We start from the raw sequence: 56961 nt of genomic DNA, 5'->3' as shown, positions 1-56961 counted from the left end.
ATCGATCCGGCGTCGGCCATGTCGACGCTCAGTGCAAGCACCTCGGGCGCGCCGGCCTCGCGGATCCGTTCGGCCGCGGCATCGAGGCCTCGCTGTTCACGCGCCATGATCGCCACCGATGCCCCTTCGGCGCCCAGCGTTTCGGCGATCGCCAGCCCCATGCCCTTACTGCCACCGGTGACGACGGCCGTCGCACCTTCGAAGCCCAAATCCATAGATCGGTCCCTTCTATCGGCCGCCCAAGCCTTGCCTTGACTACCTGACTCCGTTGTCGCTGCCGCAGAGTCGATGATCGAGCGAATCGTGCGCCGACCCCTGGCGCAATCCGAACCGGCGCCGAAGCCATTCTGGGTCTACTTCGACACCGATATGCGCCGGCGCATTCGATCTCCGCGCGATGCGAGAATTCATATTCTCACATGGGCAGTTGGGGCGGCAGCCGACCGTATCGCGAGCGTCCTGGCCGTGCATGCATAAGGGCCTGCCGGAAGAAACCCGCGATAACGAAGCCCGATAACGCCTATTCTCACGGAGTGACCTACAGGGTGAAGGTTGGGCCGTATTACGACCCGCTCGACTTCGACATCGACGACGATCCTTACCCCGTGTGGAAACGGCTGCGCGACGAAGCGCCGCTGTACCACAACGACAAGTACGGTTTCTACGCGTTGAGCAGGTACTCAGACGTCGCCCGCGAATTGGCCAACTGGGAGGATTACCGGTCGGGCAAGGGCACCACCATCGAGATCATCCTCAACGGCGTCGAGGTACCGCCGGGCATCATCCTGTTCGAGGACCCGCCGATCCATGACTTTCACCGGCGGCTGTTGTCGGGTGTGTTCACGCCGCGGCGCATGGCTGCCATCGAACCACTGGCACGGGAGTTCTGTCGGCGCGCACTGGAACCCCTTGAGAAAGTCGAGACGTTTGACTTCATCGCCGACCTCGGCGCATGGATGCCGATGCGCACCATCGGATACCTGCTGGGTATCCCCGAGGACAGGCAGATCGCGATCCGGCAGAACACCGACCGGCTTCTCGAGCTCAAAGACGGCGAACTCGTCGATGTCGCCGACGACGTGCTGACGCGTCAAGGCTCGATGCTGGAGGAGTTCATCGACTGGCGTTACGACCACCCATCGGACGACCTGATGACGGAACTGGTGAACGCTGAGATCGAGGAACCTGACGGCAGTACCAGGCGGTTGACCCGCGGAGAGGTGCTGACCTATACCGGCACCCTCGTCGGCGCGGGAAACGAAACGACGACGCGGCTGATCGGCTTCACCGGACAACTGTTGTCCGACCATCCGGACCAGCGCCGTGAACTCGCGGCCGACTTCAGCCTGATCCCCGCGGCGATCGAGGAGGTGCTGCGCTACGAGGCGCCGTCGCCTGTGCAGGCCCGCTATGTCGCCCGTGATGTTGAGCTCTATGGTGAGACGGTCGCTGAGGGCTCGGTGATGCTGCTGATCAACGGCTCGGCGAACCGCGACGAGCGGCAGTACCCGGACGCGGACCGGTTCGACATCCACCGGCAGCCCGCCCACTTGTCATTCGGGCGCGGCATTCACTTCTGCCTCGGCGCCGCATTGGCACGCATGCAAGCGCGCGTGGCGATCGAGGAGGTGCTGACCCGTTGGCCGGATTGGGAAGTCGATTATGCGACGGCCAAGCGTGCGCACACCACCAGCGTGAGAGGTTGGTCGACTCTGCCAGTGAGCGTGTGACATGGCGAATACCGTTGCGCGAAACTCAAGATCCGGTATCGAACCACGCACCGTGACCCGGTTCTCGCCGTGGCCTGCCCGGGTCGGATGGGGACTGTTCTTCGCGGCCTATCTGGTCTTCGCGATCGTGACCATCGCGAACATCCAGTCGGGCCTGCACGGGCACCCGGCGAAAACCAATCCGAATCCCGGGCCTGCTCCCTACCCACCGTTCCTCGGCTTCGACAACTGGCCACTCGTGGTCGCCTTCAGTTCGATTCCACTGGCCATCGGCCTGGTCGGTGCGCTGGGATGGCTGTCCTGGCGCCAACGCAAGGTGCACTGGGCCGTCATCATCGCGTTCGCCGGGCTCATCACCGGGGCGCTGGATCCACTCGCCAACTGGGCGACGTTCGCGATCTTCGATCCGCGGATGCTGCACTTCCCGTTTTCATGGCCGTACGTCAACATCGCGCCGAATCTCGAACCCGCCCTGGCACTTCTGGGCGGCTATGCGGCCTACTATCTGCTCAACGGGCTGGGCTTTCTAAAGCTGCACGATTTACTGCTGGACCCGCTGATGCGGCGCACGCGTTGGCTGGCGGAGCGCAGGCTGATCAGGGTGTTCATCGGCGCGACGATCATCGCCATACCGATCAACGGCGTGATCCAGTTCACCTGGATGCGGGCCGGGATCTTCTTCTACACCGAAGCCGTCGGGCCTGTGCTTCAGATCGGCCACATCCATTTTCCGCTGATCATGGCGCTCTACGATTCGGTGATCTTCGCGATGGTCGCGGTGATGTGTGTGCGTGATGAGGACGGCGACCTGGTGCTGATCAACCGCATCGCGCGGTGGGTGCCCACCCGGGCAGGCCGCCCAAAGGTGACGCTGACACGGCAGCTGCTGATATCGGTGACCGTCGGACTGGTGTCGTTCTCGGTGCCGTTGGCCGTGCTCGCCGGGCTGCGGGAAGCCGGCCTGTCGAGGCCCTCATTCGACCAGAATCCCTACCCCGAGATGAACCTCTACGACCCGTACGGGCATCTCGAAGGCGCCGGCAAACCGGGGCCGTTCTACCGGTGACATCAATGGTTGCGTGAAGAGAGTGAGTAGACAGTGACAGATGGGATCGGCAGACGATACCGGGTCGTCCACGTCGGCACCGGTTTCACCGGCCGTGAGGCATTACGCGCGGTGATCAATGATCCCGCGCTCGATCTCGTCGGGGTGAAGGTGTCGACGCCGGAAAAGGCCGGGCTGGACGCAGGCGAACTGTGCGGTGCACCATCTGTCGGCGTATCCGCGACCGACGACCTCGCAACCGTTCTCGCGTTGAAGCCCGACTGCGTGACGTATTGCGCGACTGCCGTTCGACGCGAAGAAGAGGCGATCGCAGACATCGCCGCATATCTCGACGCCGGCATCAACGTGGTGACGTTCTCGCTGATCCCCATGGTCTATCCTGCGGCGGCGCCCGCCGAATGGCGCGACACGCTGGAAAGCGGTGCAGTACGGGGCAACTCGACGTTCTATGCCACCGGCAGCGAGCCGGGATTCATCAGCCTGAACATTCCCACCGCGCTGCTGTCCGGAGCCGGTCGCGTTGACTCGTACCGGATGGACGAATACGCACTCGACCTCGACAAGTCTTACCCGATCTGGGACGTTTTGCACGAGTCGATGGGGTTCGGCAAACCCGACGGCCATGTCCCGGTTCGGATCGCTTCGGGGAAGGTGGACAAGGACTGGGGCACGGTGGTGTCCTACATCGCCGACATCCTCGGCCTTGAACTCGAAGGGATAGAGCTGGATTGGGAAACGCTGCTCGCGCCGACCGATCTCCCCACCGCGCTCGGTGTCATCCCCGAGGGCACGATCTGTGCGCACCGATGGCAGCTCGCCGGGATCGTCGGTGGCCGCCCTGCTGTCGCGGTTCAGTACTTCGCGACGGTCAGCAGCACGCCATGGCCCGATCGTTGGCCCAAGCCGGCCCGCGAGGGCGAAGGCGGAATGGTGTTCCGCGTCAACGGAAGTCCCAACATGAACCTCGAACTACACCTCGAGCAGTCGGACACCGACCGGGTGAATCCCGGGGTCGCGGCCACGGCGCTGGCGGCGGTGAACGCCATTCCGAGCGTGGTCGATGCGCCACCAGGGGTGATCGCCAGGCCCTTGTCGGGGCCTTCGGTCGTCACTCGGCAATCCAGCGCTTAACTACCCGTCACACCGACGTCCACCGGAATGGCGGCGGCGGTGACAAATCTCGCGTCGTCCGATGCCAACCAGGCGACCGCATTGGCGATGTCCTCGGCAGTGGTGATCGCGTCGGGCAGAAGTTGCTTCGTGAAGCCGTGCCGCAGCGCTGGATTCGACGTGGCGGCATCGGCCATTGCCTCGATCATCCGACCACTTCCCATTGGCGTCGCGACGGAGCCGGGGTGCAAGCTGTTGACTCGGATGTGGTACTTGCCGAGTTCGGCGGCGAATGAGCGGGCCAGGGCCGTCACGGCGTGCTTACTGGCGGTGTAGGCGATCATGAACGGCTCCATCGTCAGGCCGGCCGCCGAGCCGACGAGGATGATCGAGCCGCCCCGCCCAGCGGCGATGATGTGTTTGGCACCCGCCATCACCGTGTTCCAGGTGCCGACGATATTGATGTCGATCGTGTCCTGGAAGTCACGCGGCGTCACTTGATCCCATGCGGCGGGCGCACAGATGCCCGCGTTGGCGACGATGACGTCGAGCCGTCCGAGTTCGGCGACCGCGTTATCGACGGCGGTGCACAGGCCATCGTGGTATCGAGTGTCGACGACCGCCGTCGCCGCCCGCCGGCCATTGGCCGCTACCATCTCCGCCGTCTCGGCCAGTTCCTCAGGCGTGGCCGAATCGTAGGGGACACTCGGTGGTAACGGCCCCGCGATGTCGATGAGAATGACGTCGGCGCCGTCGGCGCTGAGCCGAGCGGCATGAGCGCGTCCCTGTCCGCGAGCTGCCCCGGTGATGAGCGCGACCTTGTCGGTCATGTCTGTCACACGCGCACGTTACCTCACCATGAGAATCAGCATTGACAGTTCTAGAGAACGGTCGTTGCGCAAGTGATAGCTTCTGGATCATGGGTGTGCTCGACGGTCAGACGGCGTTTGTTCTCGGTGCATCGGCGGGGATCGCCCAGGCTTCTGCCAGACTGCTGGCGATCGACGGCGCGACGTTGTACTTACTGGGGCGATCCATGAAGCGGCTGGAAGCGACGCGTGACCGAATCCATGAGGCCGCACCGGACGCGGAGATTGTGCTGCAAAAGGGTGACCCCGAAGACGAAGACACCGTGAGAGCGGCGGCACAGTCCGCCCACGACGTCCACGATCGGTTGAACATCGTCATCGGCACGGTGGCCAGCGGCGGCACGGGGCCGCTCGTCGAACAGGACCTCGAAACCTTCACGAATTTCGTGATGGGCAGCCTGCGCTCGAACTTTCTGGCGCTGCGCTATTCGGCGCCGCTGATGACGGCCGGCGGCTCGATCGTGTTCATCTCGTCGACATCTGCCAGGATTCCGATGGAGGGGCTGGGGCACTACTCTGCGGGCAAGGCCGCGCTCGAGATGTTCATTCGTGTCGCCGCCTCAGAACTGGGCCCGCGCGGCATCCGAGTCAACGCGGTACGTCCGGGTTTGACGGAAGCGGCCACCACACAGGGCTACATCCACCTCGAGGAGTTGACGAGAAGCTTCCTGGAACGGGTACCGCTGGGCAGGCTGGGTGTCTCCGATGACATCGCTCCCGGCGTGCGCTACCTGGCCGGACCGGAATCCGGCTGGATGACCGGGCAGAGCTTCGCGATCGACGGAGGCAACGAGGTGCGGGGCGCACCACGCGGACCGATGTTCACGGTCTAGCCGAAGTCCAGCGCGTTGCGGGGCGCCGTGATCGGCAGATCCAGCGACGTGGCGATTCCCGGCGCCGCGTCGACGACGTAGGGGATGGCGTTGACGACCCGCATGGCAGTCGCCTCCATCGCGTTGGCGTTGGCCGACTCCGGAGTGTCCTCGGTGCCGAGCCGCAGGTCGCACTCAATGTGCGGTTGGCCCTCGATGATGAGGCGGTACGTGCCGTTGGGCGCCGACGCCCACTCGGGTGCCAGGTCGGGCGCCATCCGATTGATGTGCTCGATCGTGATCACCGGATGGCCATCGACGACACCGGTCGTCTCCGCTCGGACGGCGCCGCACGTACCGGCGGGAATGGTTCCGCACGCGACGTGCAGATCGCGCGGGGTGAGCACCCGTTCGTAGGTCTCGGTGACCTTCTCGATTTCGACGCCGAGAGCCTTGGCCACCAGCCCGATCGGCGGTCCCCAGGCGAATTGTTGTGCACCTTCGAGTTCGAGAAGTGGTGTGAAATCGAGGGGCTTTCCGAAGCCCATCGCATCGATCATCAAATCCCGGTTGGGATAGGTCGAGTAGTCGAAGATCTCCTGCGCCCGGATGGACCGGATGGTGTTCGACAGGGTGGTCAGCAACACTGCGAGCTGGTCGCCGGCGAAACCAGGCTCGATCCCCGAGGTGTAGATCGTGACGCCACCGGCCACTGCGGCTTCCCGAACTTGATCGGCGAGTTGTGGAATCCATCGGTCGGGGAACATCATTCCCGGGGTGTTGGTGGTCACCACGTTCAATCCGCCGTTGAGCAGGCGCACATAGTCGCGCACCGCCGCGGCGTCCATCTCGGCGCTGGCCGCGCCGTAGACCACACAATCGGGCTTGGACGCGATGATGTCGTCGAGATCGCCGGTGGTGATCACCCCGATCGGGCCCAACCCGACGATCTCGCCGGCGTCGCGCCCGACCTTCTCGGCACTGTGTACCCACACCCCGACCAGGTCCAGGTGCGGCCGGCGGACGATCGCGCGGATCGCCAGGCTGCTGATCCAGCCGGTGGATATGACGGCGACGCGTAGCGGCTTGTCAGTCAACGGCCGTACTCCTTCAGTGTCACAGACCGGGGATCGCAATTCCGCAGTGAGATCTGCGCCGATGCTGCAGCCGGCCCCATTCGCGATCCCCACCTGCCCTCGAGTGGAACTGTTCTGGTGCCACGTCGCGAATGTACCGGAGCGAGAATGCAAGTTTCCGAAAACGGGAAACCATCTTCACGGCAGCGCAAAAGTGCCGGCATGACCAAGGCTCTTCCGTGGCTGCACCACGTGGATTTGCGATCACACCGGAGCGTTCGTTTTGCCGATCAGTCTGCCGTGACGCTGTCGCGGTCACCCGTCCGACAGAAGGCCGCTCAGCTGCTTGGCGAGGTCGGTCTTCTTGATCTTGCCCGTCGCCGTGAACGGCAGCGCATCCTTTTCCGTGACCCAGATGAACTTCGGCACCTTATATGCCGAGAGACGGCTGCGCACCTGCGCCCGCAACTCCGCGGGGTCCAACTCGGCGTTACCGCGCGGCACCACCGCCGCCGCCACGATCGTGCCGTTGTGCCCGTCCTCGGCGCCGACGACGTACGCCTCGAGAACGCCGTCGCAACCCGAGAGGGCCTGTTCCACCTCGCTCGGAGTGACGTTCGTCCCGCCGCCGGTCTTGATCAGATCGCCCAACCGGCCGGTGAACTTGATCCAGCCGTCGTCGTACTGGACTCCACAGTCGCCCGTGCGGTAATAGCCGTCCGGGGTGAACACTTCGTCGCGTTCGCGCTTGTACAACCGCTGCATCAGCGAGTAGCCCCGCACCCAGATTTCGCCGTCCGTGCCGGGGGGCACGGGGTCTCCCGTTGCGGGATCAACCAGCAGATGCGAGAGTCCCTCGATCGAATATCCACCCGTCTCCGCGCGCTCGGCTGGCTGGGCAGGATACGGATCGACACCGATGTGATTGCCGCAGAGTTCGGTCATCCCCAGCGCGTTCGGACCTTTCGGTCGGCGTTCGAACGGCACCATCGCGGGCATGCTGGTGCGCTGCACCGAGCTCAGGTCGCGTCGTGCGAACTCCGGGTGCTCGGCCAGCGACTTGCCCTGTTGCGGCCAACCCAGCGTGATGGTCGCGCGATGACGCTCGATCAACTCGAGCGCATCGGCCGCGTCGAACGCCGGTTGGGTGACCAGCGTTGCGCCGTGGTGGATCACGGCGTGAATGCCGGTGATCAAGCCGCCGACCCAGAAGAACGGCATCGACGTGAACATCACGGTGTCGTTCGTGACGCCGTAGTCGAAGGTCAGGTTGTACGAGTGCCGTACCAGCGTGCCGTGGGTGTGCACCGGGCCTTTCGGATCGCCCGTGCTCCCGGAGGTGTAGATGATCATCACGTCGTCGGCCGGCGTCACACACGATTCGACCTCGACCAGAAAGTCGAGCTCGAGTCCCGTCGCGCGGTCGGCCGAAAGCGCCGACGTCCACGGGCGCTCACCCTCACCGAACACCGCGATCATGCGCAGATATGGTGCGCCCCGCACGACCAGCCTGCCGGGGATGGCTTGGTCCGCGAGTCCTGGAAGTGCCTCCTCGAGCCGGTCGAGAAAGCTGTTGCCACGAAACTCCGGCCGGGCGATGATCGCCCGCAGGTCCGCGTGACGGGCCGTCCACGCCAGCTCCGGAGCCTTGTAGAACGTGTTCAGTGGCACCGCGACCGCGCCGATGCGCGTGATCGCGAACCAGGTGACAGCCCAGTCGAGGCCGTTGGGCATGAGTATGCCGACGTGATCGCCCTTGCCGAAGCCCTCGGCCAGCAGCGCCGTCGCCAACCGCGCCGACTCGAGGTCGAGGTCGGAATAGGTCAGCGTCTGCCCGTCGACGATGAGGAACGGTTTTTCCCCGAAGCTCGCCGAACCCGACCTGACCAGCGCGGGGATCGTGGGCGTGATGGTCGGGAATGGCACGACTCGAATCCTCCGCTCGGACGGTTGGCCCCCACAGGGTATCCACCCTGTTGAAAAGCGAGAATACCGGTTCTCGCAGGCCGCGCCCGGCCATTACACTTCAGGCATGTCGTCGTCGAGCCGGGTCGAACGGCTGGAATCCAATCTTCAGATCGCCCAGTTGCCGAGCCGCTACGCCATGGCGCTGGACTCGCGTGACCTCGACGCCCTGGTGGCGTTGTTCGTCGACGACGTCGACGCCGGTGAGCACGGCAAGGGCAGAGCGGCGCTGAGAAGTTGGTACGACGAGGTGCTCCGCAGGTTCTATCGCAGCATCCATCTGATCTGCGGACACGTAATCGATTTCGTCGACGACGACCATGCGACCGGCTCGATCTACTGCCGTGCCGAGCATGAGGACGGCGACGGTTGGTTTGTCATCACGATGCGCTACGACGACGTCTACGAGCGCCGTGACGGGAGCTGGTATTTCGTGAGGCGCCGAGAGCACCCCTGGTACTCGGTCGATGTGACCGAGCGCCCAGGGCCGGAGTTCATTCGATGGCCTACCGATGTACCGCTTCGTGCGCAGATGCCCCATCGGATGCCCACCTGGCGCGCATTCTGGGAAAGTGGAGACCCGGCGCTTCCCGGCCGCCTGTCCAGGCGGCCCTAGCGCGTTTACAAACCGCTATGAAAGTGCGATTCTCACATTCGTAAATGCTCGTTACCGGTTGTAGGAGGCCGTCATCAGCGTCGACAACGTACTAAGCGGGGTCCGTGTGCTCGAGGTTGCCGCGTGGACATTCGTGCCATCGGCCGGCGCGGTGCTCGCCGAGTGGGGCGCCGAGGTGATCAAGGTCGAGCCGCGTGCGGGTGGAGATCCGCAGCGCGGTCTGGTCACCATGGGCATCGTCGACGAGGGGGGTGGTGCGGTCAACTACATGATCGAGATTCCCAACCGCGGTAAGAAGTCGATCGGCGTGGACCTGAGCACTCCGGGTGGCCGCGACGTGGTCCGCGAGCTGGCCAAGACCTGCGACGTGTTGCTGACCAGTTATCTGCCGGACCGCCGTAAGAAGTTCGGCATCGATGTCGATGACATTCGGGAAGCGAATCCGAGCATCGTGTACGTCCGTGGGTCCGGGCACGGCCCCAAAGGTCCCGACGCGAACAAGCCTGGGTACGACGGGGTGTCCTATTGGGCGCGGGGCGGTATCGCCACCGTCCTCACGGAAGACGCCGAGGAACTCGTCCGCTCCCGGCCGGCGTTCGGCGACCTCCTCGGCGGCATGACCATCGCAGGCGGCATCGCCGCCGCACTGTACAAGAAGGCGACGACCGGTCAGGGGTCGGTTGTCGACGTGTCGCTGCTCGGGCTTGCCGCGTGGAACCTCAGTCCCGACGTCGCTGTGAGCCAAATCCACGGTGGCAGCGCCATTCCCAAGTTCGGCCACGCCGACGCGCCCAACCCGCTGGTGGGCACCTACCGCACGAAGGACGGGCGCTACGTCCAGTTGATGATGCTGCAACTCGACAAGTTCTACGCGGAGGCGATGCGGGTGATCGGCCTGCCCGAGTTGGTTGATGATCCGCGGTTCGCCGACCCCGCATCGCGGTACGAGAATCGGGTGAGCCTGATCGCCCTGCTCGACGAGGCGTTCGCCGAACGCACGGTCGCCGAATGGCGCGAAATCCTGGCGCCGCTCTCGGGTGCGTGGGGAATCGTGCAGACACCGGCGGAGGTGTGTGAGGACCCCGCGGTCACCGCGAACGGATATGTCGCCCAGACCGAAACCGTCAACGGCGTTCCGTTCTCGATACCCACCAACCCCGTCCAGTTCGACGAGCACTCGGTGGTGCCCGCCGGTGCGCCCGAACACGGTCAGCACACCGAAGAAGTCCTGATGGACGCGGGACTCGACTGGGAAACCATCGAGAAACTGAAGGAGTCGGGGGCGATCCTGTGAGTGCGATGTCATCGGAAATAGGCAACGCATCCGTCGAATTCGACCCGTTCTCACAGGACTTCTTCGACGGCGCGTATGACACCTACCGGCGTCTGCGAGACGAGGCCCCCGTTTACTACAACGCGAAGTGGGACTTCTGGGCGCTGACGCGCTACGAGGACGTAACCCCCGCGACGAAGGATCACGAGACCTTCTCGTCGGCCAAGGGCGCGACGCTGGACATGGTCAAGGCGCACGACGACGCGATTCCGGTGCCGAAGGTGATCATCTCGATGGACCCGCCGGAGCACCAGAAGATGCGCCGGCTGGTGAGCAACGTCTTCACCCCGCGTGCGATCGCGGCGCTGGAAGACATGGTGCGCGACAAGGTCTACGAGCGCATCGAAGCGCTCAACCCGAAGAGTTTCGACGTCGTCGCGGACTTCTCCGCGCTGTTCCCGAACGAGGTCATCACGACCATGCTCGGAGTGCCCAAGGAGGATCGCGACCAGATCCGGCGCTGGCTGGACCTTCTGCTCGAGCGTCGCCCCGGTGAAATCGCGGTCCCCAGAGAGGGATACGAAGCCTCGATGAACACCGGCCTTTACTACTACGACCTCGTGCAGCAGCGCAGGGCAGCGCCCCGGGATGACATGATCAGCCGTCTCATCGAGACCGAGATCGAACGGGACGGTGTGGTGGAAAAGCTCACCGACGTCGACATCACGGGCTTTGCGACGATGCTCGGCGGCGCGGGCGCCGAGACGGTGACGAAGCTGATCGGTAATGCGATGGTCGCGTTCGCCGACTTCCCCGACCAGTGGCGAAACCTCCGCGACGACCGCAGCAAGATCCCGGCCGCGATCGAGGAACTACTCAGGTACGAGGCGCCGTCGCAGTATCAGGTGCGGACCGCGACGCGAGACGTCACCTACTACGGCACCACCATCCCCAAAGATGCGGCCGTGTTGCTCGTCACGGGCTCGGCGCTTCGCGACGAGCGGATGTTCGACGATCCCGACCGGTTGGACATCGATCGGGACCGCAAGATGGGCTTCAATCTCGCGTTTGGCTATGGCGTGCACAGTTGCCTGGGAGCCGCCTTGGCGCGGATGGAAAGCCGTATCGCACTCAACGCGCTGCTCGACCTCATTCCAGAGTACGAGGTCGACCGCGACGGTCTGCGCCGCGTGGCGATGTCGAACGTCTGCGGCTACGCGAACGTCCCGGTGCGCAGCACATCCTGAGGCAGATGTCAGCTCGGCAGGCCCGAAGCAGCCTGCGCGAGGGGATGGAATCCACCGTGGAATGCTTCGACGGGTGCCGCCGCCAGCGTGCCCACCGCCTTCATCGCGTGGTACTTGAACGCCCGCGCAGCTGAGCTGAGGCGATGTTCGATGTCGGATGCCGAAGCCGGTGCAGAGGACCAACTTCCGCCCCACGCGGCCACATCGGCACCATGCCGCCGGACGGCATCGGTGATGAAGCGGCGCACGCCTCGATGCCGCTCGTGCATCGCTGCAGCGAAGACGACCGCGGCGGGCCATTCCTGCCCGAAATCTAAACTCTGCGGCAGGATGTGGCCGTGGGCGCCGAGGATCTGCAGCGCTCGCGCATCGGATACGGCTGCCAGATAGATCTCGACGCGCCATCCGGCTCGCAGCGTGTCGGCGACGAGTCCACCCGCCGCCGTCACCAGATCCGCGGTGTCAGGCGCCAGCACCACCAATTTGTAGGGCGCGGCGTGGGTCCGGGCCCGGTCCCTCCGGCTCCGGATCTGCCGCGAGGTCTGCGCCGCCGATGCCGCAGTGAGTTTCACCTGGACCCTCCCGATAATCACAGTATCAAATTATGAGAATACGCATTTTCGTCGGGTTGCGCGAGCCACCGGAGCAGGGTCGAGGCCACACCGCTACCGTCGCCGCGGGCCGCCGTCGACGAATCCGTTCACCACATAGGCCCGTACGAAGTCGGCCACGGCGTCGTCGTCGCGCATGTCGATGGTTGGAGACGGAGTGGTGAACAGCGAGAACAACATCCGGGCAAACCACTCGGTCGCCGAGGGCACGTCCAAATCGGCCCGGACTTCTCCGGTGAGCCTGGCCGCCGCCACATAGGGCGCCAGGAACTCGGCGCAGTCCTTGAGCAGGGTGGCCGCGTTCTTCGTCATCATGAGGTTGACCTCCTCCGGATCGAAGTACGCCTCTGGTTCGACGACCCGACGCGCCTGGGTGACGAAGACCGCGGCGCGCACCAACCGGCCTTCCAGCGTGCTGCCGCCGTGGCGGTCGATGGCCTTGGCCATGTTGCGGTAGAACCGCTGCGACGCCGCCTCCGCGCACGCTTCGACGATCGTCTCCTTGTCCCGGAAGTACTCGTAGAACGTGCTGCGCGACACCCCGGCCGCCCGGGCGATGTCGACGATGGTCGTCTTGGCCAGCCCACGTGTACGGAAGCAGGCGAATGCCGCCGAGATGATGGCATCCCGGGTGTCGACCGCCACCGATTGAGTCATGTCAGACGCCACCGCACGACATTAACGGCTCAGTGGTCGGGAGCCAGGATGAGGCCGCTGGTCGGAACACCTGTCCCCGACGTGACGAGCACATGCTCGACGTCGTCGACCTGGTTGTAGGACGTGCCGCGGATCTGGCGGACGCCTTCGGTAATGCCGTTCATCCCGTGGATGTAGGCCTCGCCGAGTAGACCGCCGTTGGTGTTAATCGGCATCCGGCCGCCCAGCGAGAGCTCGTCGACCGACACGAAGTCCTTGGCTTCGCCTCGGCCGCAGAATCCGAGTTCCTCGAGCTGGGTGAACACGAACGGGGTGAAATGGTCGTAGAGAAATGCGGTCGAGATGTCGTCCGGTTTCAATCCGGAGTTGCGCCACAGCTTGTCGCCGACCACCCCCATCTCGGGTAGACCGGTGATGTCGTCGCGGTAATAACTGGTCATCACCTCGCCGTCGTATGCCGCGCCCTGGGCCGCCGCGGTGATCACGGCAGGCGGCTTGGCGAGATCGCGAGCGCGTTCGACGCTGGTGACCACCATCGCCACCCCACCGTCGCTCTCCTGGCAGCAGTCGAGCAGCCGCAGCACCGGTTCGATGATCCAGCGGGACTCCTGGTGCTGTTCGAGGGTGATCGGCTTCTGGTAGAACCAGGCATCGGGGTTGTTGGCCGCGTGCTTGCGGTCGATGACCGAAATCTTGCCGAAGTCGGCGTTGGTGACCCCGTAGGTGGTCATGTAACGCTGGGCGTGCAGGGCGACCCAGGCCGCGGGCGTCATGAATCCGAACGGGGCATACGGCGCCATCCACAGCGGGGTCACGCCGGGTTGGCGGCCGGCGCCGCCGAACCGGAACCCGGAGCGCTCGTTGAACGCCCGGTAGCAGACGACCGCTTCGGCGGCACCCGTGGCGACCGCCATGGCGGCCTGCATCACGGTGCCTGCGGCGGCCCCGCCGCCGTGCGGAACGCGGGTGAAGAACGTGAGGTTCTCGATGCCGACGTTGCGGGCGACCTCGATCTCCTCGTTCTCGTCGACGGTGAAGGTCACCATGCCGTCGATGTCCTTCGGGCTCAGCCCAGCGTCCTCGATCGCGGCTTTGACTGCCTCGCAAGCGAGTTGCATCTCGGTCCGGCCCGACTCCTTGGAGAACTCGGTCTGCCCGATGCCGACGAGCGCGGCCTTACCGCCGATGCCCGTCACGCGTCGACTCCGTCGAGCAAGCTGAGCACCGCGGTGCCGGTGACGTGATCGCCGAGGCTGTTGGTGCCCTTGAAGGCGACCTCGACGAAGCCTTCGCCGTTGGCCGACGACTTGCCGGTCACGCTGCCCTCGAACCGCAGCGGGTCGTTCGGATAGGCGGGCACCCCGAGCCGGATGGACAGCTTCTTGACCATCGCCTCGGGTCCCGCCCAGTCGTGCAGAAACCTCACGCACAGCCCGTTCGTCGTGAGGATGTTGAGGAAAATGTCCTTGGACCCTTGGGAGTTGGCGAAGTCGCGGTCGTGGTGCACCGGCATGTAGTCCCGGGAAGCGATGGCGCCGGCCACGATCAGCGTGGTGGTGACGGGTATTTCCATCGGTGTCACATCGTCGCCGACGTTGATGTCCTTCCACGCCAGCGTGGTGGTGCGGTTCAATGTGGAGGTCATCGGGTCAGTCCTTCCGCGTACGTTCTGCCAAGCCGGGCCAACTGCTGGGAAGCGGATCCAAGCGTGAGTTCAATCTGCTTGGCCCACAGGAAGTATCGAGACAAGGGATAGGTCACGTCGATGCCCATGCCGCCGTGCACCTGCTGAGCCGACGCGGCGACGCGCGCCCCGGCTTCGGCGGCCCAGAACTTGGCGATCGCCGCTTCCCGCTCGGCGGGGCGTCCTTTGGCGATCAACCATGTCGCGTGCCAGGTGGTCCACCGGATCGCCTCGGTGTCGATGAATGCGTCGGCCAGACGTTGTTGGACGGCCTGGAACGATCCGATGGGACGCCCGAACTGTTCGCGCTCGCTGGTGTAGGAGGCGGCCAGTTTCAGCGCCCGCTCGGTCACGCCGATCTGCATCGCGCACAGACCGACCAGGGCTCTGGTGACCTGCGCTTTGACAATGCCGGTGCCGATGTCGCCTTCGGCGTTTTCGCTGAGGCGCCGCCCGACGGCGTCCGTCAGCTCGACGTCGGCGAACGGTTCGCCGTTGGTCGTCGTCGCAGGCGTCACCTGCACCCCGTCACCGGTCTCGACGACGAACAACCCCGGCCCGTCCTCGGTCCCGGCCGAGACGACGATCGCCGTGGCGAGTTGCGCGGCCGGCACCAACTCTTTGGTGCCGGTCAGCCGCCAGACGTCACCGTCGGACCGTGCGGTGGTGCGCGGTGCGGTCGGATCGGAGTTTCCCGGTTCGGCCAGGGCGGAGGTCAACAGGATGCTGCCGTCGACCACCCCGGGTAGATAGCGTTGTTGTAGATCGGAATCACCGTGCCGGGCAATCGCTTCCGCGCCGAGGGCGAGCGTCGCGTACACCGGAACCGGCGCGACGCTGTACCCGACCTCGCTGAGCAGCACGCCCAGCTCCAGGAACCCGCCGCCGGTGCCGCCGACGGACTCGGGCAGCGCGATCCCCAGCAGGTCGGCCGCCGCCAGCTCGGACCACAGCGCGGCGTCGTAGCGGACGTGGCCCGATTCGAGGCCCGCCTCGAGCTCGGTCAGATGCTCTGGTGTGGCACGGTGCTCCAACAGCTGTCGGGCCACCTTGGCGACGGTCTCCTGCTCATCGGTGAAGGTGAAATCCATTGACTGTTCCCTTCACTCAGCGGGCCGGCCGGAACTGATGCAACACCAGCTCGTCCCCGCTCGGCAGGGCCTCGAAGGTCTCATAGAAGACCTCCACGGCCATTCCGACCTCGATCGCCTCCGGTTCGATGTCGCAGAGGTTCGACACGATGCGCACCCCCTCGTCGAGCTCGATGAGCGCGACGACATAGGGGTATTCGAGGAACGGCAGCGGCGGGTATTTCGGCATCACGAAGCTGTAGACCGTGCCGCGCCCGCTGGACACCACGTAGTCCCAATTCAGCGACTGGCAGCCGCCGCACATCGGCCGGGGCGGTACCCGCAACGTCTTGCAGTCCGTACAGCGCTGGATACGTAGCTCGTGCTCTTTGAGTCCCGACCAGAAGAATTCCGTGTCCGGGCTGATCGAGGGGGCGAGTCTGCTGGCCATTCAGTTTCCCGTCTTGAATCGCAGGGTCCGGAACCATTGGCGCCCGATGACCTCGCCGTCCTGATCGCGGTAGGTGGTGACCCACGTGACGAAGAAGCCGTTGCCCATGGCCGTCTTCTTCTCATCCGAGATCGATTCGAAGACGGTCTCGGAGGTGATCTGGTCGCCGACGCGGGGATACCGCTCGATCTCGAACTCGGAGTTGGTCGCGATGATGCCGGTGTAGCCCGCATCGGAGAGGAACTGCAGGGGATTCTCGCCCTTCATCTCGATCGGCACGCCACCGCGCTCGTGAATGCCCTCCAGCTTCGGCGGAGGCATCGTCCAGCTCTGCAACATTACCGGCGGTGAGACGATCCCGCCGTAGCGCGAGTTCTCGGCGAACTCGGGATCGAGGTAGGCCGGGTTCATGTCGCCGATGGCGTACGCCCAGTGCCGGATCATCGCCGTGTTCACGGGATCCGGCGCGTGCACGGGCTTGCCCACGCCGTCGGTGGGCATGCCGATGAGTGCGTCGAGGCGTTCACGCAGGTCGTCTTTGGCTGTGTCGGTCACTGCTGGGATTCCTTTCAGGACGCTCGCATGTCACGGGGTGCCCGTGGCATCCCGAGGCCGGCCATGGCGATGATGTCGCGTTGCAGTTCGTTCGCACCGCCCCCGAAGGTGTTGATGACGGCCAGCCGGTAGGCGCTCTCGAGCTCACCCCTCAGCGGCGCGTCGGAGCCCTTGCGTGTACCGGCCTGCCCGACCACGTCGAGCAGCTCGCGGGCCACCTGCTGGGTGAGTTCGGTGCCGAAAACCTTTGCCGCGGAGGCTTCTCCCATGCCGAGGGCGCCGGAGCTCATGTTGGTGTTGACCCGCAGGTTGAGCAGTCGGTAGGCGGCGACCTGCGCCTCGACGCGGGCGAGCGCCTGCTGGACCCATGGCTGGTCGATCACGCGTCCGTCGTCCAGCGGTGTGGTCCTCGCCCACTCCAGGGTCTTGGCGAACAGCGGCTCGAGCGCGCCGAGATTGCCCAGCGCGGCGCGTTCGAGGTTCAGCTGGTTGGTCACCAGCTTCCAGCCTTGGTTCTCGCCGAGCACGATGGCACTCTCGGGTACCCGCACGTCGTCGTAGAACGTGTAGTAGGTCGACACACCAGGCATGGTGTGCAGCGGCTTCCAGGAGAATCCCGGCGAGTCGGTTGGCACGATGAACACCGTGATGCCCTTGTGTTTTTTGGCTTCTGGGTCGGTGCGTGCCGCCAGCCAGATGAAGTCTGCGAACTCCGCGCCGCTGGTGAACATCTTGGAGCCGTTGATGACGAACTCATCACCGTCGCGGACCGCAGTGGTGCGCAACGACGCCAGGTCGCTGCCCGCGCCGGGTTCGGAGTAGCCGATCGCGAAGTCGACGGTGCCCTGAAGGATCGCGGGCAGGAACTTCTGCTTCTGCTCCTCGGTGCCGTATTGGATCAGGGTGGGGCCGACGGTGTTGAGCGTGATCATCGGCAACGGTGCGTGCACCCGGCGCGCCTCTTCGTTGAAGATGTACTGCTCCAGCGCGGTCAGCCCGCGGCCGCCGTACTCCACCGGCCACGCGACGCCCAGCAGGCCGGCTTCGCCCAGCGCCCGCCTGCACTCCCGCACCGCGTCGCCGCCTTCCATCCGGACTGCGACCGCTGCGCGCCGCTCCGGGGTCATCACGGCCGCCAGCCGCTCCCGGAATTCTTCTCGGAGTCGCTCCTGTTCGGGTGTGTAGTCGAAATCCATCAGCGGCTCGCCCCCAAGCGCACCGGCATGCGTTTGACGCCCGGCACCATCGTCGCGCGCAGCCGGGTCACGTCGCCGGTCAGCTCGATGCTCGGGTAGGCACCGAGGAGGACCTCGAACATGATCCGGGCCTCCAGTCGCGCCAGCTGAGCACCGAGGCAGGCATGTTCACCGGCGCCGAAGGCGATGTGCGGGTTGGGGTTCCGGGTGATGTCGAACTCTTCGCTGGTGGGGCCGAAGATCTCCTCGTCCCGGTTGGCCGAGCCGTACAACATCACAACCGTGTCACCGGCCCTGATCCTCTGTCCGCGGATCTCGACGTCTTCGGTGGCCCTGCGCGCCATGTGCGTCACCGGGCTGGTGAATCGCAACATCTCCTCGACCGCGCACGTCAGCAGTGACGGATCCGAACGAAGCAGCGCAAACTGGTCGGGATACTGCAGCAGCGCCACGGTGCCCAGCGCGATGAGGTTGCGGGTGGTCTCGTTACCCGCCACCAGAAGCAGGAACGAGAAGTTGAGCAGATCGGCGTCGCTGAGGCGCTCCCCGTCGACCTCGGCGGCGGCCAGGATGCTCAACAGATCGTCCTGCCCGGAGACCTTGCCGGAGCGCCGGGCGTCGATCAGCTCGGTGAAGTACGCGTAGAGCTCGCCGAGTGCGACGAGGTGATCCATCTCGATGTCGGGGTCCGCGGTGCCGACGGCCGCGTCCGACCAGGTGCGGAACTTCTCCCAGTCCTCGGGCGGGGCGCCGAGCATCTCGGCGATCATCCTGGTGGGCAGGGGTGCGGCGATCTCCTGGGCGAACTCGTACTCCCGGGAGGGGTCGATGCCGCCGACGATGCCGTTGACGATGTTGCGGATCTTGGGTTCCAGCAACGACACCTGGCGGCGGGTGAACCCGGCGTTGATGAGCTTGCGCAGCTGCCGGTGCCGGGGCGGGTCCGTGAAGATCAGGTTGCCTTCCTGGACGGGTTCGGGCTGGCTGGGATCCGGGATGGTGATGCCGCGTGTCGACGAGAACAGCAGGGGATGACCGGAAACGAACCGCACGTCCTCGTACTTGGTCAACGCCCAGAAGTCGGTGACGTCGTTCCATACCACCGGCGTGCTGTTGCGCAGTTCGCGATAAGCCGGATACGGGTCGCCCGCGTAGAAGTCCGGGGAGTGCAGCGGGTGGGCGGAGGTGGGTCGGGACGTGGATTCTGTGGGCACCGCGGGCTCTCCTCGACGAATCGGACATCGGACACATTGCGCTGCAATGTCCGCCGATTCTGTGTCTACTCTACGGGTGACGTGGCTGTCAATCGGCATTCCGCCAGGAAATTAGCGTGTTTGTTGACGTGCCACCATGAAGCGGTGTACACACATGTCACTGATGTCGGACAGCGTGTGCCTGACTGGGACGGTGGTCACCACCAGGCGGAGAACCGGGAAGGTCCAGTGATCTGATGGCCGCGTCCAGCCTTGTCGACAGCTATGACCTGTTCATCGACGGCGGTTGGGTGGCGCCGGACAGCGGCCGGTACGACGTGACGAATCCGGCCACCGAGACGGTCATCGCGACCGCGCCGGACGCCGGCACCGCACAGGTCGAACAGGCCATCGCCGCCGCGCGGACCGCTTTCGACAGCGGTCCATGGGCAACGGCGGCGCCGGCGGAACGGGCGCGCTGTTTGCAGCAGTTGAGCGATGCGCTGCTCGCCCGCGGTGACGAGATCTACGCGCTGGCCCAGACCGAGTGGGGCTGCACAGCAAACGAACGACTGATCCACGTCGACGGCCCCGCCTTCATGGTCGGCCACGCCGCCGAACTCGCGCTCGAGCCGGCCGAAGCGCCCATGGACGCATGGGGTGCGGCGGGCACGACGCTGTTGCGGTACGAGCCCCTTGGCGTCGTCGCGGCCATGACACCCTGGAACTTCCCGCACACCCTGAACGTGATGAAGCTGGGCGCAGCGCTGGCCGCGGGCAACACCCTCGTCCTCAAGCCTTCGCCTCTCACGCCGCTGGCCGGCCTGGCGCTTGCGCGAATCATCCTGGAGGACACCGACATTCCCCCCGGCGTCGTGAACGTTGTCACCCCGACCGGGCTTGACGCCAGCAGGATGCTGACCCTCGACCCACGCGTGGACATGGCGAGCTTCACCGGTAGCTCGTCGGTCGGTCGCGACGTGATGGCCGGCGCGGCGACAACGATGAAGCGGATCCTGCTGGAATGCGGTGGCAAGTCGGCCTGTGTGCTGCTCGACGATGTGGAGATCACCGACGAGCTGCTCGAGCGGCTGTTGTTCGAGGGCTGCACACTGCACGCGGGGCAGGCGTGCATCCTCAACAGCCGGCTGGTGGTGCCCGACGCGCTGCACGACGAGGTCGTCGACCGGCTCGCCGAGCTCGCGCGCGCGGTGACGGTCGGCAACCCCACCGACGACGGGGTGACGATGGGACCGCTGATCAGCAGGCAGCATCTGGAGCGCGTCGAGGGTTTCGTCCGGCGCGCCGAATCGGACGGCTCGAAGGTGGTGACCGGCGGTGTGCGGCACGAAAACCCCTCGGGTGGATTCTATTTCGAGCCGACAATCCTGACCGACACCAGCGCCGACTCCTACATCGCGCAGGAGGAGGTCTTCGGTCCGGTGTTGACGGTGCTGCGCTACCGTGGCGACGACGAGGCCGTGGCCATCGCCAACGACTCCGCCTACGGGCTCGGCGGTGCGGTGTGGGGTACCGATGTCGATCGGGCGCTTGGGGTCGCGCGGCGCATCAGGACCGGGCAGGTGTCGATCAACGGCACCATTCCCGGTGACGCGCCCTTCGGCGGCTTCAAACAGAGCGGCATCGGCCGTGAGGGCGGGGTGATGGGCTTGCGGGCCTACATGGAACCCAAGGCAATCGGGGTTCCGGCGTGAGGGAAGCCCTGGCCGGACTGCGGGTCGTCGAGCTGGGCAGCGAGATCGCGGCGCCGTACTGCACGAAGCTTCTCAACGACCTCGGTGCCGAGGTGTGCAAGATCGAGTCGCCGCAGGGCGATCCGCTGCGCAGATGGGGTCCGTTCCACGATGGCGCACCGCGGCACGGCGGGCTGTTCGAGTACTTGAACGCTGGAAAACACGGACTGACAGTCGATCTCGGGACATCAGCCGGTCTGGCGCGAGCTCACGAGCTGATCGCGCAGGCCGACCTGCTGGTCGAGGATCTGCCCGCCGGCTCGGCCGACCGGTTCGAGTGGGGACTCGACCGTGAGTCCCTGCAACAGCTCAACCCCGACCTCGTGGTCGTCAGGGTCTCCGACTACGGTCAAGACGGCCCGCGGCGGTCGCAACCGTCGACACCGCTGACGCTGCAGGCCGCGTCGGGATGGGTCAACACCCGCGAGTTCGGCCGGGCGCCGGTACAAGCTGGCGCGCGCATACCCGAGTACATCGTCGGGGGCTATGCGGCACTCGCGGCGCTGACCGCGCTGCGTATCTCCAACGCGGAGCAGGGCCGGGTGGTGGAAGCCGACGTCTCGGCTTTCGAGTCGCTGTTGAGCACACTGCCGTATCCGATGTTGCTTGCTGAGCGGCTGAAAAGCATGGGGCTGCCGACGAACTCGAAGGCCGCGCCGATGCTCGGCATCGTGCGGGCAGCCGACGGCTGGATCGGGATCAACTGCCTGACCGGGCAGCACTGGCTGGACGTGTGCGCGATGATGGGGCTGCCGGAGTTCGGCGAACATCAACTCGCCATAATGCTGGGCGGTCCGGAGCGTGACGAGTTCTTCGCGAAGGCACAGCCCTGGCTGGATTCGATGCCGGTCGCCGAACTGGTGGAATTGAGCCAGGCCATGCGAATTCCGGCCGCTCCGATCAACGACGGATCCTCGATCTTGGACTGCCCGCAATACCGCGAGCGCGACTTCTTCGTCGAGGCGGGCCCCGATGGTGCGCGCTTCCAACGTCCAGGCGCGCCCTTCCGGCTGTCGAAAACTCCGGTACCCGCGCCGGGGCCGGCGCCGGTCATCGGCACTGTCGACACCGTGCGGTGGGAGGCCAGCGGACAGCGCGACGCGGGGCACCAAGGCGAGAGGGCTGCCGATGCGGCGCGTCCGTTCGCCGGGCTGAAAGTGTTCGACCTCAGCACCTTCTGGGCGGGGGCGTATCTGACGTGCTACCTCGGCGCGTTCGGCGCCGACGTGATCAAGGTCGAGTCGATCCAGCGTCCCGACGGGCATCGTTACTCGGGTTCTCTGCTGCGCAGCAGCGACGACTGGTACGAGATCGGGCCGTTATGGCAGGGCACCAACCTGAACAAGCGCGACGTCACTCTCGACCTCGGCAGCGACACCGGCCGAGAGTTGGCGTTGCGCCTGGCGGCCGAGGCTGACGTGGTGATCGAGAACTTCTCGCCCCGGGTGGTCGAACAGTTCGGGTTGGACTACGACTCGCTGGTGAAGATCAACCCCGGGGTGATCATGGTCCGCATGCCCGGCTTCGGCCTGGAGGGCCCGTGGCGCGATTACGTCGGCTGGGCCCTGAACATCGAACAGCTGGCGGGGATGTCGGCGGTCACCGGATATGCCGACGGTCCGCCGTGCAATCTGCAGGGACCGGCCGATCCCATCGCGGGCGTGCATGCGACGGTGGCGTTGCTCGCCGCACTCGAGCACCGACGCCGGACCGGTGAGGGGCAGCTGATCGAAGTGGCTCAGATCGAGGTCGGCGCCGCGGTCACCGCCGAACCGGTCATCGAGTATTCGATGACCAAACGGGTGCGGGAACGTGAGGGCAATCGGCACCGCGACTATGCGCAAGGTGTCTACCGTGCGCAAGGGGAAGACGATTGGGTCGCGGTTTCCGTGCGGGATGACACCGATTGGGCCGCGGTCACCGAGGTCATCGGTCGCCCCGAGCTGCGCGACGACCCCAGGTTCGTCTCGACGGATGCCCGGTTGGCGCATCACGACGAGCTCGACGAGGTGATCGCCGAATGCGCCGCGACGCGGTCGGCCGAGGATTTCGCCGAAGCGCTGCTTCAGCGGGGTGTGCCCGCACAGCGACTGATGACCGGCGATCGGATGTACGACGTCGATCAACTCGACGCGCGGGGATTCTACGAGGATCTCGACCATCGCATCGCCGGGCGACAGCGCTTCCCGGGCTGGCCGTTTCGGATCACTCCTGGGCCGTCACGCCATCACCGTTCGCCGTCGCCGACGCTGGGTCAGCACAATGACGAGGTACTCGGCGAGCTGGGCCTGACGCCGGCAGAGATTGCGGCCCTGCGTGAGCGGCAGGTCATCGGCGAACGGCTGCTGAACGCCTGACGTCCCCCGTGGGGAGCAGACGCGAAAACCCCTAAAAGTGTGCCACTTTGGGGGGGTTGGCGTCTGCTCGCGGGGAGGGTGCTCGGTCGGGAACGCGCCTAATCGACCATCGCGGCGATGGTGTCCACCACGCACGCCGGCCGATCAGAGCCCTCGACCTCGACCGTGACCCGCACCGTGGCCCGGGCCCCGGTACCGGTGCGCTCCACCTTGATCAGCTCGGCGCCCGCACGGATGCGTGAGTCAACGGGTACGGGCGCCGGAAAGCGGAGCTTGTCCACGCCGTAGTTCACCTGCATCGACAAGCCCGTCACCTGGTAGATCTGCTGCACCAGTACTGGCACCAAGGAGAGCGTCAGATAGCCGTGGGCGATCGTCTTACCGTAGGGGCCCTTCGCGGCCTTCTCCGTGTCGACGTGGATCCACTGGTGATCGCCGGTGGCCTCGGCGAACAGGTCGATCTCCTTCTGGGTGACCCCTCGCCAGCCGCTGTACCCGAGGTGCTCCCCGACGTGCGCCTGGAATTCCGCGACGCCCTGGTACTGCTTCGGTAACGTTTGCGTCATGCCGGAACCCTGTTGAGTCCCAACTGCTCGATCGCGTTGCCGCCCATGATCTTCGCCTTCGTGGAGTCGGGCAACCCCTCCAGCCGGTCGACGAAGCTCAGCGGGTCGCCGATACCTTCTGGATGGGGGAAGTCGGAGCCGAACATCACGTGATCCTCACCCATGATGTCGACGATCCCCTTCACGTCGTCCTCGAGGAACGGGTGGATGTAGACGTTGCGCTTGAAGACGTCGACGGGGTGCTCGTCGAACTCTTTCGGCATCGTCCGGTACGCCTTGTCGAGCAGACGCAAAAGGTTGCGCACCCAACCGCTGCCGTTCTCCACGACGAGTACCTTGAGGTCCGGGAAGCGGGACAGGGCGCCGTGGCAGATCAGCGCGGCCAGGGTGTCCTCCATCGCCCGGAAGCCCATCACCACCTCGCGCAGCGCGCTGGGCTTGAACGACAGGTACTCGTCGCCGCCCTCCCACTCCATGAGGTGCTTCTGGTAACCGCTGTCGGCGGCGTGGAACGTCACGGGGATGCCGGCGTCGACGACCTCCTGCCAGAACGGGTCGAACTCCGGCAGGCCCATCGAGCGCGAGCCGCCGAACCGGCTCGGCACCGGTGCGGGTCGCACCAGGAAGGTCTTCATACCGCGCTCGAGACACCAGTGGAACTCTTTGATGGCCTCGTCGACCAGTGGGAGGCAGATCACCGGGGTGGCGAAGATGCGGTCCTGGTAGTTGAAGGTCCAATGTTCATGCATCCACTCGTTGAGGGCATGGATGATGGCGTGGGTCAGGACCACGTCGTCGGTGGTGCGCTCCTCGATGAGGCTGGCGAGGGTCGGGTACATCACGCACTGGTCGATTCCCAGTTCGTCCATGAGTTCCAGTCGAGGTGCCGGTGACTGGTAGGCAGGAATGACGTCCATGGGCTCACCGATGAATTCGCGAAAGTTCAATCCCTCGGGATTGTTTCCCAGGAAGTAGTCCTCTGCGCTGCCCGGCCGTGCCACCCGTTCGAACGTCGGGTTGGGGATCATGTGGCTGATGTGATCCTTGACGACCAGCTTCGGCCTGCCGTTCACCTCCACGTAGCCGACCTTGCCTTTGTGCTCCTTGGGCAGGTACTTCGTGAGGGCGTCTGTCGTCTCGTACATGTGGTTGTCGATGTCGAAGACCGGGTACGGCAGGGAGCGGGTAGACATGGAGCCGACCTCCTCAGAGCAGCGAATATGACCATTTACGGTTAATGAGAAGGACGTTATCACCAAAGCCTGGACTACATCCAGACCGGGGTTAGGTGGCTGCTAGCTCCTTCCACGCTTGCACCACCGCGTCGGTCGTGGTCACTGTCGCGAGCAGGGCCAACGTGTTGTCGATGACCGACTCCGCGTACTCGCGTGGATACCCGCTCACCGCGTCGCGGGGCAGCACGAATTGGTAACTGCGGTTGACGGCGTCCATGGCGAAGTTCGTGATCGCGACGTTGACCGAAACACCCACTCCCACAATTGTCTTGATGTTCATGTTGCGGAGAACCGAGTCAAGGTCTGTTCCGGTCATCGGTCCGACGCCATGCAGACGGGTGAGGACGATGTCGCTGGGGGCCTGGCCGAGCTCCGGGAGCAGGGAGGCGCCGGGACTTCCGGGCGTCAACTCAGCGGGAAAGGACTTACCCGCCATGAACAGCCTGGCGTTGGTGTTGGCCCCGCGGTTGTCCTGGCGCTTCTCGATCAGGCAGTGCACCACCGTGACGCCGGCCGACCGCGCCGCGTCCAGCAGCCTGGCGATGTTCGGAATCGCCTCACGGCGTGCCTCTTCGGCGAGCATCGGCAGGCCGGCTTGCGGGCCGATCACCCCGCCTTGGCACTCCTGGGTGACCAGTGCGGTGGTAGCTGGATTGAGCAGATCGAGCAGCGTTGGTGGTGGCATGAGAACACACGTTATCGTGTGTCGGCAACTTGTGTTTACGGGAGCGCAGATGTACAGCTGGGAGTTGGAAGTACGAGAGTTTGTTCGACAGACGCTGGCCGATTACACCGCGGCCACCGATCGGTTCGATCTACACGCGCTGGCGCAGTGCTTCGCGGCCGGCGGCGTCCTGGAATTCAGTGGTGGCACCGAACCGCTGACGGGTCCCGCGGCCATCGAGGCGGGGCTCGGCGCAGCCATGGCGGGGGACCGCGGTTCGGCTCGACAGGGCCCATCTCACGTCCGCCACCATGTTTCGAGTATCCGCTTCGGCGCGGTCGCCCGGGATCGCGCCGAGGTCAGCAGCTACTTCGCCGTCCACACCGATGTCGGACTCGACCATTGGGGTCGGTATCGCGATGTCCTGATACCGGGCACGGGACAATGGTTGTTCGCGCACCGGCGCATCACCGTCGACGGGTTCGTTGCGAACAGCCTTATGAGATGAACTCCTCGGCGAACGAGTGCGCGTAGTCGATGACCTCGGACCGGTTGCCGCCCTGGGGCGCGATGGTCAGCCACGTCACGCCCATCGCCTCCAGCCGCGCGATTGTGGCGTGCCGTTCGTCGGTCGACTTGCTGTCGTCGAGCAGATTGCCCGCCGAGAAGCAGATATCCAGCGGTTCGGTGCGACCGATCTCGGCGGCGTACTTGTTCGCCCACGCGATCGCCGGTTCCAGATCCTCCAGGGTAGAGATTTCCGCGGTCCGGGACGCGGTCGCGTAGCCGAAGGTGTTGAACGGCGCCCAGCCCTGGGCACGTGACACCGCGCGCCGAATGGCGGGCTTGCTGTTGCCGCCGACCCAGACCGGCGGGGGAGTCGCAGGCACCGGCCGCAGCCGGACCCCGCGAGCGTTGAACGACGTGCCTTCGTAGGCGGTGTCCGCACCGGTCATCACCTTGCTCAGGATGTCGAGCGCCTCGTCGAGCAGCGCGCCCCGGGTGTCGAAATCGATTCCCAGTGCTTTGAATTCAGGCTTCAGATAGCCGGCGGCGGTGCCGAGGATGAGCCTGCCCCCGGACAGGACCGCGAGGCTTTGAATCGACTTCGCGCCCAGGAAGGGGTTGCGGTACGCGGCGATGTAGACGTTGGTCAACAGCTTGACGCCGGTGGTCGTCGCGGCCGCGAACGAGAGCGCGACGAACGGGTCGAGCGCGTGGTGGCCACCGTGGTCGAGCCACTTGGCGTCGGGAGCGGGATGGTCGGTGACGTGGACCGCACCGAACCCGGTGGCCTCGGCGACTCGGGCGATCTCGGCGATCGCGTCGGCGGAGACGAACTCTTCGACGGCTTCCACCCGCTGGGTGGGCAGTTCGAGCGAGTACGAGATGGTCACGATGGTCCTTCCGGCCGGGAACTGGATGAGGTGACCAGCGTCGCCAGACGCTGGGCGTGGTGGTCGGGACTGCCGAAGATCAACTGGCTGGCCTTGGCCCGACGGACATACAGGTGCGCGTCGTGCTCCCAGGTGAATCCGATGCCGCCGTGGATTCGCATGTTGTCCAGCGCCACCTGGAGGAACGCCTCCGAGCACGACAGTTTGGCCACCGAGGCGGCCACCGACAGGTCATCGTCGGGAACCTCGGCAGCGTGCTGCACCGCTGACCGGGCGCCCTCCACCAGCACGAGCATGTCCGCGCAGCGGTGCTTGACAGCCTGAAAGCTGCCGATGGCGCGACCGAACTGGATCCTTTCCTTCGCATAGCTCACGGCCATGTCGAGGCATCGTTGGGCCGCACCCAACTGTTCGGCAGCGAGCGCGATGACCGCAAGGTGATATGCCCGCTCCAGGCCGGCTGCGGCGCCGCCGTCGTCGCCGATCAACCGGGCGGTGGCGCCGTCGAAGCGCAGCCTGGCGACCTTGCGCGTACGGTCGAGCGTTGCCAGCGGCTCGCGGCGCAGTCCGTCGGCATCCGCGCTGACCGCGAACAGTGAAGTGCCTGCGGGCGTATTCGCAGCGGCCAGAATGATATTCGCCGTTTGACCGTCGAGGACGAAGCCAGCGTCGCCCCGGAGTCGATAGTTGGAACCGTCGCCGGCCGCCGTGAGCGTCACGGCGGCGGGGTCCCAGGCATCGAGGGTTCCGTTGAAGGCCACGGTGGCGGTACTCGCACCGTCGACCAGACGGGGCAGGTACTTTCGCATCGCGGCCGCGTCACCGCTTTCGAGCAGCGTCGGGATCGCCAGCCCGACCGTTGAGAAGAACGGCGCGCACAGCAGGGCCGCGCCCATCTCCTCGAAGACGACCGCCAGCTCCCCCATACCAGCCCCGGCGCCCCCGAACTCCTCGGGCACCGCGATCGCGGCCAGGCCGAGGTCGGCGGTGAGCTCACGCCAGATCCGGTCGTCATAGTCGGCTTGGATTTCCATCGCGGCCCGCACGGCGCTGCTCGGCGACCGGGCGGTAAGGAAATCACGGACCGCATCGCGCAGGTCGTCGAGATCGACTCGTTCAGCCGTGGACACGCAGACCGCCTACGCTAGGTGGGGTCAATACCGTTGGTGCAGTCATGTTTTCCTTCCGCATTGGCGCGGCGGCGGCCACCACCGTGGTGGCCCTTCCGACAGCGACCGCACCCATCGAGACATCCCGGGATAGGCATTACCGACCGAGGATAGTATCTTTTCCTGAAAGAGAGAATAAGCATTCTCGCAAGTTAAGGAGCAGCGCGGTGACCATCCTCGACTACGGCATCATTGACTGCGATACGCACTGCTATGAGACACGCGACGCATTCACCCGGTACCTGCCCGAAGCGTTCAAGGATCGCGCGATCACGACGGTCCGCGGGGCCGACGGGGTGGAGGCGATCCTCGCGGGCCGCCGCGTGGCGACGTTCAACAGCGAAGGCGGCCTCGGCCTGGACGTAGCGTACCGCCCGGGTTCGCTCAAGGAGATGCTGCGCCAGATGGGTTCGGGCAACCCCGAGGAGTCCTACGAGCCGCAGCCCATGCAACCCGAGTACATCGAACGCTCGGCCCGGCTCGCCGTGATGGCCAAGCAGAACGTCGAGCGGATGGTGATCTATCCCAGCGGGATGGCGCTGGCCGCCGAGCACTACGTCGACGACACCCCGGCGCTGTACGCCAACCTGCGGTCGTTCAACCGCTGGATCGACGAGGAGTGGGGCTTCAATTACAACGACCGCATCTACGCCACGGCGCTGCTGTCGCTGCGCGACCTCGATTCCGCGGTCGCCGAGACGGAGGCCATTATCGCGGCGGGCGCCAAGTTCGTGATGCTGCCGACCGGCCCCGCATACGGGCGGTCGCCGGGCGATCCCTACTTCGACCCGATTTACGCGCGGCTCGAAGAGGCCGGCTGCGTGCTGGTGTACCACATCATGCCGTTCTGGTACTTCACCGCGATCTCACCTGCGTGGGGACACAGTCCCGACCCTGCGTCGTGGCACATGTCGGCGTGGCAGTGGATGAACATCTACGGTCAGCGGCCGATCGAGGACACCCTGTCGGCGCTGGTCTTCGACAACCTGTTCGGCCGCTTCCCGAAGCTCAACGTGCTGGTGGCCGAGCACGGCGCCGAGTGGGTGCCGTTCTTCATCAAGCACATGGACAAGAGCCGGGGGATGGGGCGCAACGGGCCCTGGATCGGTGGCAAGCTGACCGAGCGGCCGTCCGCGATCTTCCGCAGGCACGTCCGCGTGGTGCCGTACCCGGAGGACGATATTCCGGGCATCGTCGCCAGTCTCGGATACGACGACGTGCTGGTGATGGGTTCGGACTTCCCGCACGCCGAAGGGCTGGCCGAACCGGCAGACTTCGTCAAACTGCTCGATCCGCTCGACGACGCGGCGAAGCGACGCATCATGCGCGGTAACGCCGAACAACTATTGCTGCGGAGCTGACCGGCGGTGGGCACTGAGGGAGATGCCGCCCTCGACGATGCGGTCGACATCGAACTCGTTCGTGATGCGGCGCGAGACTTCCTGACCGGATGCGGAACGCAGGACTCTCTCAAAGTTCTGGCGGCAATGGACTGGACGGGCCTACTGGTCGACGAGGAACTTGGCGGCAGTGGGTGGCGTCCGGTGGAGACCACGGTGATCGCCGAAGAACTCGGTCGCGCAGGGAATCTGTCGCCCTGGCTCGGCTGCGTCACGGCCGCAGCGGCCGTGACCGCGGCGCCGGCCGATGTCCGTGACCGGTGGTTGCCCGCGCTGCTCGACGGCACCGTCACGGCCGCCTGTGCCCTCTTCGGGGGCGTCACCCGAGTGGTACGCGCGGATTCAGTCGACATTCTCGTCACGTTCGGCAGCAACGGGATTCAGCTGTTCGAGTCGGCAGGCACCCTGCCGCGAGAAGTCGACGACGAACTTTTGGACGTCAACCGTCCGGTGTGGCGCGTCGAGCTCTCCGCAGCTGAGAGCGTGTCCATTGGCGGACCCGAACGAGCGGATCAGCTACTCGGGCTGGCGAGAGTCCTGCTGAGTGCGGATTCCCTCGGCGCCCTATCCGCCACCTTCGAGCGGCTGGTCGCCTATCTCAAGGATCGTGTGGCTTTCGGCGCGCCGATCGCGAGTTTCCAAGCGGTACAACATCGTTTTGTGGAGCTGTTGGTGTTCGAAGCAAAGGCCCGCGCGGTCCTCACCAAAGCCGCCCGTGCGTTGTCCGCCGATACCGCGGCGGGCGATGCAGTGGCATTGTCCGCCGCGGCACATTCTTTCGTCGCAGCCAACGCCACAGCGGCCGTCGATGAATGCATGCAACTATCGGGTGGTATCGGATTCACCTGGGAGTATCCGCTGCACCATGAACTGCGGCGGGTGTTCACGAATGCGTGTTCGCTCGGCACGGCACGCTCCAGCCGCGCGCTGTTCGCGGACAGGACCGGCTGGTGAGTGCCCCACGGCCCACCGAGGCGGAACTGGCCGAGTTCCGAGACCGCGTCAAGGCACACATCGTCGAGCATGCACCGCCGTTCGAGGCGCGAGAGGGACACCGGGCACCGGAAACCGCCGCGCAGGAGAGTCTGCTGCGCAGCTGGTTTGCGTCATTGTTCGACGCGGGATTCGTCGGCGCGGATTGGCCCGTCGAATACGGCGGCCGTGCCGACCACCACCCACTGCACGATCGGATCGTCTCGGAGGAGATCCTGCGTGCCCGCGCTCCGCGGCCGGTCGAACAGGTCAACCTGGCGGCTCATGTGCTGCTGCACTTCGGCTCCGACGAGCAGAAATCCGCACTGCTGCCGCGGATTCGGAGCAGCGAACATGTGTGGTGCCAGCTGCTCAGCGAACCCGATGCGGGCAGCGATATCGCCGCCGTGCGCTGCAAGGGCGCCCGGCAGTCCGACGGATCCTGGGTGATCGACGGGCAGAAGACGTGGATCACCGACGGGCACTGGGCCGACATGGGCCTGGCCTTGTTCCGCACCGATCCGTCGTCATCGCGACACCACGGGCTGTCGGCGTTCATCGTGCCGCTGTCCGCACCGGGCGTCGAGATCCGTCCGATCCGCACCATCAACGAGGCGATCGAGGTCAACGAGGTCTTCTTCGACGGTGTGACGATTCCTTCCGACAGCCTGATCGGCGAGCCCGGTCAGGGCTGGTCGATCATCATGGCGGGGCTGGATTTCGAACGGTTCGGCATCGGCGGCAACGTGATCCTGCTGGAACTTCTCATCGACGATCTGGTCATGGTGGCTCGCAACGGTCGCATCGACGACGTGCCGGCACTGCAACATGCCGACATCCGGCACCAGGTCGCGGAGTTGGCCGTCGAGGTCGAGGTCGCGAAGGCCTTCATCGACGACCATGTCGAACGCCTGGTGGCCGGCGCCGAGCAGACGGGGGACGGTTCGATCGCCAAGCTCAGTTTCGCCGAGACCTACCACCGGGTTTCGACCTACGGCGCGCAGCTCTCGACGATGGTCTGCACCGTTGCCGCCGATCCGGATGTGGCGCTTGCCAAACAGCGTCTGAAAGAATGCTGGCTGTGGTCCCGTGCATACACCGTGTCCGGTGGCAGCTCTGAGATGATGCGCAACATCCTGGCCAAACGACGCCTCCTGCTGCCGACACGCTGATGGCGCAAACCTACTGGGGTTTGGTCGAAGCGGCGGCTCAGAAGCACCCCGACCGCGTCGTACTCGTTGATGACTACGGTCGCAGTTTGACGAACAGCCAGTTGCGCGATGCGGCGGAAAGCACCGCAGCGGCATTTGCGGAACGCGGGGTGACCGTCGGCACCGTGGTGTCCTGGCAGCTGCCCACCACGCTGGAGACGATGGTCATCATGGTGTCGTTGACCCGGCTGGGCGCGGTGCAAAATCCTGTGTTGCCGATCTGGCGCGACAGCGAAATCCGTTTCGTGACCGAGCAGCTCGCTACCGAGGTGTTCGTCGTTCCCGGGATGTGGCGCGGCTTCGACCACGTGTCGCTCGCCGAGGAGCTGGTGCGCGAACGGCAGATGACGATCGTGGTGGTCGACCATGACGCCCCGATCGCGGGGGACTTTCGGCTGCCATCGGCGGATCCGGCGCGGCTACCGCCGCCACCGTCCTCGGCCACCGAGGCGCGCTGGGTCTACTACTCGTCGGGCACCACCGCGGCGCCGAAAGGCATCCGGCACTGTGATCGCTCGGTGATCGCCGGATCGGCAGGGGTGGTCGGCATGTTCGGCGCCTCGAGCAGCGACATCAACCCGATCGCGTTTCCGGTCTCGCACATCGGCGGCGCCGCGATGTTGGCCGCCAGCTTGCTGACCGGTATGCGCCTGGTGCTGTTCGACGCCTTCGATCCGGTCCACACCCCGAAGGCGGTCGCCGCGCACCGCCCGACGATGCTCGGTTCGGCAACCCCCTTCTTCGTCGCCTACATGGCTGCGCAGCGCGAGCACGGCGCCGAACGACTGTTTCCCGATCTGCGCGGGTGTGTCGGGGGAGGGGCGCCGATCACACCCGAGCTGGGACGCCAAGCGCGTGAGACGCTTTCGGTAGCGGGGATCGCAAACTCGTGGGGCTTGACCGAGTTTCCGGTGGTGACCTCGCCGCCGCCGAACGGTGAACCGGAGGTTCTCGACCACACCGTCGGACGGCCGGTGCCGGGGGTCTCGATACGCGTGGTCGACGAGAACGAGCGAGAGGTGGGGGTGGGCGTGGAAGGAGAACTGCGGCTCAAAGGTCCCCAGTGCTTCCTCGGCTACGTCGACGCGTCGCTGGACGCCGATGCCTTCGACGCCGACGGGTGGTTCCGCAGCGGTGACCGAGGCAGGATCGATGGCGACGGCAACGTCGCGATCACCGGACGCATCAAGGACGCCATCATCCGCAACGCGGAGAACATCTCCGCGCTGGAGATCGAGGGAGTCTTGGCCAGCCACCCTGCTGTCGAGGACGTCGCGATCATCGGAGTGCCCGATCCGCGCACCGGCGAACGGGTCTGCGCGGTCGTGGTGGCAACTTCCGACGTCACGCTGTCCGATCTCGCAGAGCACTGTCAGGCCTCGGGTTTGAGTAAACACAAGTCACCGGAGCGGCTCGAGGTCGTCGACGAACTCCCGCGCAATCTCACGGGCAAGGTTCTCAAGAACGAGTTGCGTGCGCGCTTTGCTCCTCGCTGATGCGTGCGATCTCGTGCAGTAGCGGCTCGGCAGCGGTGCGTGTTTCGCGGACAGTCATCCGACGTAGCGGGTGCACACCCAAGATCAGTCGCACTCGGGAGTTCGAGTCGAGCACGGGAGCCGAGATCGTTGCGACCGAGTGCGCGCCGCGGAGGCTTTCGTCGGGCAGCATCTTGGTGGCGATGAACTCGACTCGGAGCTGGTCGACAACCGACCGCAGATTGCCCGGTACCGAGTCATCCGACAGCGTGCCGATGGCGTGCACCGCTTCCGCGAGTGCAGGAGTCATCCAGTCGACGTCGTAACCACGGCCGCGGGTGTGCGTCAGCGCCGCGCGTAGGCGCTCGGCCAGAGTCGCATCGCCCGCTGCGCCACGCTGAATCCATGCTTCTTGCTCTTCCGTGGAATCCCAGGCCGCACAGGCGATTCCGAACGGCGGCGCGTACGGGATCCGATCGTTCGGGAGAGCCGCCGGCGACGAATTCGACGGATTCTCGAACGCTGTGATGACGAGTTCGTCCCCGATGCGCTCGACGACAGAGGCTGCCATGCCGGTCTTTTCGGCGAGGCGTCGGATGGCACTGCGGGCGACCGCGGCGGTCGGACGCTCGGCGTCCAGGCGGGACGCGATGAGGGCCAGCGCCGGGCCGAGGCTGAACTCTTTGGATACGGGATCGCGGGTGACCCACCCGCGGTTCTGGAGGCTCGTCAGGATGGCATGAGCGGTTCCCTGGGAAAGGTCGAGTCGTCGCACGACGTCGGAGAACCGCATTCCACGAGCGTCAGTGCGGCTGAGGGTCTCGATGATGTCGAGCACCCGCTCGGTCGGCGCTGAACCGGCCCCCTGCACCCTTGACTCCTTTTCGGCTGGATTCTACGGTGATTCTGAAATACGAAGAATTAATCTCGAATATTCGAGATTATCAGCTGGCGAAGGTTGCGTCCATTGCGTGCAGTCGTATTGCGTGCCGGCGAATTGACCGTTCGTGAGACGGCCGACCCGGTTCCGGGTCCGAATGACCTGCTGTTGAAGACGCTGAGCACCGCGATCTGCGCGTCCGATGTCCATTTCATGGACCATCCAGAACTCGCGATCGAAGATCCGGCGGGTCGATCGCTGTACGACGCCGACCGTGACATCGTCATGGGCCACGAATTCGTCGGCGAGGTGATCGGACACGGGCCCGGCTGTGGTGGCGCGTTTCCGATCGGATCCCGGGTGACCTCCATGCCTATCCGGTTGCTGGACGGCGGAACCGGTGGTCTGCGCATCATCGGCCAGCATCCCGAGGCACAGGGCAGCTTCGGTGAACTTCTCGTCGTGTCGGAGGCGACCGCGAGGGTCGTCGACGGATCGGTCTCCAGTGACGCAATCGCCCTCGTCGACGCCTTCGCTGTCGGCGAGTACTACGTCCGTGTCGCCGACGTTCAACCCGGGGAGATCCCGATCGTCGTCGGCGCTGGCGCCATCGGCCTGTCGGCGGTCGCAGCGCTGTCTGCTCGCGGCGTCGAACCGATCATCGTCTCCGACTACAACGCGGACCGACGAGAACTGGCGCGCTCCGGATTCGGCGCGCACGTCCTGCACGATCCTGCCGAACGGTCCGTGTTCGACGTCTTCCGCGACATGCGCCTGCAACACCACATGTCCGGAACGGCGGTGGTGTTCGAATGCGTCGGAGCCCCGGGCGTCATCAACTCCCTCGTCACAGAGGCGGAGTTCTACACCCGCATCTATTGCGCAGGCGGTTGGTATACGGGGGACACACTGGACATCACCGAAGCGACCCGCCAAGGATTGACGCTGCGTTTCGGCGGCGGGCCGATGCCGGAGGACTGGTACGGCGTACTCGATGCGGTTGTCGATGGACGCCTCGACCCGATGCCCAGCGTCGGCAGAACCATCGGCCTTGATGACGTGCCCAGCGCACTCGACGAGGCGCGCAGATCAGAGGGGCCGCCGCGGATCATCGTGCACCCGAACGGGGACAGCATATGAGAGATCGAGACGACCTCGTTGAGCTGACGATTCGCTACGCGACCGCGATCGACACGGAGCAATACTCGCTGCTGACCGAGGTCTTCACCGACGATGCCCAGGTGGACTACGGCGAGGTCGGTCAGTGGACGGGCGGCACCGAGGTCGCCGAGTTCATGGAGGCCGCTCACGTCATGGCCGCCCACACTATGCATCGGATGTCCAATCAGGCCGTCGACATCGACGGCGACAAAGCCACGATGCGCACCTACGTCGACGCGCTGATCCTCCTCGAGGACGGATCGGGCGCGAATCCCGTCGGCTATTACGACGACCACGCGGTCCGGACGACGGACGGCTGGCGAATTGCACGTCGCTCCTACACTTCGGTTCGTCTCGCCGCGGTGCCGGCGCCGTGACCTACATCGCGCAGAAGTACGGGCCCTGGGCGCTGTTTGTCGGCGCATCCGACGGTGTCGGCGCACTGTTCGCCGAGCGGCTCGCGAGCGAGGGTGTGAGTGTCATGCTCGTGGCTCGTCGTCAGCATCTGCTCGACGAGGTTGCTCGGGGCATTCGCGAGCGCGCCAATGCCGAGACGCGGACACTTGCCGTCGACCTCACCGACCCTGACGCTTCGAAAAGAGTCATCGAGGCGACCGATGACCTCGAGATCGGCATGCTCGTGTACTGCGCGGGCGGGGATCCAAATTACCAGCCGTTCCTCGCCAATCCGGTGTCTGTAGCGGAAGACTTGCTGCAACGCAATTGCCTGGTATTGATGCGGTTGTGCCACCACTTCGCCGGCCACATGGTCGAGCGGGGCAGAGGTGGCATCGTGAACTTCTTGTCGGGGGCCGCGCTCGCCGGTGGCCGAAACATGGTGGCTTACGGCGCAACCAAAGCATTCGACATGGTGTTCACCGAGGGTTTGTGGGTGGAGCTGCACGACAAGGGTGTCGATGTGCTCGGACTGGTGCTCGGCATGACAGACACCCCGGCGCTGCGAAAGTTGGAGTTCGAGCGCGGCCGCCTGGCGTCTATCGACGAGGTCCCCGAGGGTGCGGTCACCGCCGCAAGCGTCGTCGACGAGGCGTTCGCCAACCTCGGCACCGGACCGACGATCGCCACCGGCGATGACATCCGGATGGCCTTCGAGCTCTTCAAGTCCATGTCACGCAACGAGGTGGTCCGGCTGATCATGCAGATGTCCACCGAAGTCATGGGTACCGACGACCGCCAGGGAAGTTAGCCACCGGGATGTTCACCCTTCGCTTCGACATGCGGGCACCGTCGATCGGTGCATCTCCGACCGAGCTGTACGCGGCCGCAAGCGAGATGTCTGCGTGGGCGGAGACCCGCGGGTGCGTTGCCGCCGTCTTGTGCGAGCATCACTGCGCTGACGACGGATATCTCCCGTCGCCGCTACTGCTCGGCGCGGCGATCGCCGCGCGTACCGAGCAGTTGATGCTGAACTTGGTGATCCTCCTTCCGTTCTACGACGTCGCACGCTTGGCCGAGGACATGTCAGTCCTGGATCACATCAGTGCTGGGCGGGCGACCTATGTGTTTGGGATCGGTTACCGCCAGGAAGAATACGACAACTTTGGGTTGTCGCTATCCGATCGCGGGCGGCTGGCAGACGAAAAACTTGGGCTGCTCCTGCGCCTACTCGCGGGAGAAGAGGTCATTCACGCCGGCCGGCGGATGAAGGTGACGCCGCGGCCGCGCACTCCGGAGGGTCCCATGATGAGTTGGGGAGGTGCCAGTTTAGCTGCCGCGCGTCGCGCAGGCCGCAACGGTCTCGGCCTGCTGGCCAATGGGGCCGTTCCCGGAATGCAGGAGGCCTACGAAACCGCGTGCCGGGACAATGGTTTCGAGCCCGGGTTCGTGCTGATACCCGAGCGGGATGCGGCGACCAATTGCTTCGTCGCCGAAGATGTCGACGCGGCATGGGACGAGATCGGCCAGTATCTGTTGCACGACGCGATGGCTTACTCGGAATGGAATCCCGGCAACACCGTATCGGCGAATATCACCACCGCAAAAACTGTCGATGAGTTGCGGTCGCAGTCGACGTCCCATGTGATCCTGTCAGTCGACGAAGCACGGAGGCGCCTCGCCGGCGGCGAGGTGTTCAACATCAATCCGCTGTGCGGAGGAATACCCCCGGCGATCGCTTGGCCGTACTTGAAGACATTCGCCGAGCTGGGCTAGTGGAGAGGTAGACATGAGCAGCGATCGCGTGGCCTTGAACAAAGAGATTGCCTTCCAGAAATGGGAGGGCTATGCGAAACCCATCGACCGCGGCCGCCACGTGAGTTTCGGTGAGAAGTTCGTCTTTGCACCCGATTACGTGATGATGAGCCCCCATTTCAACGATGGTGCACCACAGACCGCCGCCGAGATGTTCTCCGACGAGGTGGCGGAGGCCATGACTGAGTACGCGCCCGACGGAGACATGCTCACCGCGGAATGGCGAATGTGGTGGAAGCACATGCCGGACTATCGCCTCGTCAGTCCGTTCGAATGTGTTGCCGGAGAATGGGGCTTTTCGTCCTGCGACACCTACGCGGGGACGCTCGCCGTCGGCACGGTGTTGGAACTGCGCGAGTGGGACTACATCTGGATCAACGAGGAGGGCCAGGTCACGCGTTGGGACTGGTTCGTCGACCCCGATAAGTGGGAACAGTTGCTGGGCCTCATCGGGCTCGATCCGAGGGGCTTGACGAGCCAGCAGTACACGGTCCACTTCTTGCGGGAGGGCGCCGTAGAAGGCTGACGCCGAACCACGTCTGCCTATAGGCCGATGAGCTCTTTGAGGTTACCGCCCATGACCCGTGCGGTGGTGTCTGCGGGCAGGCTGTCGAGCTCCTTCACGAACTCCCTCGGTTCAGCCAAGCCCTCGGGGTGCGGGTAATCCGATCCGAACATCACCCGGTCCGCGCCGAGAAGCTCGACGAGATGGGACATGTCCTCCTCGTGGAACGGGTTGATCCAGACGTGTCTGCGGAAGACCTCGCTGGGATGCTCGCTGAAGTCGTAGGGCCGCTTGCGGTGTACGCGATCGAAAACGTCCAGCAGGCGGTGTGCCCACGAGCCGCCGTTCTCGATCACCCCGATGCGGACGCCGGGAAAGCGCTCGAACACCCCGTGCGCGACAAATGCCGCGAGGGTGTCGAAGATGTTCCTGCTCTCCTCGTAGATGAACCCGCGCAACTTGCTCAACGCGAACCCGTTGAACTCCGCGGCGTCCTCCCAATCGTCGACGTAGCGCTCGTACCCGGAGTCCGAATTGTGCATCTGCACCGAGATTCCCGACGACTCCACCAACCGCCAGAAGTCATCGAACTCCGGCAGCGCTGGTGAGCGTGACGTGCCGTCCTCACGAGGTACGGCTGCCGGCCGGATCAACACCGTCCGGGCGCCGTTTTCCAGACACCACTCAAGCTCTCGGACGCCGAGCGCGGGATCGTTGAGCGAGATCGCCGGGACGGGGAAGATCCGGTTCTGGTAGTTGAACGTCCAGTCCTCGAGCAGCCAGCGGTTGAAGGCATGCGTCACCGCGTGGGTGAGTTCGGTATCCGACTTCGTGCGTTCCTCGAGCATCCCCGCCGTGGTCGGGAACATCACCGCGCCGTCGACGCCCTGGCGGTCCATCAGTGCAAGCCGCAGGTCCGGCCGGCGGAACTCGTCTGGGCACCTGATCGGGTTGGCAAGCTCACGCAGCGACTTGCCGTCCGGGTTGATGCCTCGAAAGTAGTCGGACCAGGCACCCGGCGTCGGGATCACCTCATAGGTCGGATTCGGGATGCACTCGGTGACGGTGCCGAGGATCTGAAGCTTCTTGCGGCCGTTGATGTCGACGAACTTCAACGCCTCCGAGTACTTCTCCGGCAGATAGCGCGTGTAGGCGTCGATGGTCTCGTACATGTGGTTGTCGGCGTCCCACACCTCGAACGCCTTGGCCTCGGTCATCGTCGGTTCCTCTCAGTCGCTGTCTCCGGCACAGATGTGTCCGGCAACGGACGCGCCACGACGAACGGTAGCGTCGTTATCCTAAAATGAGAGGATACATTCTCGATCGGTATCGAGCGCACCCGGATCGAGTGCTTGCTTCACTGGCCGGCAACCGCGCGACGTGCGGGGATGCCGAGGTCCTGTGTATGGCAGGGCAAGGCCCGTCTCCATGGCACTGCCTCCTACGGATTCATGTAATGGCCGCCGTCGATGCCGAGGGTCTGTCCGGTGACGTAGCGGGCCTGAGGGCCGACCAGGAAGGCGACAGCGGCGCCGATGTCGTGTTCCGGGTCCCCGATGCGGCCCAGCGGGATCCGGCGGGCGAGGCGCTCTTCCATGGCGGGTTCCGCCTTGATCGCGGCAGTCATGGCGGGTGAATACGCCAGGGGCGACACGATGTTGACCGTGATGGCGTGGGGCGCCCACTCCCGCGCCAGGCTCTTGGCGAAGCCACGCAGCGCCCCCTTCATCGTGGCGTAGAGCGGCAGTGTCGCACTGCCTTCGACACCCGCAGGCGAGGTCATCACGACAAACGTTCCGCCGCGCTCTTTGAGCGCGGGGAACGCCGAGGCGGCGCAATAATGGGCTCCGCTCAGCGACACCGAGAAGTGGTCGGTCCACAGCGCGCGATCGACGTCGGCGAGTTGGTGCGGTTGGCTGGACAGATTGCTCGTCGCATTGTGCACGACGGCGTCGAGTCGCCCAGTGGTGGTCACGGCGAGGTCGACCGCCCCGGCCACCGCTTCGGGGTCGGTCACGTCGCAACGTGCCCAGGTGGCACGATGACCGCGTGCGCCGATCTCGTCTGCCACGTCCCGCCCGTTGTCGGATCTGGTGGCGACGACGACGTGGGCACCCTCGGCGGCGAGAGCCAGCGCGATGCCGCGTCCCACCCCGGCACCGGCACCGGTGACCAGCGCCGTCAACCCCGCCAGGCTCACGGCAGCATCACCGAACCTCCATCGGCGACGATGGTCTCGCCGGCGAGGTGGTCGAGGCCCGGCCGCAGCAGGAACTTCACCGACTCGGCGACGGTGTGGACCAGGGTCGAATCGTCGGTGACGGCTGCGGCGGTGAGGTGACCGGCGGCGGACCCGTCGCCGAACAGTGACAGCGGCGTGGCCACGAGATTGACCGCAACTCCTGAGGAAGACCATTGCCGGTCAGCCGATTTCGCCATCGCGCGTATCCCCTCGATCGCGGTGGTATACGAGACGAGCCCGGCGGCACCAGCCATTCCGATGGTCGGGACCACGACGACGATGCGGCCGCCGCCGGTGGCCAGGGCCGACCGCACGTGTTGCAGCGCGGTGAGCATGCGCCACATCGAGTCGTCGACGTGGCGACGCCAGGCATCTCCGTCCACCATGACCGCATCGATCGGCCGCGGGCAAGGGTCGGCGACGATGACCGCGCCCGTGACTCCGGCCGGCAGCTCGCCCTCGGGGGCGATGTTGACCGCGTCGAGTTCGCTCGCCAGCGTGCCGGACAGCCCGTCGTCCGGGCCCAGGACCACCGTCGACGGAGCCATGTCACCCACCCGGCTGCTGTGCCATCCGGTCTTCGCGGATGGTGATCAGCTCGCGGAACCCGACGCTCTCGTACTTCGGCTTCGGCTGATGCCACATCGTGCGCCCCTCTGCCCGGCGAAAACCCTGGATTCCGACGAGAATAACAAGCATTTTCACAGAACCATCCGCGCGAGCAGACGCGAAAACCCCCAAAACGGGGCCAACAAGGGGGTGTACGCGTCTGCTCGTCAGGCGTCGGCGAGCGCGGCGAGCTCGCGCTTGACGACTTTGCCGACGTCGTTGCGCGGCAATCGATCGACGAAGACCACACGCACCGGGACGCGATACGGCGTCAGGCGCTCACGGCACCAGGCGATCAGCTCGTCCTCGCCGAGTGAGTCGTCGGCGCGCACGACGAAGGCCCACGGCACTTCGCCGAGCCGCTCGTCGGGCACACCCACCACCGCGGCCTCCCGCACACCATCGGCGCCAAGCAGCACATCCTCGACGGCGCCGGGGAACACCTTGAGCCCGCCGCGGTTGATCATGTCTGACACACGTCCGTCGAGCCAGAGAAAGCCGTCCTCGTCGAACCAGCCCAGATCGCCGGTGTGGAACCAGCCGTCGTCGGTGAGCCTGTCGAGGAACGCGGGGTCGATCTTGCGGGCCGCTGTGGTGGGTGTGCGGACCATGACCTCGTCGTCGACGATCTTCACGTCGATACCCGGAAGCGGGCGGCCGACCGAACCGAGCTTCGTCTCGCCCCACTCGCGGGCGTCGGCGGCCGACCATCCGACGACCTCCCCGCCGAGCTCGGTTTGTCCGTAGGAATTCAGCACGAGTACGCCGAATTTGTCGCGAAACCGGGCGGCCTGCACGGGAGACAGGGGAGCGGTGATGGAGCGGACGATCTTCAGCGGCGCGAGGTCGGTGACCGACTTGTCGTGCAGGACCATTGTCAGCGCCGCCGGAGGCAGGACCGTGGAGCGCAGCTGGTGGCGCTTGACGAGCGCCGCGAAGTCCGCGGGGGAGAACCAGTCCATGAGCACGACGCCGGAGCCCGCCCGGAAGGCGAACAGCACCTGATAGATACCTGCCCACAGGGACAGCGACAGCGGAACCAGGTTCGGCATCGGCGCCCGATTGTCCTTACGGCTGGCGCCTTTTGCGCCCCGCAGCTTGGCCAGCAGCCGGTCGATCAGGTCGAGCACGGTGCTGTGGCGCAGCGGCACCGGCTTCGGCGGGCCAGTGGTTCCCGAGGTGAACTGCAGCAGAGCGACATCGGTGTCGTACCGCCGTGTGTCTGCGGGCGGTTGGCAGTACGACGTCAGAGTCCACGCCAGGTTCGATCCGGTGATGACGGGCACCGAGAACGCCGTGAACCTCGCGGCCAGTTCGGGCGTCGTGATCACCGCGACCGGTGCAAGGGTTTCCAGCTGGGCGGCCAACTCGGCATCGGCGGCCCGCGGGTTGAGCGGTGTGTAGACGCCACCGGCACCCCAGGTGCCGAACAGCGCGGCAACCGTCGTGGCATCGTTGGGCAGCATCGCCGCAACCACCTGCCCGGCAGCCAGACCGGCCTCGGTGAGTACCGCCCCCAGACGGTCCGCACTTGCGATCAGGTCGGCACGGGACACGTCGGCGGTCAGCGTGTGCACGGCGGCGTCGGGAAGATAGGCCAGCAGGTCGGCGAGGCTCACGAGTCCGACTCCAGCGGTAGCCAATTGGGAGTCCGCTTGTCGGCGAACGCTTTCGGACCCTCGTCCTGGTCGGGGTGACCCCACATCGACGTGAGGTGTTTGGCGCCCTCGCGGCATGCATCGGTCAGGCCGTGCTCGAGCGCACCCCACAGCGCGCGTTTGGTGGCCCGCATCGCGGCCGGCGAGTTCCTGGCGATCTTCTCGGCCAGCTCCTGGGCGACGTCGCGCAACTTGTCGGGCGGATCGACGATCTGGCTGATCATGCCGAGTTGGTACGCGCGTTGAGCGCTGAGGCGTTCATGGCTGCCGACGAGCACCATCCGTAACACCGCCTCGGCGGGCATCTTTCGCATCAGCGCGATCGTCTCCAAGGCGCTGACCTGACCGATGGAGACGTGCGGGTCGACGAACGTGGCGTCGGACGACGCGATGACGATGTCGGCGTCGGCGACCCAGTGCAGCCCACCGCCCGCGCAGACCCCGTTGACCGCGGTGATGACGGGCTTACCGACGTGGCAGCGCCACCCGGTCAGCTTCAGGTCCAGGGTTCGCATGGTCTCCTGGAACTGCTGCACGCCCTCGCCGTCGAGATCCTCGACGTCGGCGCCCACCTGAAACGCCCTGCCATTGCCGGTGTGCACGATCACCCGTACCTCGGGGTCGGCGTCCAGTTCGGCCCATGCCTTGGGAAACTCTTCGCGCATCGTCCGGTCGTAGGCGTTGAGGCGGTCGGGCCGGTTGTTGATGATCCAGCCGACCGGACCGCGACGCTCGACAAGCAACCTCTGGTAGGTCACCAAACCTCCACCGGGTCAAGTGGGTTCCAGTGTGCCGGCCGCTTCTCTCGCCACGCCCGTGCTCCTTCGGCATGGTCGGGGTGGTCGCGCAGACGCCAGATCGTTTCGGCGGCGGCATTTCTGGCTTCCGATAGCCCGACTTCCAGGGAGTACCAGAGCGCTTTCTTGGTGGCGCGCATTGCGGTGGGTGAGTTGGTCGCGACGGCAGCGGCCAGCCGGCCGGCCTCCGCGCGGAGCCGATCAGCGGGTACGACATGTGAGACGATGCCCAACTCGTAGGCGCGTTGCGCGGAGATCCGCTCGCCCTTGCCGCTGAGCGTCATTCGGGTGATCGCCTCCATCGGCGACTTACGCAGCAAGGTGATGGCCTCATACGCCACCGCCTGCCCGACCGACACGTGCGGGTCGACGAACGACGCGTTTTCGGCGGCGATGACGATGTCGGCGTCGGCGACCAGGTGCAGCCCGCCGCCGGCGCACACCCCGTTCACCGCCGCGATCACGGGCTTCCACACGTCACAGTGCCACGACGAAATCTTCAGCTCGGCATCGCGGGTGCGGCGCGAGTGTTTGCGCATGGCCTGTTTGTCCCTCGCGACCTGCACCACGTCCATGCCCGTGCAGAACGCCTTGCCGTTGGCGGCGTTGACGATGACGTGCACGTCTGGATCGGTGTCCAGCTGGGTCCAAGCGGCCTCGAGTTCGTCGAGCATCAGCGCGTCGAACGCGTTGCCGGCATTGGGACGGTCCAGGATCAGCCATCCGACACCGTCGGACTTGTCGACGACTAACCGCTCGTAGCCGCTCATGAGCGCGGAATCTCCTTCCAGGGCTTGCCCTTCCAAGGGTCGGGCTCCTTGGGCAGGCCGAGTACGCGCTCACCGAGAATGTTCTTGTTGATATCGGTGGTGCCGCCTTCGGTGCTGTTGGCGAGGCTGCGCATCATGCCCTGTACCTCGCGAGGCAACTCGTCCGGATCGTCGGATGCCGGCCAGGCCACCGCGGCGGTACCCAGTAGATCCACCATGAGGTCCTGGATCTGCTGGTTGAGCGTGGCCTGATGGACCTTGCCGATCGAAGAGGCCGCACCCGGCGATTGACCGGCCGAAAGGGCCGCGCGCACACGCGCGTTGGTCCAACCGCGGATCTGCTCTTGAGCCCAGAGTCGCATGATCTTGCCTCGCACGACGGGGTCGTCCCACTTACCGGTTTCGCGGGCGAGCGAGATCAGCCGTTCCGCGCTGGAGCCGCCGAGGCGGCCCATGCCACCGGATCCTGAACCCGACACCATTTGGCGTTCACTGGACAGGGTCGAGGCGCTGACCCGCCAACCGTCGTTGACGTCTCCGACCCGATGGGCGTCGGGGACACGCGCACCGTCGAGGAAGACCTCGTTGAACTCGGCCTCACCGGTGATCTGCCGCAGCGGCCGCACTGAAACGCCGGGTTGGTGCATGTCGAGCAGGAAGTAGGTGATGCCCCGGTGTTTGGGCTGATCGGGGTCGGTACGGGCGAGCAGGATCGCGAAGTCCGCCTCGTCGGCCCAGGTGGTCCACACCTTCTGTCCGGAGATCACCCAGTCGTCGCCATCGCGCACCGCGCGGGTGGCCAGCGAGGCGAGGTCGGATCCCGCGCCGGGCTCGCTGAACAGTTGGCACCACTTTTCCTCGTTGCGGACGATCGGCGGCAGGAAGCGCCGCCGCTGCTCCTCGGTGCCGTGGCTGAACAGCGCCGCGGCGGCATTGTTCAGCCCCAACGGGTTCAGCCGGGTCAGCCGCAGCGGCGCGAGCACGTCCTCGATCGCGCGTGCGACGTCGTTGCCGACGCCGAGGCCGCCGTGTTCGGGCAGCCAGGTCGGCGCCACCAGGCCGGAGCGAGCGAAAAGCGGGTACCAGTCCCGGTAATCCTGCGGGGTGCGAACCGACCGCAACACGGCGGGGCCTTCGGCCGCCGCCGTTCGCCAGCTGACCGGTACGTCCGCTTCGACCCACTTCTGAACAATGCTGACGGCGTCTGCAGCGGTGGTGTCTGTGGTGATCGGCAGCGGGTTCACTGTCTTCAACGGCCTTTGAATTCGGCGCCGCGTTTGTCCTGGAAGGCGGCCAGGCCTTCTTTGAAATCCTCACTGCGGCTGGATAGTTCGAGTGCCATCGCCTCGTTCTGTAGATGACGGTCGAGGTCGAGTCCGTTGCCGCTCTGCAGCAGCCACTTGGTGAGGCCCAGCGCCACCGTGGGCGCCCCGGCCAGCCGGTCGACGAGTTCGGCTGCGGTGGAGTCGAGTTCAGCGTCGGGATGGGCGCCGTGGATGATCCCCCACTCGGCGGCGGTGGTTCCCGAGAGCTCCTCGCCGAGCATCAGCAGCCGGCGGGTGTGCACCAGCCCGACGAGCCGGGGCAGCAGCCAGGCCGCGCCGCTGTCGGGGGTGAAGCCACGCGCCATGAACGGTTCCCAGAACCGGGCATCCTCGGCGGCGACACAGAAGTCCGACGCCAGCGCGATGTGGAAACCCAGGCCGGCCGCCCAGCCGCGGACCACGGCGACGATCGGCACCTGGGTTTCCAGTAGCAACGGGATCAGCCGGTTGGCCTTGTTGGGCAGCCGGCGCTGGGTGCTGCCCACCCGGGGCTTGCGCTCGGACTTCGCGTTGTGGGCGACCAGGTCGGAACCCGCGCAGAAATCCGGTCCTGCGGCGTCGATGCGGATGACGCGCACCACTTCGTCGGTACCGGCCGCGGCGAGGTGACCGACCATCGCGTCGAGCATGGTGTCGTTGACGGCGTTGCGTCTTTCGGCGCGGTCCAGCGTCAGGCGCAGGACGGGGCCGTCCAGTTCGGCCCGAAGCCCGGGAACGCTCGAGTAGCCCATGGCAGAACTCACTGCCCGGCGAATCGGGCCGAGACGGCCGACAACAGTTCGGCGAGGTTCGTGGCCCCGCCCGGTGGATCGGGTAGCCGGACAGGACCGCGTTCCCTGCTCGGCAGCAGGATCGTGGCGTGCCCCGGCGCGGTGACCTCGCCGCGGTGATTGGTCGCCGCCAGGTCCACGTCGACCGCGGGTCGATCGCCCTCGGCGAGGTACTTGCGCGTCACGACGCCGGTGATGGTGTGCAGGTCGCCGACGTAGTTGAACCGCCGGAACTCGCAGTCCAGCTTCCACAGCCAGGCGTCGTCGCCCATCCAGTCGGTGCACAGGTGGATGAGCCATGTTTCGCGCATCCGACCGTAGTCGAACGTCGTTGGGTTGCCTGCGTTTTCGGCGGCGTTGGGCTCCCAGTGCACGCGCTGCTGGACGTCGGGGACCCCCTGCTCGTTGGGTGTGTAGAACCGGGGGATTCGTTGCCGATTGCGCCACGCCAGCCTCAGTGGCCGCACGCCGTAGATGCCGGTGCCCATCCCGATGTGCCAGCACACCATGTCGGTGACGGTGAGTGGGCCCTTGGTGAGTGAGCCCATCTCGTCGCCCTCGGTCACGTCCTCCCACCAGCGCGGCTCCGCGCCCCTGGGCGCCTCGCGGGCGTACCGCTCGTCGATCTCGGCGATCTCCTCGGCGGTCCACGTCTTGATGGCCACCGACTCGTACTTCTTGCGGCCCCTGGCCTTGCTGCGCTCGGTGCGGATCATGTTCCGGTACTGACCGCCGAGAAGGACGCCTTCGTCGTCGCGGAACACCTGCGCCGACCATTCGTGCACTGCGCGCGCGGCGAACTCGCTGCTCTTGTCGAGTGCGGCGACGAGGGCGTTGCGCCGGAAGATCCGACGGTTCGCTCGCAGCGGCGCCCACCACTCTCGCGCTGACCCGCCGTAGAAGGCGTGCACGCCGCGCAGCGGATCACCCTTGGTGGCCGCGCGATCGTCGTCGGAGAGCTCGGTGACCTCGTCTTCGCCGATGAGGGTGTCACCGCCGATGAGCGGTGGCGGTGCGATGGGTTCACCCCACACCGCTTTGGGCGCGTACTCGGGATCCGACCACAGCGGATTGGCATCACCGTAGCTTTCCGCGACGATCCGGAACGTGTCCTCGTTGGGCCGCCGATAGTGCGGCGGTTGCGGGTGTGGAACGGCGATGCCGATGCTGGCGCGCAACCTGGCCAGGCCCTCATCGGTGATGTGGCCCGCTGTAGAGGGCTCGGTCACGGATGCCTCCTCAGTTGCAGCCTCCTCAGTTCCGCCCAAATCGCCGGTGGGGAGGTCGGCGGAAATTAAGATACCCGAAAAACGGAAACGTCGTTAACGCAGGGGTGAGCCGGTTGAGTACAGAGCAGACTGGGATCCAAGTCGCCATCGGAACGGATGGGGTTTGCCGGATCACCATCGACCGGCCGGATGCCGGAAACTCGTTGTCCCCATTGGCCCGTGATGCGTTGACGGATGCGTTTGACAACGCCGGCGACGACCCGTCGGTGCGTGCGGTGTTGTTACGCGCCACGGGTGATCGACATTTCTGCTCGGGTGCCGGGCTGGGCCCGCATTCGGCGCAGCCACCGTCGGAGAAGCGGCCCGGTGACGTCGCCCGGATGCTGCAAAAGGGTTACCAACGGCTGATCACCGCAGTGCTGGATTGCGACAAGCCGGTGGTCGCCGCGGTCAAGGGTGCGGCCGCGGGTGCAGGTGCCAGCCTGGTGCTGGCCTGCGATCTGGTGGTGATGTCCAAAGAGGCGAAGCTGGTTCAGGCGTTCGTGCACCGCGGCATACTGCCCGATTCGGGTGCCATATACCTGTTGACCAGGATCGTCGGGCTGCGGAAAGCGACCGAATTGCTGATGCTCGGCGAACCCGTCGACGCCGCCGCCTGTGAGCGGCTCAGCCTGGTCAACCGCGTGGTGGCGCCTGCCGAGACCGACGCGGTCGCCGAGGAACTGGTCGGACGGCTGGCCGCGGGGCCGACGGTCATGCTGGCACTGACCAAACGGCTGCTGTCCGTGTCGTCGGAGTCCGGCCGCGACCGCGCCTTCGAGCAGGAGGCCTGGGCGCAGGAGGTGGTGTCGGGCACCGCCGATCTCCAGGAGGGGCTGACGTCGTTCGCCGAGCGTCGCCGCCCGAACTTCCGGGGTCGCTGAACGTCAGCCGGCCGCGGGTCCGCCACGGATCGTGAACGTAGCGCTGTCGTCGATCTCGTCGATCGTTTCGGCAACGGATTCCGCTGTGAGTGAGCGGTTCTCGATGCCCTTGGTGACACCGATGAACACCCGCGACACCTTGCCCGCACCCACCGAGTAGATGTGGGCGGTGCGGTCGCAATCGCGGTGGGACAGGTAGACGACCACCGGGGTGACCAGTTCGGGGTCCATCGCCTTGCCGGCTTCGCCCATGATGTCCTCGGTCATCCGGGTGCGAGCGATCGGTGCGACGGCGTTGATGGCGATGCCGTTGCGGGCGCCTTCGATCGCAAGGACGTGCATCATCCCGACCAAACCCATCTTCGCGGCGCCGTAGTTCGCCTGCCCGAAGTTACCGAACAGCCCCGTGCCAGAGGTCGTTTGGACGATTCGCCCGTAGTTCTGCTCACGCATGATCGGCCACGCGGCCCTGGTCACGTTGAAGGCGCCGGTCAGGTGGACGGTGAGCACCGCGTCGACCTGTTCGGCGGTCATGTTCTTGAACGCCGCGTCGCGCAGAATGCCCGCGTTGTTGATCAGGATGTCGAGTCGGCCGAAGGCGTCCATCGCCGCGGAGACGATCGCCGCGCCACCGTCCTCGGTCGCGACGGAGTCGCCGCTGGCGATCGCCGTGCCACCGGCGGCGGTGATCTCGTCGACCACCGCTTGGGCGGCCGAGATCGAAGCACCGCTTCCGTCGACCGCGCTGCCGAGATCGTTGACCACAACACGGGCGCCCCGACGAGCGAGTTCGAGTGCGTGACACCGTCCTAGCCCTCCGCCCGCACCGGTGACGACGGCTACCTGGTCTTCGAAACTCATCTGCGACATGCGTGAGAGGTTACATTTACGTAGACGAGAATCTGCATTCGCATCGGAGGACACCATGAGTGGGGCCAGCGCGCTGCTGCACCATGCACAGCAGCGAGCGGACGGTCTGCGGTATCGGTATCGGGCCGCGGGTTTCTGGTCGGAGCGGCCGCTCGACGTCGTACGTTTCACCGCCGAGCGGCATCCGGCGCGACCGGCCCTCGTCGCCCGCGGGGCCGAGCTGGCGTACGCAGACCTCGACGCGCGGGTCGATCGCGCGTCGCAGGCGATGCGGGAAGCCGGCGTCGGCGCAGGGATGCCGGTGACGGTCGTGGCGGGCAACGACGTCGGATCGGTCGTCGCGGTGCACGCCGCCATCCGGGTCGATGCGGTGGTGCTGCTGGTGCCGCGCAGCGCCGGCCCTAGGCAGGTGACCGACATCGTGGCACGCACCGGTGCGCGATACGCGGTGGCTCCCGACTGGGCACCGGCGGGTGAACCCGCGTTGCGTGACGCCTGTCGTTGGATCGACATCGCGGGCGCGTCGGACACGCCGGTGCCCTGTCGGCCGATGCGACCCGCCGACGAGGCGTCCTTCGTCCTCTACACATCCGGTACGACCTCCCGGCCCAAGGGGGTCATACATTCGTTGAGCACGCTGACCAAGGCGTCGGCGAACTACATCGCCGCGGCCGAACTCGGTGCGGACGACCGCATCTTCCTCATCAGCCCGCTCGCCTCGGTCACCGGTGTGCTGCAGGCGTTGTTCATCGGGCCGATGCTCGCCGCGCCGGTGGTGCTCGAGGACCACTGGGACCCCGCCGCGACGTGTGACCTTCTGCTGTCGTCGGGAGCGACGTGGTACGGCGGGCCGGACCGGCTTCTCGACCGGCTGCTCGACGAGGCGGTCGCCCGCGGGAAGGGCGTGCCGCTGCGCGCGGTGTATCTCGGCGGCACGATGCTCGACCGGCGCATCGTCGAACGGGTGGAAGACGACTTCGGCATCGTCGTGATGCGAGCATACGGATCCTCAGAGGTGCCCGTCAGCACGTCGGGATTACGAACCGAGTCCAGGGCGGTGCGTCACGCGGATGACGGTGTGGCACTGCAGGATGTCGACGTCCGCGTGGGGTCGGTGGGCGACCCGGCCGAGTGCTGCATCAAGGGCCCGCACACCTTCCTCGGCTACACGGACAGCGAGGACGACGCCGACGCGTTCGACGGCGACTGGTTCCGAACCGGCGACGTGGCCGAGATGACCGGGTATCGGGTGCGCATCATCGGACGGATCAAGGACATCGTCATCCGCAACGGCATGAAGATTCCGGCGGCGGAGGTCGAGGAGGCGGTGGCCGGCATCTCCGGTGTGCGGGACTGCGCGGCGTATTCCGTACCTGACGCAACGACCGGGGAGCGGCTCGCGGTTGCCATGGTGCTCGACGACGGCGTTCAGTTGGCGCTCGCCGATGTCACCGAGGCGCTGATGGCGGGGGGTCTGCCGAAGTACAAGCTGCCCGAGGAACTGGTGTTCTGGGACGAGCCGCTACCGCTCAACGCCAACGGCAAGGTGCAACGCAACACGCTCGAGGCGCAGTCGGAGGGACGGCCGCGGGTGCTTGCCGACCGCCTTCGGTGATCACCCCTGCCGCGAAACTGTATTCCAGCAGGCGCCCCCCACTCGAACTTTCACTGCCGGAAAACAGTTTCGCGGAAGATTACGGTCGGAAGACCGGCACGAGGACGCCGTCGTCATCCTGACGGAAGTCGAGTTCGAGATGCAGTCCCGCTCGGAGTTGTTCGGGTGGGCAGTCGAGCACAGTCATCAGCCGCGGGCCCTCCTCGAGGTCGACCATCGCGAGGACGTAGGGAGTCCGTGCATCGAAAGGTGCGACGTTCTGGTGAATCACGCTCCACGTGTAGAGGCGGGACCGCCCGCACGCGGGTTCCAGGCGCACGTCCTCGCTCCAGCAATACGGGCAGAACGGGCGGACATAGAAGGAGTCCCGGCCGCATGCGTCGCACCTGTTGAGCATCAGTGTGCGATCGGCCACCGCCGCCCACCACGACTCGCTGTCGGTGTCGATGGTCGGTCGGTCCGGTTCGCTGGGCGCTGCCATCACTGCCTCCCCAGGATCATCGTCGCACTGTGGGTGAAGAAGCCGCCCATCGCGTGGACACAGGCCAGTTGGGCACCGTCGACCTGCCTCTCACCACATTCGTCGCGCAGTTGCCGAACCGCCTCGACCATCAGGAACATTCCGCGCATGCCGGGATGACACGAGGCCAACCCGCCGCCGTCAGTGTTGGTGGGCAGCACGCCCCCCGGACGCAGTGCACCGGAACCGATGAACGGACCGCCCTCACCCTTGGCGCAGAACCCGAGATCCTCCACGGTGAGCAGCACGGTGGAGGTGAACGAATCGTAGAGCTGACACACATCGACGTCGGCAGGAGTCACCCCGGCCTGCGCAAACGCGCGCGGACCCGTCTGTGCCGCCGCCGATGTCGTGAAGTCGGCCCACTCGCTCATGCTCACGTGCGATGCCGCGTCGGCGGCGCCGAGGATCCATACCGGCTCTTTGGCGCAATCCTTCGCAACCCGCTCGCTGGCAAGGACGACCGCGCCGCCGCCGTCGGTGCGTAGACACACATGCTTGGAGGTGAACGGGTCGGCGAGCATCGGTGCCGCCGCGACGTCGGCAGCCGTAATACGGTCGCGCTCAAAAGCGTTCTCGTTCATGGCCGCCCACTCGTGCGCGGCGACAGCGACTTCGGCGAGTTGCTCTTCGGTCGTCCCGTACTCGATCATGTGCCGCCTGGCCGCCATGGCGTACTTGGCGATCAGGGTGGCGCCGTAAGGTGCTTCGAACTGCATGGCGCCTCCGGTGCTCAGCGCCGCTGACGAGGCCCGCACCCGGCGCTTGACGTCGGAGCGCGCGGTCGACCCGTAGGTGAGGAGGGCGACGTCGATCTCGCCCGCGGCGATCGCGGCTGCGGCGTGGCGCGCCATGACCTCCCACGACGATCCGCCGACGTTGGTCGAGTCGACCCACCTCGGTCGCAGGCCCAGGTATTCGCTCACCTCGATGGGGGGCAACAACGTCCCATGGCCGCCGAAGCCGTCGATATCGTCCTTTGTCAAGCCCGCGTCTTCGACGGCACGGCGTGCGGCCTGAGCCATCAGTGCCATTGCCGTCTTGTCGGGCACTCGCCCGCAATCGGACAGTGCGGCACCAACGACGGCGACCCGGTTCTGGGACATAGGTAATGGGTACCACAGGTGATAATGGCATTAACGACATGGTGGAATCCCCGTTCTCGGTCGGTTACCGTGAGTTGGTGCCGGGACTACTGCGAGACGCTCTGCGTGGTGATCGTCTGGTGTTGTGTCTGGCGTTGCTGAACGCCCGTACGCCCGACGTTCCGGCGGTCGCGGCGGCCTGTGGATACGACGCCGTATATGTCGACCTGGAACACACCTCGTGCTCGCTGGAAACGGCCGGAATGCTCTGCGTCGCCGCCGTCGGCGCAGGCATCTCCGGCCTGGTGCGGGTGCCATCGCACGACCCGAGCGTCATCGCCCGTGTGCTCGACGGCGGCGCGGTGGGAGTAATTGTGCCGCACGTGAACTCGGCGCGAGAAGCCCAAGCGATCGTCGACGCCGCCCGGTTCCCGCCCCTCGGTCACCGATCCATCTCGGGGCCCACCGCGGTGAGCGGTTACGCACCCCGCCCAGCCGCCGAACTCACCGCTGAACTCGAGCGCCATACGGTGGTGGCGGTGATGGTCGAAACTCCCGAAGCGGTCGCGGCAAGCGACCAGATCGCGGCGGTGGACGGCGTGGACGTCATCCTGCTGGGCCCCAGTGATCTGACGGCGGAGATGGGCATCCACGGGCAATATGAGAATGAGCATTTCCACCGTGCAGTAGACTCGGTCGCGGCGGCGTGTCGTGCACACGGTGTGGCGCTGGGAGTGGCTGGAATCAAGCCCCTTGACCTGCTGGAACGCCTTGCAGGGCTGGGATTGCGATTCATCTCGGCGGGAACCGACGTCGGGATGATGACCGAGGCCGCCACTGCCCGCGCACATGCTCTGCGTGAGCTCGAGAGTCGCACGGCGAGCCGATAACCGACACCCTCGTCACGACAACAGGAGGACGGATGCCCACCGTGATCTACACCGAACAAGTCACCGACCCGATGGCATGGACCGGCGCCGACTTCAGGAGCAAGGAGGACTTCGCGTTCGATCTGTCGTCACGCAACGTGGCTGCGCTGGAATCCATCCTGGCCAAGACCGCGCACCAGGATCGCGATGACATCACGCCCGAGGACGCCCGGCATCCCGATCTGGACGACGACCTCGCCCGGCTGTATCAGGACTTGATGTTCGGTAAAGGTCTGGCCTGCGTGCGCGGATTCCCGGTCGACGAGCATTCGGTCGAGGATCTCGAGCGCATCTACTGGGCGTTCTGCACGCATCTCGGCTACCTGGTGTCCAACAACTCCTTCGGCCACCGCATGGTGCGAGTGCAGGAGGAGGTACTGCCCAACGGCGTACAACCCGCCCGCGGGACGAAGTCGAGTGCTGAGCTCGCGATGCACAACGATGCGGCAGACATCCTGTCGCTGCTCTGCGTCTACCCGGCCGCGCAGGGTGGCGAAAGCCAGTTCGCGAGTGGGCCTGCTGCGCACAACCGGATCCTCAACGAGCGACCTGACCTTCTCCCCGTTCTCTACCAGGGTTTCCCGCATCACCGGCGCAGCGAGCAACCCGACGACCAGCCGGACGTGACGCCGTACGACGTGCCGGTGTTCTCTCAGATCGACGGTCGGATCTGCATCAACTTCACCTACAGCAGCATCCTGCCCGCGATGCACACCCTCGGCCGGGAATTCACCCCGGAACAGAACGAAGCCATCGAGTTGTTGCGGACGATCCTCGTCGAGCAACAGGTCGAGTTTCGCCTCGAGTCCGGCGAAGCCGCGGTCGCGAACAACTTCGCGATGTGCCACTCACGGTCCGACTTCGTCAGCAGCAACGATCCGAAGAAGGCGCGCTGCTTCCTGCGGGCATGGATGGAGGTGCCGCGCGAGGACCGCCGCCTGCCCGTCGGGCGGGAGTACTTCCACATGGAGAACAAGGACCTGCGGCTGGGTTATGACCCCGTCCCGGGGCGTGACGGCGCCATCGCGCTCAACGATTACAAGAATGTGAACACCGAACTGGCCGACATGTTCAAGGCAGCTCAAGCGAAACCCAAAATCACACGATGAGGATCCGACCGCGGCTGGTCTACGAGCGGTGGACCGACCCGGTGGCCGGAACTATCCTGGCGGACAGTGACATCGAGGTCGTCAAACTCGATCTCGACGCAACCGCCGAACAAGGATGGGCGGCACTGGAATCCGCACATGGATATCAAGTGGCGACCCGAACCGACGTCGCCTCCGCCACCGGAGGCGCGCAGTGGCTGGCCGGGCGGGCGCTGGTCGACCGTTGTCATCAGCTACTTGCCGTGTGCTCGGCGGGCGCCGGCTATGACGTGATCGACGTCGAGGCGTGTACGCGGGCGGGAATCGCGGTGTGCAACAACTCCGGTCCCGGCGCCGAGGCGGTGGCTGAACACGCACTGGGTCTGATGCTCGACCTGGCCAAGAAGATCACCGCGGCCGACCGGGCGTTGCGCAGCGGACAACTCGATGATCGCTTGGCGCTGCGGGGCAGTCAGCTGCTCGGGAAGACGCTCGGTGTCGTAGGCCTCGGAGCCGTCGGCGGACGGCTGGTGCAGTTGTGCGCCCCGTTCGGGATGGAGGTCCTGGCCTTCGATCCCTATGTCGACGAAGTGACGGCGCGTGCCCACGGGGTGAACCTGGTCGGGCTGGGCGAACTGATTGAACGGTCGGACTTCGTTCAGGTCACGTGTCCGTTGACCGCCGAGACACGAGGGCTGTTCGGCGGCAAGGAGTTCGCCGCCATGAAGCCGTCCGCGTACTTCATCACCACCGCGCGTGGGCCGGTACACGATGAAGCGGCCCTCTACGACGCGTTGGCCAGCGGAGTGATCGCCGGAGCGGGTCTGGACGTGTTCCACGAGGAGCCGCCGTCGCGGAACAACCCGCTGCTGCATTTCGACAACGTCGTCGCCACGCCACACGTCGCGGGCATCACCGTCGAGGCGGCTCGCGATATCGCGGTCGCTACCGCAACGCAGTGGCAGGACATCTTCACCGGGCACAGGCCACCCCGGCTGCTCAATCCCGAGGTGTGGCCGCGCTACTGCGACCGCTTCCATGAGATTCTGGGCATCCGCCCGACCGACCGCGACATTGCCGCTGTGGAGTGAGATGACGAACTACGACACCATCACGTTGGAGGTTTCCGGCCATACCGCGTGTGTGACGCTGGACCGGCCCGAGGTACTCAACGCGATCAACGACGAGATGATCGCCGAGCTCGCCGAGGTTTATGCCGAAATCGAACGGTCACAGGATATCTGGACCGTCATCATCACCGGTGCCGGCCGGGCGCTGTGCGTGGGCGCCGACGTCAACAAGGCCGCCGACCACGACATGGAGAACGCCGCCGGAATCGACAACCAGGGCGAACCCATCCTCAGCTCGATGCGTCAATGGGACGCACCGCAGGAGGCGACACCGCCGTGGCTGCAGATGACCAAACCCATAATCTGCGCCGTCAACGGCATCGCGTGTGGCGCGGGCATGGATCTGGTCACCACCGCTGACATCACCATCGCATCCGAGCGCGCATCGCTGATGGATCCGCATGTCAGCATCGGCGTGACGTCGGGCCGGGAAGGGGTCAGGCTCGCTCGGATTCTGCCGCTGCCCGTGGCCATGCGGCTGATCCTGATGGGCCGGCATGAACAACTCGACGCGCAACGGGCGTACGAGTTGGGCGTGTTTACCGAAGTGGTCGCGCACGACACGCTGATGGATCGCGCCTGGGAGGTCGCGGAGGTTGTCAATTCCAATGCCCCCCTTGCGGTGCGGGGCTCGCGAATGGCGGTGCGCAAGGGCCTGACGCTGCCGATATACGAAGCCGAACTGCTCGCCGAGAACTACCGGATGAAGGTGGCCTTGACCAAGGACGCCATCGAGGGACCGCGTGCCTTCCTGGAGAAGCGCAAACCGAATTGGAGAGCCCTATAAGCGCTGCCCGCCGGGTGGCTAGCTGACGGACGGCCCTCGCGAATTCACGTGCCCAGAGTTGCCGCTCGGCGCACGAGGCACCTACACCAGGCCGAAGAAGGTCTTGGCGTTGGTGGACAGGACCTTTCGCTTGGTCTCCTGGTCCAGCCCGGCGGTCGCCTTGTTGGCGACGTCCATGCTGTGGGGCCAGTTGGTGTCGTTGTGCGGGTAGTCGGTCTCGAACATCAACTGGTCCGGCCCGACCAGGTCGAGAATCCGGAACGCGACCGGATCGCCGAAGGTGGAGAACCACACGCGCCCGGGCACCTGGGTGCTCGGCGGTTCGGTCAACAACGGGTGGATGCCACCCCACCCGCGCCGGTCCTCCCAGACCTCGTCAACGCGTTGCAGGTAGTAGGGGATCCAGCCCGCTTGCGCCTCGGCGAAAGCCAGCTTGAGTTTCGGAAACTGCTTGAGCTTGCCGGAAAACAACCAGT

Annotated in this window: 57 protein-coding genes (2 of these 57 only partly in view); 25 read left to right on the top strand and 32 right to left on the bottom strand. The window is 65.8% G+C overall.

The window, feature by feature from the left end; all coding sequences use genetic code 11:
* Window positions 1-215, bottom strand: partial view of an SDR family NAD(P)-dependent oxidoreductase gene (locus ABQE44_RS10045; RefSeq protein ID WP_448392562.1) — the start only. Its footprint begins 589 nt before the window's first position; the window shows 215 of its 804 coding nt (coding positions 1-215); its start codon is at window positions 213-215; the stop codon falls past the left edge of the window.
* A 318-nt stretch (window positions 216-533) separates the two neighbouring features.
* Between ABQE44_RS10045 and ABQE44_RS10040 the strand changes: the two genes are divergently transcribed.
* Genes ABQE44_RS10040 through ABQE44_RS10030 form a run of 3 tightly spaced genes read left to right on the top strand, consistent with a single transcriptional unit; the run spans window position 534 to window position 3927 of the window.
* Window positions 534-1730, top strand: a complete 1197-nt coding sequence (locus ABQE44_RS10040) for a cytochrome P450 (protein ID WP_448392561.1) — start codon at window positions 534-536, stop codon at window positions 1728-1730.
* A 1-nt stretch (window position 1731) separates the two neighbouring features.
* The gene (locus ABQE44_RS10035; protein ID WP_448429483.1) at window positions 1732-2796 is read left to right on the top strand and encodes a spirocyclase AveC family protein; all 1065 of its coding nucleotides are present in this window, start codon (window positions 1732-1734) and stop codon (window positions 2794-2796) included.
* A gap of 33 nt (window positions 2797-2829) precedes the next feature.
* A complete protein-coding gene (locus ABQE44_RS10030; protein ID WP_448429481.1) occupies window positions 2830-3927 on the top strand; it encodes a dihydrodipicolinate reductase in 1098 nt (365 codons plus the stop codon).
* On the opposite strand, the gene ABQE44_RS10025 is transcribed toward ABQE44_RS10030, so the two are convergent.
* Window positions 3924-4736 carry a mycofactocin-coupled SDR family oxidoreductase gene (locus ABQE44_RS10025; protein ID WP_448429581.1) on the bottom strand — a complete coding sequence of 271 codons (813 nt, stop codon included), beginning with the start codon at window positions 4734-4736 and terminating at the stop codon, window positions 3924-3926. The two genes, ABQE44_RS10030 and ABQE44_RS10025, sit on opposite strands and share 4 nt — an antisense overlap.
* An 89-nt stretch (window positions 4737-4825) precedes the next feature.
* Between ABQE44_RS10025 and ABQE44_RS10020 the strand changes: the two genes are divergently transcribed.
* Window positions 4826-5608 carry an SDR family NAD(P)-dependent oxidoreductase gene (locus ABQE44_RS10020; RefSeq protein WP_448429479.1) on the top strand — a complete coding sequence of 261 codons (783 nt, stop codon included), beginning with the start codon at window positions 4826-4828 and terminating at the stop codon, window positions 5606-5608.
* Here ABQE44_RS10020 and ABQE44_RS10015 read toward each other — a convergent pair.
* Together ABQE44_RS10015 and ABQE44_RS10010 are read right to left on the bottom strand one after the other, a co-directional pair.
* Window positions 5605-6684 carry an NAD(P)H-dependent amine dehydrogenase family protein gene (locus tag ABQE44_RS10015; protein ID WP_448429477.1) on the bottom strand — a complete coding sequence of 360 codons (1080 nt, stop codon included), beginning with the start codon at window positions 6682-6684 and terminating at the stop codon, window positions 5605-5607. The genes ABQE44_RS10020 and ABQE44_RS10015 overlap by 4 nt on opposite strands.
* A gap of 294 nt (window positions 6685-6978) precedes the next feature.
* Window positions 6979-8589 (bottom strand): class I adenylate-forming enzyme family protein, encoded by a 1611-nt coding sequence (locus ABQE44_RS10010; protein WP_448429475.1) that lies wholly within the window; start codon window positions 8587-8589, stop codon window positions 6979-6981.
* Between the two features lie 106 nt (window positions 8590-8695).
* On the opposite strand from ABQE44_RS10010, the gene ABQE44_RS10005 reads away from it, so the two are divergent.
* The 3 genes from ABQE44_RS10005 (at window position 8696) to ABQE44_RS09995 (ending at window position 11764) form a co-directional block, all read left to right on the top strand.
* Window positions 8696-9244, top strand: coding sequence for a nuclear transport factor 2 family protein (locus ABQE44_RS10005; protein WP_046750493.1), 549 nt, complete (start codon window positions 8696-8698; stop codon window positions 9242-9244).
* A gap of 73 nt (window positions 9245-9317) precedes the next feature.
* A complete protein-coding gene (locus tag ABQE44_RS10000; protein WP_448392693.1) occupies window positions 9318-10538 on the top strand; it encodes a CaiB/BaiF CoA transferase family protein in 1221 nt (406 codons plus the stop codon).
* 5 nt (window positions 10539-10543) lie between these two features.
* Entirely contained in the window at window positions 10544-11764 is a 1221-nt protein-coding gene (locus ABQE44_RS09995) for a cytochrome P450 (protein WP_448429473.1), read from the top strand.
* An 8-nt stretch (window positions 11765-11772) separates the two neighbouring features.
* On the opposite strand, the gene ABQE44_RS09990 is transcribed toward ABQE44_RS09995, so the two are convergent.
* From ABQE44_RS09990 to ABQE44_RS09950, 9 genes are all read right to left on the bottom strand, one after another.
* Window positions 11773-12336 (bottom strand): hypothetical protein, encoded by a 564-nt coding sequence (locus ABQE44_RS09990; protein ID WP_448392554.1) that lies wholly within the window; start codon window positions 12334-12336, stop codon window positions 11773-11775.
* A 93-nt stretch (window positions 12337-12429) separates the two neighbouring features.
* Window positions 12430-13032: a TetR/AcrR family transcriptional regulator gene (locus ABQE44_RS09985; protein WP_448392692.1), complete on the bottom strand. Its 603-nt coding sequence runs from the start codon at window positions 13030-13032 to the stop codon at window positions 12430-12432.
* A gap of 29 nt (window positions 13033-13061) precedes the next feature.
* On the bottom strand, window positions 13062-14228 hold the full coding sequence (locus ABQE44_RS09980) for a lipid-transfer protein (RefSeq protein ID WP_448392553.1): 1167 nt from the start codon (window positions 14226-14228) through the stop codon (window positions 13062-13064).
* A complete protein-coding gene (locus ABQE44_RS09975) occupies window positions 14225-14677 on the bottom strand; it encodes a MaoC family dehydratase (protein WP_448392552.1) in 453 nt (150 codons plus the stop codon). Before ABQE44_RS09975 ends, ABQE44_RS09980 begins: the two co-directional genes overlap by 4 nt.
* Entirely contained in the window at window positions 14674-15807 is a 1134-nt protein-coding gene (locus tag ABQE44_RS09970; RefSeq protein ID WP_448392551.1) for an acyl-CoA dehydrogenase family protein, read from the bottom strand. Before ABQE44_RS09970 ends, ABQE44_RS09975 begins: the two co-directional genes overlap by 4 nt.
* A 16-nt stretch (window positions 15808-15823) precedes the next feature.
* Window positions 15824-16237 carry a Zn-ribbon domain-containing OB-fold protein gene (locus ABQE44_RS09965; RefSeq protein WP_448392550.1) on the bottom strand — a complete coding sequence of 138 codons (414 nt, stop codon included), beginning with the start codon at window positions 16235-16237 and terminating at the stop codon, window positions 15824-15826.
* Window positions 16238-16792 carry an FAS1-like dehydratase domain-containing protein gene (locus tag ABQE44_RS09960; protein WP_416584755.1) on the bottom strand — a complete coding sequence of 185 codons (555 nt, stop codon included), beginning with the start codon at window positions 16790-16792 and terminating at the stop codon, window positions 16238-16240.
* A 14-nt stretch (window positions 16793-16806) separates the two neighbouring features.
* Window positions 16807-17988 (bottom strand): acyl-CoA dehydrogenase family protein, encoded by a 1182-nt coding sequence (locus ABQE44_RS09955; protein WP_448429471.1) that lies wholly within the window; start codon window positions 17986-17988, stop codon window positions 16807-16809.
* Entirely contained in the window at window positions 17988-19160 is a 1173-nt protein-coding gene (locus tag ABQE44_RS09950) for a cytochrome P450 (protein ID WP_448429579.1), read from the bottom strand. Before ABQE44_RS09950 ends, ABQE44_RS09955 begins: the two co-directional genes overlap by 1 nt.
* Window positions 19161-19438: 278 nt before the next feature.
* Between ABQE44_RS09950 and ABQE44_RS09945 the strand changes: the two genes are divergently transcribed.
* The gene (locus tag ABQE44_RS09945; protein ID WP_448429469.1) at window positions 19439-20896 is read left to right on the top strand and encodes an aldehyde dehydrogenase family protein; all 1458 of its coding nucleotides are present in this window, start codon (window positions 19439-19441) and stop codon (window positions 20894-20896) included.
* Window positions 20893-23292 carry a CaiB/BaiF CoA transferase family protein gene (locus ABQE44_RS09940; RefSeq protein ID WP_448429467.1) on the top strand — a complete coding sequence of 800 codons (2400 nt, stop codon included), beginning with the start codon at window positions 20893-20895 and terminating at the stop codon, window positions 23290-23292. Before ABQE44_RS09945 ends, ABQE44_RS09940 begins: the two co-directional genes overlap by 4 nt.
* A gap of 98 nt (window positions 23293-23390) precedes the next feature.
* Here ABQE44_RS09940 and ABQE44_RS09935 read toward each other — a convergent pair whose 3' ends face one another.
* The 3 genes from ABQE44_RS09935 to ABQE44_RS09925 all read right to left on the bottom strand — a co-directional run bounded on the left by ABQE44_RS09935 (window position 23391) and on the right by ABQE44_RS09925 (window position 25778).
* Window positions 23391-23858: a MaoC family dehydratase gene (locus ABQE44_RS09935; RefSeq protein WP_448429465.1), complete on the bottom strand. Its 468-nt coding sequence runs from the start codon at window positions 23856-23858 to the stop codon at window positions 23391-23393.
* Window positions 23855-25051, bottom strand: coding sequence for an amidohydrolase family protein (locus tag ABQE44_RS09930; protein WP_448429463.1), 1197 nt, complete (start codon window positions 25049-25051; stop codon window positions 23855-23857). The genes ABQE44_RS09935 and ABQE44_RS09930 overlap by 4 nt, the downstream gene beginning before the upstream one ends.
* 91 nt (window positions 25052-25142) lie before the next feature.
* Entirely contained in the window at window positions 25143-25778 is a 636-nt protein-coding gene (locus tag ABQE44_RS09925) for a cysteine hydrolase family protein (protein ID WP_448429461.1), read from the bottom strand.
* 49 nt (window positions 25779-25827) lie between these two features.
* On the opposite strand from ABQE44_RS09925, the gene ABQE44_RS09920 reads away from it, so the two are divergent.
* On the top strand, window positions 25828-26265 hold the full coding sequence (locus tag ABQE44_RS09920; protein WP_448429577.1) for a nuclear transport factor 2 family protein: 438 nt from the start codon (window positions 25828-25830) through the stop codon (window positions 26263-26265).
* On the opposite strand, the gene ABQE44_RS09915 is transcribed toward ABQE44_RS09920, so the two are convergent.
* Together ABQE44_RS09915 and ABQE44_RS09910 are read right to left on the bottom strand one after the other, a co-directional pair.
* Window positions 26255-27154 (bottom strand): TIGR03619 family F420-dependent LLM class oxidoreductase, encoded by a 900-nt coding sequence (locus ABQE44_RS09915; protein ID WP_448429459.1) that lies wholly within the window; start codon window positions 27152-27154, stop codon window positions 26255-26257. The two genes, ABQE44_RS09920 and ABQE44_RS09915, sit on opposite strands and share 11 nt — an antisense overlap.
* Window positions 27151-28284 (bottom strand): acyl-CoA dehydrogenase family protein, encoded by a 1134-nt coding sequence (locus ABQE44_RS09910; protein ID WP_448429457.1) that lies wholly within the window; start codon window positions 28282-28284, stop codon window positions 27151-27153. Before ABQE44_RS09910 ends, ABQE44_RS09915 begins: the two co-directional genes overlap by 4 nt.
* Window positions 28285-28490: 206 nt before the next feature.
* Here ABQE44_RS09910 and ABQE44_RS09905 point away from each other — a divergent pair, with 206 nt between their 5' ends.
* Genes ABQE44_RS09905 through ABQE44_RS09890 form a run of 4 tightly spaced genes read left to right on the top strand, consistent with a single transcriptional unit; the run spans window position 28491 to window position 33402 of the window.
* A complete protein-coding gene (locus tag ABQE44_RS09905; protein ID WP_448429455.1) occupies window positions 28491-29684 on the top strand; it encodes an amidohydrolase family protein in 1194 nt (397 codons plus the stop codon).
* A 6-nt stretch (window positions 29685-29690) separates the two neighbouring features.
* Entirely contained in the window at window positions 29691-30677 is a 987-nt protein-coding gene (locus ABQE44_RS09900; protein ID WP_448429453.1) for an acyl-CoA dehydrogenase family protein, read from the top strand.
* Complete coding sequence (locus ABQE44_RS09895; RefSeq protein WP_448429451.1) at window positions 30674-31867, top strand: acyl-CoA dehydrogenase family protein; 1194 nt, start codon at window positions 30674-30676, stop codon at window positions 31865-31867. The genes ABQE44_RS09900 and ABQE44_RS09895 overlap by 4 nt, the downstream gene beginning before the upstream one ends.
* Window positions 31867-33402, top strand: a complete 1536-nt coding sequence (locus ABQE44_RS09890) for a class I adenylate-forming enzyme family protein (protein ID WP_448429449.1) — start codon at window positions 31867-31869, stop codon at window positions 33400-33402. Before ABQE44_RS09895 ends, ABQE44_RS09890 begins: the two co-directional genes overlap by 1 nt.
* Here ABQE44_RS09890 and ABQE44_RS09885 read toward each other — a convergent pair.
* A complete protein-coding gene (locus ABQE44_RS09885) occupies window positions 33365-34219 on the bottom strand; it encodes an IclR family transcriptional regulator (RefSeq protein WP_448429447.1) in 855 nt (284 codons plus the stop codon). The two genes, ABQE44_RS09890 and ABQE44_RS09885, sit on opposite strands and share 38 nt — an antisense overlap.
* A 129-nt stretch (window positions 34220-34348) precedes the next feature.
* On the opposite strand from ABQE44_RS09885, the gene ABQE44_RS09880 reads away from it, so the two are divergent.
* Genes ABQE44_RS09880 through ABQE44_RS09860 form a run of 5 tightly spaced genes read left to right on the top strand, consistent with a single transcriptional unit; the run spans window position 34349 to window position 38159 of the window.
* A complete protein-coding gene (locus ABQE44_RS09880; protein WP_448429445.1) occupies window positions 34349-35401 on the top strand; it encodes a zinc-binding dehydrogenase in 1053 nt (350 codons plus the stop codon).
* Window positions 35398-35799, top strand: coding sequence for a nuclear transport factor 2 family protein (locus tag ABQE44_RS09875; protein ID WP_448429443.1), 402 nt, complete (start codon window positions 35398-35400; stop codon window positions 35797-35799). Before ABQE44_RS09880 ends, ABQE44_RS09875 begins: the two co-directional genes overlap by 4 nt.
* On the top strand, window positions 35796-36629 hold the full coding sequence (locus ABQE44_RS09870; RefSeq protein ID WP_448429441.1) for an SDR family NAD(P)-dependent oxidoreductase: 834 nt from the start codon (window positions 35796-35798) through the stop codon (window positions 36627-36629). The genes ABQE44_RS09875 and ABQE44_RS09870 overlap by 4 nt, the downstream gene beginning before the upstream one ends.
* Before the next feature lie 8 nt (window positions 36630-36637).
* Window positions 36638-37594 carry an LLM class flavin-dependent oxidoreductase gene (locus ABQE44_RS09865; RefSeq protein WP_448429439.1) on the top strand — a complete coding sequence of 319 codons (957 nt, stop codon included), beginning with the start codon at window positions 36638-36640 and terminating at the stop codon, window positions 37592-37594.
* Window positions 37595-37607: 13 nt separating this feature from the next.
* On the top strand, window positions 37608-38159 hold the full coding sequence (locus tag ABQE44_RS09860) for an alpha/beta hydrolase family protein (protein ID WP_448429437.1): 552 nt from the start codon (window positions 37608-37610) through the stop codon (window positions 38157-38159).
* Window positions 38160-38176: 17 nt separating this feature from the next.
* Here the strand turns inward: ABQE44_RS09860 and ABQE44_RS09855 are convergent, their stop codons facing one another.
* The 9 genes from ABQE44_RS09855 to ABQE44_RS09815 all read right to left on the bottom strand — a co-directional run bounded on the left by ABQE44_RS09855 (window position 38177) and on the right by ABQE44_RS09815 (window position 47538).
* A complete protein-coding gene (locus ABQE44_RS09855; RefSeq protein ID WP_448429435.1) occupies window positions 38177-39355 on the bottom strand; it encodes an amidohydrolase family protein in 1179 nt (392 codons plus the stop codon).
* A gap of 224 nt (window positions 39356-39579) precedes the next feature.
* Window positions 39580-40338 carry an SDR family NAD(P)-dependent oxidoreductase gene (locus ABQE44_RS09850; protein WP_448429433.1) on the bottom strand — a complete coding sequence of 253 codons (759 nt, stop codon included), beginning with the start codon at window positions 40336-40338 and terminating at the stop codon, window positions 39580-39582.
* A complete protein-coding gene (locus ABQE44_RS09845) occupies window positions 40335-40928 on the bottom strand; it encodes an SDR family oxidoreductase (RefSeq protein WP_448429431.1) in 594 nt (197 codons plus the stop codon). The genes ABQE44_RS09850 and ABQE44_RS09845 overlap by 4 nt, the downstream gene beginning before the upstream one ends.
* 228 nt (window positions 40929-41156) lie before the next feature.
* Window positions 41157-42608: a class I adenylate-forming enzyme family protein gene (locus ABQE44_RS09840; protein ID WP_448429429.1), complete on the bottom strand. Its 1452-nt coding sequence runs from the start codon at window positions 42606-42608 to the stop codon at window positions 41157-41159.
* On the bottom strand, window positions 42605-43405 hold the full coding sequence (locus ABQE44_RS09835) for an enoyl-CoA hydratase/isomerase family protein (protein WP_448429427.1): 801 nt from the start codon (window positions 43403-43405) through the stop codon (window positions 42605-42607). The genes ABQE44_RS09840 and ABQE44_RS09835 overlap by 4 nt, the downstream gene beginning before the upstream one ends.
* The gene (locus ABQE44_RS09830) at window positions 43402-44214 is read right to left on the bottom strand and encodes an enoyl-CoA hydratase/isomerase family protein (RefSeq protein WP_448429425.1); all 813 of its coding nucleotides are present in this window, start codon (window positions 44212-44214) and stop codon (window positions 43402-43404) included. The genes ABQE44_RS09835 and ABQE44_RS09830 overlap by 4 nt, the downstream gene beginning before the upstream one ends.
* Window positions 44211-45458, bottom strand: coding sequence for an acyl-CoA dehydrogenase family protein (locus ABQE44_RS09825; RefSeq protein ID WP_448429575.1), 1248 nt, complete (start codon window positions 45456-45458; stop codon window positions 44211-44213). The genes ABQE44_RS09830 and ABQE44_RS09825 overlap by 4 nt, the downstream gene beginning before the upstream one ends.
* A 5-nt stretch (window positions 45459-45463) precedes the next feature.
* The gene (locus ABQE44_RS09820; protein ID WP_448429423.1) at window positions 45464-46270 is read right to left on the bottom strand and encodes an enoyl-CoA hydratase/isomerase family protein; all 807 of its coding nucleotides are present in this window, start codon (window positions 46268-46270) and stop codon (window positions 45464-45466) included.
* 8 nt (window positions 46271-46278) lie between these two features.
* Window positions 46279-47538: a hypothetical protein gene (locus ABQE44_RS09815; RefSeq protein WP_448429421.1), complete on the bottom strand. Its 1260-nt coding sequence runs from the start codon at window positions 47536-47538 to the stop codon at window positions 46279-46281.
* 113 nt (window positions 47539-47651) lie between these two features.
* On the opposite strand from ABQE44_RS09815, the gene ABQE44_RS09810 reads away from it, so the two are divergent.
* Complete coding sequence (locus ABQE44_RS09810; RefSeq protein ID WP_448429419.1) at window positions 47652-48461, top strand: enoyl-CoA hydratase/isomerase family protein; 810 nt, start codon at window positions 47652-47654, stop codon at window positions 48459-48461.
* Between the two features lie 3 nt (window positions 48462-48464).
* Here ABQE44_RS09810 and ABQE44_RS09805 read toward each other — a convergent pair whose 3' ends face one another.
* The gene (locus ABQE44_RS09805) at window positions 48465-49322 is read right to left on the bottom strand and encodes an SDR family NAD(P)-dependent oxidoreductase (RefSeq protein ID WP_448429573.1); all 858 of its coding nucleotides are present in this window, start codon (window positions 49320-49322) and stop codon (window positions 48465-48467) included.
* A gap of 115 nt (window positions 49323-49437) precedes the next feature.
* Between ABQE44_RS09805 and ABQE44_RS09800 the strand changes: the two genes are divergently transcribed.
* Window positions 49438-50946 carry a class I adenylate-forming enzyme family protein gene (locus ABQE44_RS09800; protein ID WP_448392689.1) on the top strand — a complete coding sequence of 503 codons (1509 nt, stop codon included), beginning with the start codon at window positions 49438-49440 and terminating at the stop codon, window positions 50944-50946.
* A gap of 79 nt (window positions 50947-51025) precedes the next feature.
* Here the strand turns inward: ABQE44_RS09800 and ABQE44_RS09795 are convergent, their stop codons facing one another.
* Complete coding sequence (locus ABQE44_RS09795; RefSeq protein ID WP_448392525.1) at window positions 51026-51427, bottom strand: Zn-ribbon domain-containing OB-fold protein; 402 nt, start codon at window positions 51425-51427, stop codon at window positions 51026-51028.
* Window positions 51427-52572 carry an acetyl-CoA acetyltransferase gene (locus tag ABQE44_RS09790; RefSeq protein WP_448392524.1) on the bottom strand — a complete coding sequence of 382 codons (1146 nt, stop codon included), beginning with the start codon at window positions 52570-52572 and terminating at the stop codon, window positions 51427-51429. Before ABQE44_RS09790 ends, ABQE44_RS09795 begins: the two co-directional genes overlap by 1 nt.
* A gap of 38 nt (window positions 52573-52610) precedes the next feature.
* Between ABQE44_RS09790 and ABQE44_RS09785 the strand changes: the two genes are divergently transcribed.
* Genes ABQE44_RS09785 through ABQE44_RS09770 form a run of 4 tightly spaced genes read left to right on the top strand, consistent with a single transcriptional unit; the run spans window position 52611 to window position 56485 of the window.
* Window positions 52611-53441 carry an HpcH/HpaI aldolase family protein gene (locus tag ABQE44_RS09785; RefSeq protein ID WP_448392523.1) on the top strand — a complete coding sequence of 277 codons (831 nt, stop codon included), beginning with the start codon at window positions 52611-52613 and terminating at the stop codon, window positions 53439-53441.
* Between the two features lie 32 nt (window positions 53442-53473).
* Window positions 53474-54589 carry a TauD/TfdA family dioxygenase gene (locus ABQE44_RS09780; protein ID WP_448429417.1) on the top strand — a complete coding sequence of 372 codons (1116 nt, stop codon included), beginning with the start codon at window positions 53474-53476 and terminating at the stop codon, window positions 54587-54589.
* Window positions 54586-55659: an NAD(P)-dependent oxidoreductase gene (locus tag ABQE44_RS09775; RefSeq protein ID WP_448392521.1), complete on the top strand. Its 1074-nt coding sequence runs from the start codon at window positions 54586-54588 to the stop codon at window positions 55657-55659. The genes ABQE44_RS09780 and ABQE44_RS09775 overlap by 4 nt, the downstream gene beginning before the upstream one ends.
* A gap of 1 nt (window position 55660) precedes the next feature.
* Window positions 55661-56485, top strand: coding sequence for an enoyl-CoA hydratase/isomerase family protein (locus ABQE44_RS09770; protein ID WP_448392520.1), 825 nt, complete (start codon window positions 55661-55663; stop codon window positions 56483-56485).
* An 81-nt stretch (window positions 56486-56566) separates the two neighbouring features.
* Here ABQE44_RS09770 and ABQE44_RS09765 read toward each other — a convergent pair whose 3' ends face one another.
* A protein-coding gene (locus tag ABQE44_RS09765) for an amidohydrolase family protein (protein ID WP_448392519.1) crosses the window boundary here: on the bottom strand, window positions 56567-56961 show its 3' end. The gene runs 793 nt beyond the window's last position; the window shows 395 of its 1188 coding nt (coding positions 794-1188); its start codon lies off the right edge, out of view — the gene reads right to left on this strand; its stop codon occupies window positions 56567-56569.

The organism is Mycolicibacterium sp. XJ2546 (assembly GCF_053483195.1).
This window is presented reverse-complemented; position numbering and strand designations above follow the sequence as displayed.

Excerpts from the sequence above, each read along its gene's own strand:
- ABQE44_RS10035 (WP_448429483.1), top strand. The coding sequence starts at position 1,732 with ATGGCGAATACCGTTGCGCGAAACTCAAGATCCGGTATCGAACCACGC.
- ABQE44_RS10025 (WP_448429581.1), bottom strand. The coding sequence starts at position 4,736 with ATGACCGACAAGGTCGCGCTCATCACCGGGGCAGCTCGCGGACAGGGA.
- ABQE44_RS10020 (WP_448429479.1), top strand. The coding sequence starts at position 4,826 with ATGGGTGTGCTCGACGGTCAGACGGCGTTTGTTCTCGGTGCATCGGCG.
- ABQE44_RS10005 (WP_046750493.1), top strand. The coding sequence starts at position 8,696 with ATGTCGTCGTCGAGCCGGGTCGAACGGCTGGAATCCAATCTTCAGATC.
- ABQE44_RS09995 (WP_448429473.1), top strand. The coding sequence starts at position 10,544 with ATGTCATCGGAAATAGGCAACGCATCCGTCGAATTCGACCCGTTCTCA.
- ABQE44_RS09985 (WP_448392692.1), bottom strand. The coding sequence starts at position 13,032 with ATGACTCAATCGGTGGCGGTCGACACCCGGGATGCCATCATCTCGGCG.
- ABQE44_RS09975 (WP_448392552.1), bottom strand. The coding sequence starts at position 14,677 with ATGACCTCCACATTGAACCGCACCACCACGCTGGCGTGGAAGGACATC.
- ABQE44_RS09970 (WP_448392551.1), bottom strand. The coding sequence starts at position 15,807 with ATGGATTTCACCTTCACCGATGAGCAGGAGACCGTCGCCAAGGTGGCC.
- ABQE44_RS09965 (WP_448392550.1), bottom strand. The coding sequence starts at position 16,237 with ATGGCCAGCAGACTCGCCCCCTCGATCAGCCCGGACACGGAATTCTTC.
- ABQE44_RS09955 (WP_448429471.1), bottom strand. The coding sequence starts at position 17,988 with ATGGATTTCGACTACACACCCGAACAGGAGCGACTCCGAGAAGAATTC.
- ABQE44_RS09945 (WP_448429469.1), top strand. The coding sequence starts at position 19,439 with ATGGCCGCGTCCAGCCTTGTCGACAGCTATGACCTGTTCATCGACGGC.
- ABQE44_RS09935 (WP_448429465.1), bottom strand. The coding sequence starts at position 23,858 with ATGACGCAAACGTTACCGAAGCAGTACCAGGGCGTCGCGGAATTCCAG.
- ABQE44_RS09930 (WP_448429463.1), bottom strand. The coding sequence starts at position 25,051 with ATGTCTACCCGCTCCCTGCCGTACCCGGTCTTCGACATCGACAACCAC.
- ABQE44_RS09925 (WP_448429461.1), bottom strand. The coding sequence starts at position 25,778 with ATGCCACCACCAACGCTGCTCGATCTGCTCAATCCAGCTACCACCGCA.
- ABQE44_RS09920 (WP_448429577.1), top strand. The coding sequence starts at position 25,828 with ATGTACAGCTGGGAGTTGGAAGTACGAGAGTTTGTTCGACAGACGCTG.
- ABQE44_RS09890 (WP_448429449.1), top strand. The coding sequence starts at position 31,867 with ATGGCGCAAACCTACTGGGGTTTGGTCGAAGCGGCGGCTCAGAAGCAC.
- ABQE44_RS09875 (WP_448429443.1), top strand. The coding sequence starts at position 35,398 with ATGAGAGATCGAGACGACCTCGTTGAGCTGACGATTCGCTACGCGACC.
- ABQE44_RS09865 (WP_448429439.1), top strand. The coding sequence starts at position 36,638 with ATGTTCACCCTTCGCTTCGACATGCGGGCACCGTCGATCGGTGCATCT.
- ABQE44_RS09860 (WP_448429437.1), top strand. The coding sequence starts at position 37,608 with ATGAGCAGCGATCGCGTGGCCTTGAACAAAGAGATTGCCTTCCAGAAA.
- ABQE44_RS09855 (WP_448429435.1), bottom strand. The coding sequence starts at position 39,355 with ATGACCGAGGCCAAGGCGTTCGAGGTGTGGGACGCCGACAACCACATG.
- ABQE44_RS09845 (WP_448429431.1), bottom strand. The coding sequence starts at position 40,928 with ATGGCTCCGTCGACGGTGGTCCTGGGCCCGGACGACGGGCTGTCCGGC.
- ABQE44_RS09830 (WP_448429425.1), bottom strand. The coding sequence starts at position 44,214 with ATGAGCGGCTACGAGCGGTTAGTCGTCGACAAGTCCGACGGTGTCGGA.
- ABQE44_RS09820 (WP_448429423.1), bottom strand. The coding sequence starts at position 46,270 with ATGGGCTACTCGAGCGTTCCCGGGCTTCGGGCCGAACTGGACGGCCCC.
- ABQE44_RS09805 (WP_448429573.1), bottom strand. The coding sequence starts at position 49,322 with ATGAGTTTCGAAGACCAGGTAGCCGTCGTCACCGGTGCGGGCGGAGGG.
- ABQE44_RS09795 (WP_448392525.1), bottom strand. The coding sequence starts at position 51,427 with ATGGCAGCGCCCAGCGAACCGGACCGACCGACCATCGACACCGACAGC.
- ABQE44_RS09790 (WP_448392524.1), bottom strand. The coding sequence starts at position 52,572 with ATGTCCCAGAACCGGGTCGCCGTCGTTGGTGCCGCACTGTCCGATTGC.
- ABQE44_RS09785 (WP_448392523.1), top strand. The coding sequence starts at position 52,611 with ATGGTGGAATCCCCGTTCTCGGTCGGTTACCGTGAGTTGGTGCCGGGA.
- ABQE44_RS09780 (WP_448429417.1), top strand. The coding sequence starts at position 53,474 with ATGCCCACCGTGATCTACACCGAACAAGTCACCGACCCGATGGCATGG.
- ABQE44_RS09775 (WP_448392521.1), top strand. The coding sequence starts at position 54,586 with ATGAGGATCCGACCGCGGCTGGTCTACGAGCGGTGGACCGACCCGGTG.
- ABQE44_RS09770 (WP_448392520.1), top strand. The coding sequence starts at position 55,661 with ATGACGAACTACGACACCATCACGTTGGAGGTTTCCGGCCATACCGCG.